Annotated in this window: 55 protein-coding genes (2 of these 55 cut by a window edge); 28 read left to right on the top strand and 27 right to left on the bottom strand. The window is 62.2% G+C overall.

Going from position 1 to position 57149, the window contains the following annotated elements; all coding sequences use genetic code 11:
* The 6 genes from FQ705_RS08985 to FQ705_RS09010 form a co-directional block, all read left to right on the top strand.
* A protein-coding gene (locus tag FQ705_RS08985) for an ABC transporter permease (protein WP_144139845.1) crosses the window boundary here: on the top strand, positions 1-327 show its 3' end. The gene continues 432 nt to the left of window position 1, outside the view; the window shows 327 of its 759 coding nt (coding positions 433-759); its start codon lies off the left edge, out of view; it ends in the stop codon at positions 325-327.
* On the top strand, positions 324-1100 hold the full coding sequence (locus FQ705_RS08990) for an ABC transporter permease (RefSeq protein WP_144139848.1): 777 nt from the start codon (positions 324-326) through the stop codon (positions 1098-1100). The genes FQ705_RS08985 and FQ705_RS08990 overlap by 4 nt, the downstream gene beginning before the upstream one ends.
* A 13-nt stretch (positions 1101-1113) precedes the next feature.
* Positions 1114-2004 carry an oxaloacetate decarboxylase gene (locus FQ705_RS08995; protein ID WP_144139851.1) on the top strand — a complete coding sequence of 297 codons (891 nt, stop codon included), beginning with the start codon at positions 1114-1116 and terminating at the stop codon, positions 2002-2004.
* Positions 2001-3425: a 3-isopropylmalate dehydratase large subunit gene (gene leuC, locus FQ705_RS09000; RefSeq protein ID WP_144139854.1), complete on the top strand. Its 1425-nt coding sequence runs from the start codon at positions 2001-2003 to the stop codon at positions 3423-3425. Before FQ705_RS08995 ends, leuC begins: the two co-directional genes overlap by 4 nt.
* A complete protein-coding gene (leuD, locus tag FQ705_RS09005; RefSeq protein ID WP_144139857.1) occupies positions 3422-4042 on the top strand; it encodes a 3-isopropylmalate dehydratase small subunit in 621 nt (206 codons plus the stop codon). Before leuC ends, leuD begins: the two co-directional genes overlap by 4 nt.
* Before the next feature lie 94 nt (positions 4043-4136).
* A complete protein-coding gene (locus FQ705_RS09010) occupies positions 4137-5042 on the top strand; it encodes an oxaloacetate decarboxylase (RefSeq protein ID WP_144139860.1) in 906 nt (301 codons plus the stop codon).
* Between the two features lie 27 nt (positions 5043-5069).
* Here FQ705_RS09010 and FQ705_RS09015 read toward each other — a convergent pair whose 3' ends face one another.
* The 4 genes from FQ705_RS09015 to FQ705_RS09030 all read right to left on the bottom strand — a co-directional run bounded on the left by FQ705_RS09015 (position 5070) and on the right by FQ705_RS09030 (position 6677).
* Positions 5070-5366 carry a DUF3303 domain-containing protein gene (locus FQ705_RS09015; RefSeq protein ID WP_144139863.1) on the bottom strand — a complete coding sequence of 99 codons (297 nt, stop codon included), beginning with the start codon at positions 5364-5366 and terminating at the stop codon, positions 5070-5072.
* Positions 5367-5623: 257 nt separating this feature from the next.
* Positions 5624-5842 (bottom strand): hypothetical protein, encoded by a 219-nt coding sequence (locus FQ705_RS09020; protein WP_144139866.1) that lies wholly within the window; start codon positions 5840-5842, stop codon positions 5624-5626.
* A 186-nt stretch (positions 5843-6028) separates the two neighbouring features.
* Positions 6029-6313, bottom strand: coding sequence for a hypothetical protein (locus FQ705_RS09025; RefSeq protein WP_144139870.1), 285 nt, complete (start codon positions 6311-6313; stop codon positions 6029-6031).
* A 91-nt stretch (positions 6314-6404) separates the two neighbouring features.
* On the bottom strand, positions 6405-6677 hold the full coding sequence (locus FQ705_RS09030) for a hypothetical protein (RefSeq protein WP_144139873.1): 273 nt from the start codon (positions 6675-6677) through the stop codon (positions 6405-6407).
* A 415-nt stretch (positions 6678-7092) separates the two neighbouring features.
* Between FQ705_RS09030 and FQ705_RS09035 the strand changes: the two genes are divergently transcribed.
* On the top strand, positions 7093-9234 hold the full coding sequence (locus FQ705_RS09035; protein ID WP_144139876.1) for a serine/threonine protein kinase: 2142 nt from the start codon (positions 7093-7095) through the stop codon (positions 9232-9234).
* A 6-nt stretch (positions 9235-9240) separates the two neighbouring features.
* Here the strand turns inward: FQ705_RS09035 and FQ705_RS09040 are convergent, their stop codons facing one another.
* A complete protein-coding gene (locus FQ705_RS09040; RefSeq protein ID WP_144139879.1) occupies positions 9241-11145 on the bottom strand; it encodes an SUMF1/EgtB/PvdO family nonheme iron enzyme in 1905 nt (634 codons plus the stop codon).
* Positions 11146-11524: 379 nt separating this feature from the next.
* Here FQ705_RS09040 and FQ705_RS09045 point away from each other — a divergent pair, with 379 nt between their 5' ends.
* The 9 genes from FQ705_RS09045 to FQ705_RS09085 all read left to right on the top strand — a co-directional run bounded on the left by FQ705_RS09045 (position 11525) and on the right by FQ705_RS09085 (position 24295).
* On the top strand, positions 11525-12028 hold the full coding sequence (locus FQ705_RS09045; RefSeq protein ID WP_144139882.1) for a DUF4399 domain-containing protein: 504 nt from the start codon (positions 11525-11527) through the stop codon (positions 12026-12028).
* Between the two features lie 48 nt (positions 12029-12076).
* The gene (locus tag FQ705_RS09050) at positions 12077-12511 is read left to right on the top strand and encodes a DUF4399 domain-containing protein (protein WP_144139885.1); all 435 of its coding nucleotides are present in this window, start codon (positions 12077-12079) and stop codon (positions 12509-12511) included.
* Positions 12512-12791: 280 nt separating this feature from the next.
* The gene (locus FQ705_RS09055; RefSeq protein ID WP_144139886.1) at positions 12792-13082 is read left to right on the top strand and encodes a hypothetical protein; all 291 of its coding nucleotides are present in this window, start codon (positions 12792-12794) and stop codon (positions 13080-13082) included.
* Positions 13083-13416: 334 nt separating this feature from the next.
* The gene (locus tag FQ705_RS09060) at positions 13417-14784 is read left to right on the top strand and encodes an efflux transporter outer membrane subunit (protein ID WP_260854424.1); all 1368 of its coding nucleotides are present in this window, start codon (positions 13417-13419) and stop codon (positions 14782-14784) included.
* A gap of 229 nt (positions 14785-15013) precedes the next feature.
* Positions 15014-17659 carry an FHA domain-containing protein gene (locus tag FQ705_RS09065; protein WP_144139892.1) on the top strand — a complete coding sequence of 882 codons (2646 nt, stop codon included), beginning with the start codon at positions 15014-15016 and terminating at the stop codon, positions 17657-17659.
* The gene (locus FQ705_RS09070) at positions 17637-19010 is read left to right on the top strand and encodes an HlyD family efflux transporter periplasmic adaptor subunit (protein WP_144139895.1); all 1374 of its coding nucleotides are present in this window, start codon (positions 17637-17639) and stop codon (positions 19008-19010) included. The genes FQ705_RS09065 and FQ705_RS09070 overlap by 23 nt, the downstream gene beginning before the upstream one ends.
* A gap of 49 nt (positions 19011-19059) precedes the next feature.
* Positions 19060-19812: a peptidylprolyl isomerase gene (locus FQ705_RS09075; protein ID WP_144139898.1), complete on the top strand. Its 753-nt coding sequence runs from the start codon at positions 19060-19062 to the stop codon at positions 19810-19812.
* Between the two features lie 68 nt (positions 19813-19880).
* Positions 19881-22937 carry a peptidase domain-containing ABC transporter gene (locus FQ705_RS09080; RefSeq protein ID WP_144139901.1) on the top strand — a complete coding sequence of 1019 codons (3057 nt, stop codon included), beginning with the start codon at positions 19881-19883 and terminating at the stop codon, positions 22935-22937.
* Positions 22937-24295 carry a sigma-54 interaction domain-containing protein gene (locus FQ705_RS09085; protein WP_144139903.1) on the top strand — a complete coding sequence of 453 codons (1359 nt, stop codon included), beginning with the start codon at positions 22937-22939 and terminating at the stop codon, positions 24293-24295. Before FQ705_RS09080 ends, FQ705_RS09085 begins: the two co-directional genes overlap by 1 nt.
* Positions 24296-24307: 12 nt before the next feature.
* Here FQ705_RS09085 and FQ705_RS09090 read toward each other — a convergent pair whose 3' ends face one another.
* Together FQ705_RS09090 and FQ705_RS09095 are read right to left on the bottom strand one after the other, a co-directional pair.
* On the bottom strand, positions 24308-25078 hold the full coding sequence (locus FQ705_RS09090; RefSeq protein ID WP_144139906.1) for a PP2C family protein-serine/threonine phosphatase: 771 nt from the start codon (positions 25076-25078) through the stop codon (positions 24308-24310).
* A gap of 5 nt (positions 25079-25083) precedes the next feature.
* Positions 25084-25371: a hypothetical protein gene (locus tag FQ705_RS09095; RefSeq protein WP_144139909.1), complete on the bottom strand. Its 288-nt coding sequence runs from the start codon at positions 25369-25371 to the stop codon at positions 25084-25086.
* 448 nt (positions 25372-25819) lie between these two features.
* Here FQ705_RS09095 and FQ705_RS09100 point away from each other — a divergent pair, with 448 nt between their 5' ends.
* Positions 25820-26311, top strand: a complete 492-nt coding sequence (locus FQ705_RS09100; RefSeq protein ID WP_144139912.1) for a lecithin retinol acyltransferase family protein — start codon at positions 25820-25822, stop codon at positions 26309-26311.
* Positions 26312-26365: 54 nt separating this feature from the next.
* Entirely contained in the window at positions 26366-26620 is a 255-nt protein-coding gene (locus FQ705_RS09105) for a hypothetical protein (RefSeq protein WP_144139915.1), read from the top strand.
* Here FQ705_RS09105 and FQ705_RS09110 read toward each other — a convergent pair.
* On the bottom strand, positions 26617-27495 hold the full coding sequence (locus tag FQ705_RS09110) for a LysR family transcriptional regulator (RefSeq protein WP_144139916.1): 879 nt from the start codon (positions 27493-27495) through the stop codon (positions 26617-26619). The two genes, FQ705_RS09105 and FQ705_RS09110, sit on opposite strands and share 4 nt — an antisense overlap.
* A gap of 143 nt (positions 27496-27638) precedes the next feature.
* Positions 27639-28607 (bottom strand): dicarboxylate transporter/tellurite-resistance protein TehA, encoded by a 969-nt coding sequence (gene tehA, locus FQ705_RS09115; RefSeq protein ID WP_144139918.1) that lies wholly within the window; start codon positions 28605-28607, stop codon positions 27639-27641.
* A gap of 224 nt (positions 28608-28831) precedes the next feature.
* On the opposite strand from tehA, the gene FQ705_RS09120 reads away from it, so the two are divergent.
* Entirely contained in the window at positions 28832-29596 is a 765-nt protein-coding gene (locus FQ705_RS09120) for an IclR family transcriptional regulator (RefSeq protein ID WP_144139921.1), read from the top strand.
* A gap of 1 nt (position 29597) precedes the next feature.
* Here FQ705_RS09120 and FQ705_RS09125 read toward each other — a convergent pair whose 3' ends face one another.
* The 5 genes from FQ705_RS09125 to FQ705_RS09145 all read right to left on the bottom strand — a co-directional run bounded on the left by FQ705_RS09125 (position 29598) and on the right by FQ705_RS09145 (position 35138).
* Positions 29598-30422, bottom strand: coding sequence for a citryl-CoA lyase (locus tag FQ705_RS09125; RefSeq protein WP_144139923.1), 825 nt, complete (start codon positions 30420-30422; stop codon positions 29598-29600).
* 2 nt (positions 30423-30424) lie between these two features.
* Positions 30425-31624 (bottom strand): CaiB/BaiF CoA transferase family protein, encoded by a 1200-nt coding sequence (locus FQ705_RS09130; protein ID WP_144139926.1) that lies wholly within the window; start codon positions 31622-31624, stop codon positions 30425-30427.
* Between the two features lie 37 nt (positions 31625-31661).
* A complete protein-coding gene (locus FQ705_RS09135; RefSeq protein ID WP_144139929.1) occupies positions 31662-33092 on the bottom strand; it encodes an MFS transporter in 1431 nt (476 codons plus the stop codon).
* 171 nt (positions 33093-33263) lie between these two features.
* Positions 33264-33614: a response regulator gene (locus tag FQ705_RS09140; protein ID WP_144139932.1), complete on the bottom strand. Its 351-nt coding sequence runs from the start codon at positions 33612-33614 to the stop codon at positions 33264-33266.
* A gap of 6 nt (positions 33615-33620) precedes the next feature.
* On the bottom strand, positions 33621-35138 hold the full coding sequence (locus FQ705_RS09145) for an ATPase domain-containing protein (RefSeq protein WP_260854425.1): 1518 nt from the start codon (positions 35136-35138) through the stop codon (positions 33621-33623).
* A gap of 267 nt (positions 35139-35405) precedes the next feature.
* On the opposite strand from FQ705_RS09145, the gene FQ705_RS09150 reads away from it, so the two are divergent.
* The 3 genes from FQ705_RS09150 (at position 35406) to FQ705_RS09160 (ending at position 38184) form a co-directional block, all read left to right on the top strand.
* Positions 35406-36452, top strand: a complete 1047-nt coding sequence (locus FQ705_RS09150) for a phytoene/squalene synthase family protein (protein ID WP_144139934.1) — start codon at positions 35406-35408, stop codon at positions 36450-36452.
* A 216-nt stretch (positions 36453-36668) separates the two neighbouring features.
* Positions 36669-37841: an acyltransferase family protein gene (locus tag FQ705_RS09155; RefSeq protein WP_144139937.1), complete on the top strand. Its 1173-nt coding sequence runs from the start codon at positions 36669-36671 to the stop codon at positions 37839-37841.
* A 94-nt stretch (positions 37842-37935) separates the two neighbouring features.
* Positions 37936-38184, top strand: a complete 249-nt coding sequence (locus tag FQ705_RS09160; protein ID WP_144139940.1) for a hypothetical protein — start codon at positions 37936-37938, stop codon at positions 38182-38184.
* A 206-nt stretch (positions 38185-38390) separates the two neighbouring features.
* Here the strand turns inward: FQ705_RS09160 and FQ705_RS09165 are convergent, their stop codons facing one another.
* From FQ705_RS09165 to FQ705_RS34795, 6 genes are all read right to left on the bottom strand, one after another.
* Positions 38391-38708 (bottom strand): DUF4148 domain-containing protein, encoded by a 318-nt coding sequence (locus FQ705_RS09165; protein WP_144139943.1) that lies wholly within the window; start codon positions 38706-38708, stop codon positions 38391-38393.
* A gap of 185 nt (positions 38709-38893) precedes the next feature.
* Entirely contained in the window at positions 38894-40294 is a 1401-nt protein-coding gene (locus FQ705_RS09170) for a tetratricopeptide repeat protein (RefSeq protein WP_260854426.1), read from the bottom strand.
* Positions 40295-40649: 355 nt separating this feature from the next.
* The gene (locus FQ705_RS09175; protein ID WP_144139949.1) at positions 40650-40913 is read right to left on the bottom strand and encodes a hypothetical protein; all 264 of its coding nucleotides are present in this window, start codon (positions 40911-40913) and stop codon (positions 40650-40652) included.
* Between the two features lie 357 nt (positions 40914-41270).
* Complete coding sequence (locus FQ705_RS34925; protein WP_144139952.1) at positions 41271-41549, bottom strand: transposase; 279 nt, start codon at positions 41547-41549, stop codon at positions 41271-41273.
* Positions 41550-41850: 301 nt separating this feature from the next.
* On the bottom strand, positions 41851-43119 hold the full coding sequence (locus tag FQ705_RS09185; protein ID WP_144139955.1) for an isoprenylcysteine carboxylmethyltransferase family protein: 1269 nt from the start codon (positions 43117-43119) through the stop codon (positions 41851-41853).
* Positions 43120-43196: 77 nt separating this feature from the next.
* Positions 43197-44336 carry a collagen-like triple helix repeat-containing protein gene (locus FQ705_RS34795; protein WP_409934709.1) on the bottom strand — a complete coding sequence of 380 codons (1140 nt, stop codon included), beginning with the start codon at positions 44334-44336 and terminating at the stop codon, positions 43197-43199.
* Between FQ705_RS34795 and FQ705_RS34800 the strand changes: the two genes are divergently transcribed.
* On the top strand, positions 44260-45009 hold the full coding sequence (locus tag FQ705_RS34800; protein ID WP_409934710.1) for a hypothetical protein: 750 nt from the start codon (positions 44260-44262) through the stop codon (positions 45007-45009). The two genes, FQ705_RS34795 and FQ705_RS34800, sit on opposite strands and share 77 nt — an antisense overlap.
* A gap of 292 nt (positions 45010-45301) precedes the next feature.
* On the opposite strand, the gene FQ705_RS09195 is transcribed toward FQ705_RS34800, so the two are convergent.
* From FQ705_RS09195 to FQ705_RS09225, 7 genes are read right to left on the bottom strand one after another with little or no spacing between them, the layout of a single operon-like run.
* Positions 45302-46465, bottom strand: coding sequence for an iron-containing alcohol dehydrogenase (locus tag FQ705_RS09195; protein ID WP_144139961.1), 1164 nt, complete (start codon positions 46463-46465; stop codon positions 45302-45304).
* Positions 46462-46770 (bottom strand): putative quinol monooxygenase, encoded by a 309-nt coding sequence (locus tag FQ705_RS09200; RefSeq protein WP_144139964.1) that lies wholly within the window; start codon positions 46768-46770, stop codon positions 46462-46464. The genes FQ705_RS09195 and FQ705_RS09200 overlap by 4 nt, the downstream gene beginning before the upstream one ends.
* Positions 46771-46801: 31 nt before the next feature.
* Positions 46802-47377 (bottom strand): glycerol-3-phosphate responsive antiterminator, encoded by a 576-nt coding sequence (locus FQ705_RS09205; RefSeq protein ID WP_144139966.1) that lies wholly within the window; start codon positions 47375-47377, stop codon positions 46802-46804.
* Between the two features lie 4 nt (positions 47378-47381).
* The gene (locus tag FQ705_RS09210; protein WP_144139969.1) at positions 47382-48935 is read right to left on the bottom strand and encodes an FAD-binding oxidoreductase; all 1554 of its coding nucleotides are present in this window, start codon (positions 48933-48935) and stop codon (positions 47382-47384) included.
* The gene (locus FQ705_RS09215; RefSeq protein ID WP_144139972.1) at positions 48932-50611 is read right to left on the bottom strand and encodes a glycerol-3-phosphate dehydrogenase/oxidase; all 1680 of its coding nucleotides are present in this window, start codon (positions 50609-50611) and stop codon (positions 48932-48934) included. Before FQ705_RS09215 ends, FQ705_RS09210 begins: the two co-directional genes overlap by 4 nt.
* A 5-nt stretch (positions 50612-50616) precedes the next feature.
* Positions 50617-52152, bottom strand: coding sequence for an FGGY family carbohydrate kinase (locus tag FQ705_RS09220; protein WP_144139975.1), 1536 nt, complete (start codon positions 52150-52152; stop codon positions 50617-50619).
* The gene (locus FQ705_RS09225) at positions 52149-53612 is read right to left on the bottom strand and encodes an MFS transporter (RefSeq protein ID WP_144139978.1); all 1464 of its coding nucleotides are present in this window, start codon (positions 53610-53612) and stop codon (positions 52149-52151) included. The genes FQ705_RS09220 and FQ705_RS09225 overlap by 4 nt, the downstream gene beginning before the upstream one ends.
* A 427-nt stretch (positions 53613-54039) precedes the next feature.
* Here FQ705_RS09225 and FQ705_RS09230 point away from each other — a divergent pair, with 427 nt between their 5' ends.
* From FQ705_RS09230 to fhuB, 5 genes are all read left to right on the top strand, one after another.
* Complete coding sequence (locus FQ705_RS09230) at positions 54040-54711, top strand: RNA polymerase factor sigma-70 (RefSeq protein ID WP_144139981.1); 672 nt, start codon at positions 54040-54042, stop codon at positions 54709-54711.
* Between the two features lie 141 nt (positions 54712-54852).
* Complete coding sequence (locus tag FQ705_RS09235; protein ID WP_144139983.1) at positions 54853-55110, top strand: MbtH family protein; 258 nt, start codon at positions 54853-54855, stop codon at positions 55108-55110.
* Positions 55111-55165: 55 nt separating this feature from the next.
* The gene (locus FQ705_RS09240) at positions 55166-56188 is read left to right on the top strand and encodes a TauD/TfdA family dioxygenase (RefSeq protein WP_144139986.1); all 1023 of its coding nucleotides are present in this window, start codon (positions 55166-55168) and stop codon (positions 56186-56188) included.
* The gene (locus FQ705_RS09245; RefSeq protein WP_144139989.1) at positions 56185-57042 is read left to right on the top strand and encodes an ABC transporter ATP-binding protein; all 858 of its coding nucleotides are present in this window, start codon (positions 56185-56187) and stop codon (positions 57040-57042) included. Before FQ705_RS09240 ends, FQ705_RS09245 begins: the two co-directional genes overlap by 4 nt.
* On the top strand, positions 57039-57149 hold the start of the coding sequence (gene fhuB / locus FQ705_RS09250; protein ID WP_144139992.1) for a Fe(3+)-hydroxamate ABC transporter permease FhuB. The gene runs 1998 nt beyond the window's last position; 111 of the gene's 2109 nt are visible here — the first part of the coding sequence; its start codon is at positions 57039-57041; the stop codon falls past the right edge of the window. Before FQ705_RS09245 ends, fhuB begins: the two co-directional genes overlap by 4 nt.

Here is a 57149-nt window from a genome sequence, read left to right on the forward strand (position 1 = left end):
CCGCGTGTGCTGTTGCGTACGGCCCGGGTGTGCCGTCTAAGCACCTTCAACGAAATTCGCCTGATCACCTTGCCGTCGAGTCTGCCGTTCGTTTTTACGGGCATCAAGTTGACGGTCGTGTATGCATTCATCGCGGTGGTAGCCGGGGAATTCGTGCTGTCGGGTTCCGGTTTCGGCTATCAGATCGCCTTTGCGTACAACAACTTCGATAACGCGACGATGTACGGCCTGATGGTCCTGATGCTGCTATTCGTCGGCACGGTCAACGCGCTGCTGCGCACGGCTGAAGCGCGTCTATACCGACGCATTCGCAGGGAGGTCGCATGAGTACGATCGTTGTCACCCACACGGTCAAGCCACGCCATGCGAGGCGTTGGCTCGACGGCGTCGTGCTGGTCGTCGTGCTGGTGGCGGTGTGGCAGATTCTGAGCGAAATGCTGGGCCCGGATGTGCTGACTACGCCCTGGCGGACACTCGAACGTGCGGTGCATATTGCAAGCGACCCGGACTTTCCGGCGAGTCTCTTCGTCACGGCGTTCGCGTTCGGCTCCGCCTTCCTCATCTCGGCGGTGTGCGGCGTGTGCCTCGGCATGCTGCTCGGCGCGCGCAAGCTCGCCGGCGACGTGATGGAACCGTTGATGATGGGCTTCTATTCCATTCCCAAAGTCACGTTGTATCCAGTCGTATTGCTCGCCTTCGGTCTGGGTCTGTGGGCCAAGATCGTGTTCGGCGTCATGCACGGTATCGTGCCGATCACGCTCTTCACCATGAATGCCGTGCGCAATATGCCGCCGATCTACACGCGCGCGGCGCGCACTTATCGGCTCAGTCCCATCACGTTCGCACGCCGGATACTGCTGCCCGCCTGCGTGCCCGAGGTGGTCGCCGGCTTGCGCATCGGCTTCTCGCTGACCCTGCTCGGCACGCTGATCGGCGAAATGTTCGCGTCGCAAAGCGGCATCGGCCACATGCTGATGATCGCGATGAACCGCAGCGAGACCAGCACGATCATGGCACTCGCGCTGATGCTGTTCGTCTTCGCGACGCTGGTCAATCTGCTGTTGCTCGCGTGGCAGCGGCGCCTCACACACAGCAACTAGGCAGGAGCATTCGATGAGCACATCCGACAAGTTGAAAGCGATTCTCCAGAGCGGACGCTTCGTCGTCGCGCCCGGTGTCTTCGATATGTTTTCGGCGCGTGTCGCCGACCGGTTGCCGTTTGCAGCGTTGTACATGACGGGATATGGCGTATCGGGCTCGTATCTCGGCGTGGCCGACGCTGGTCTGGTCAGCTACGCGGACATGGTGGGCCGCGCGCGGCAAATCGCCGAAGGCATCAACAAGCCCCTGATTGCGGACGCCGACACGGGATTCGGCGGCTTGCTCAACGTAAGGCATACGGTGCGCGGTTACGAAGCCGCCGGTGTACAGGCAATCCAGATGGAAGATCAGGTGATGCCGAAAAAATGCGGCCACACCCAGGGTCGCCAGGTCGTGCCGTTGAGCGAGATGTTGAAGAAAATCGAAGTCGCACGCGAAGCGCGCCGCAGCGACGACATGCTGATTATTGCCCGCACCGATTCGCGCACCACGCTCGGACTCGACGAGGCGATCCGCCGCGCCAGGGAATTCGCCCGCGCGGGAGCGGACATCGTGTTCGTCGAATCGCCCGAAAGCGCCGAGGAGTTCAAGCGCATCGGCGGCGAACTGGGCGACTGCGGCGCGTGGCTCTTTGCCAACATGGTGCCGACCGGCCGGTCGCCGGTGGTGGCCAGCACCACGCTCAAGGAGTGGGGCTTCAGCATCGCGATCTATCCGTCGATCGGCATGGCGGCGGCGACCTCCGCGCTGGACAGCGCCTACCGCCATCTGCTCGACCACGGCGACTCGCTCGATCTGCAAGTGCCCTCGTTCACGATGGATCAGTTGCACGAACTCGTCGGCTTCCCGGAGGTGTGGGAGTTCGAGAAACGACATGCCCAAACCGGCGAGGCGGCATCATGAACGCGCCACGCACGCTGTTCGACAAGCTGTGGGACAGTCACGCCATCACGCATCTGCCGGGCGGCGTCGATCTGTTGCAGGTGGACCGTAATCTGATGCACGAGCTAACGGGCGTCGAGGCGATGCGCGTACTCGAAGCGCGTCATTTGCCGGTCAGCAATCCCGAGTTGACCTTCGCGACGCTCGATCACGTGATCTCCACCGAGCCCGGACGTCGCGCGGGCGACGCCGACTGGAGCACGACGATGGTCGACGCGATGCGCACGCAGATGACGCAACATGCGATCCCGCTGTTCGATATCGGCGCGCAAGGGCAGCAAGGCATCGTTCATGTGATCGGTCCTGAGCTAGGCCTGTCGCTGCCGGGTACGCTGATCGTGTGCGCCGATAGCCATACCTGCACGCATGGCGCGATGGGTGCGCTTGCTTTCGGCATCGGCTCGACCGAACTGGTGCATGTGCTGGCAACCCAAACCGTGCGCCAGAAAAAGCCCCGCACCATGCGCATCCGTTTCAACGGCGAAATCGCGGAAGGCGTCACGGCCAAGGACATGATCCTGTACGTGATCGGCACGCTCGGTGCCAGCGCGGGAACCGGCTACGCGGTCGAGTATGCCGGCGAGGCCGTCGAGGCGCTGTCGATGGAGGCGCGCTTGACGCTATGCAATCTCACGATCGAACTCGGTGCGAAGTTCGGCCTCGTCGCGCCGGACGAGGTCACGTTTGCCTATCTGCGCGACCGTCCCTACGCGCCGCATGGGGCGAGTTTCGACTCGGCGGAGGCTGACTGGCGCCGCTTGCCGAGCGACGCGGGCGCGCATTTCGACCGCGAAGTCGAGATCGACGCATCGGCGATTTCAGTGCAGGTCACATGGGGCACGAGCCCCGAGCACGTCATCGCGATCGATGCCGCCGTGCCCAATCCCGACAACGAATCCGATCCCGCGCGCCGTGAGGCTTTGCAGCGCGCGCTCGACTACATGGGTGTGCACGCGGGGCAGCATCTGGACGAATTGCATGTCGACCGGGTCTTCATTGGCTCATGCACCAACAGCCGTATCGAAGATTTGCAAGCGGCCGCGCGCGTCGTGGCGGGCCACCATGTCGCCGATGGCGTGACGGCGTGGGTGGTGCCGGGCTCGTTGAGCGTCGCGCGCGAAGCGGAAGCGCAAGGCCTCGCGCAGGTATTTCGCGCGGCGGGCTTCGATTGGCGCGAGCCCGGCTGCTCGATGTGCGTCGGCGCGAACGGCGACGTGGTGGGGCGTGGCGAGCGTTGCGTGTCGACCTCGAATCGCAACTTTGTCGGCCGCCAGGGACCGGGAGCGCGCACGCATCTCGCGAGCCCCGCAGTGGCGGCGGCCAGTGCCCTCGCCGGCCATATCGCCGCGCCGGCCGACGTGCGCGCGGGAGCCGCACCATGAAAGCATTCACCGTAGTCAAAGGGCCGGCCGCGCCGCTGCTGCGCAACAACGTCGACACAGACCTCATCATTCGCATCGAGCGAATCTCGCAACTGGTGCGCGGTCAACTCGGCCCGTGGTTGTTCGAGACCTTGCGCTATCGCGAGGGCGGTCCCGAGCAGGGCGAACGCGACGACTTCGTGCTGAACCAGTCTGGCTTCCGGCACGCCTGCATTCTGCTCGGCGGTGCGAATTTCGGTTGCGGCAGTTCGCGCGAAATGGCGGTGTGGGCGCTCGAGGAATTCGGCATCCGCTGCGTGATCGCGCCGTCGTTCGGCGATATCTTTTTCAATAATTGTCTGCAGAACGGCTTGCTGCCGATCTGTCTCGATGCGCAATCCATCGAGAAACTCGCTGCCGCAGCGGCGGGCGGCACGCCGCTCGAAGTCGATTTGCGTAAGCTGGAGATTCGAGCGGACGGCCTGCCGCCGCTGTCGTTCGAATTCGATGCCACGCGTCAGGCGATTCTTCTCGAAGGGCTCGACGAAGTCGATCAGACGCTGCGCCTCGCCGACGACATCGACGCGTTCCGTCGCTCGGATCGCACCAGACGCGCCTGGGCTTATATGCCGCGATAACTTTCACGACGTGCGCCCCGGCTGCCCCGCATGGCAGTGTCGGCGCGAGTGCCGAGCGTCGTCTGATCAGACCTGTCCAATTGGGAGAAATACCGTGAGCCGATCTGCACGTTTCAGGGAGTTGCTGAAGTCACCGCCGTTCGTTTGCCTCGGCGCGCACGACGCCTTGACCGCGAAGCTCGCCGAACAGGCGGGCGCGAAAGCCATCTATGTGAGCGGCTTCGCGGCCTCCGGCATCCTCGCCGGCGAACCGGACGTCGGTCTGTTGACGCAGACGGAAATGTTCGAGCACATCCGCCGCATTTGCCGGGTCACCAAGGTGCCGGTGTTCGCCGACGCGGACACGGGCTACGGCGGCATTCTCGACGTCCAACGCACCATGCGGTTGTGGGAGGAAGCGGGTGCTTCGGTCCTCCATCTCGAAGACCAGGCGGTGCCGAAAAAATGCGGGCACTTCGCGGGCAAGCAGGTGATTCCCAAAGAAGAGATGCAGGCGAAACTGCGGGCCATGCTGGCCGCGCGTAGCGATCCGGATTTCTTCGTGGTGGCGCGAACCGATGCAATCGCCGTCACGGGACTCGACGATGCGATCGAGCGGCTCACGGCCTACGCCGAAGCCGGCGCCGACGGTCTGTATGCGGACGCACCGGAGAGTGTCGAGCAGATGCAGGAGTTGGTGCGCAGACTGAAACCGCTCGGCAAGCCGATTCTCTTCAACATGGCGCGCACCGGGAAAAGCCCGTTTCTGACGCTGGACCAGGTCTACAAGATTGGCTTTGACTACACCCTTTGCCCGATCGAATCGATGCTCGCTACGCATAAAGCCGTCAAGGAGATGATGGAGATCTTCATGCGCGAGGGCTCGACCGACTCGGTTGCGGACCGCTTGACCTCGTTTTCTGACTTCAACCGCTTTGTCGGCCTGGACGCCGCAGTGGCCGAGGAGGCGTCGTTCAACGTGGCACCATCCGTCCCCGAGCTCAAGGTGGACGCTGCCTGAACGACATGCAGGGGCTGGACCGGCGCGTCACTCGCGAGCCTGCTGGCGCGTCGCCTGATGTTTGCCTAGCGCGGCGCCGAGTTCCTCGTCGGTCACGGCGGGCACGACGTTCATGGTCAGCAGGTCGCCCCATTCGAGCGTCAGCGCCGAGAGACCGCGCGAATCGTTGGTCTCGACGATGGCCACCCCACGCAGTCCGCCAATCGCATGCCAGCGTCCCAGCATCGTGACGCCCTCCGGCAGCTTGCCGCCCGTTTTCATGAAGCGCTCGATCACCGCATTCTCGGCTGTCGGCTGACCCTTCCATTCCACCAGGAATTTCATTGCGTCTCTCCTATCGGATTGAGTGATGCCATCGGCGAACGCCGACGAAGCGCCGTGTGCGGACATTCATCAGGCGGATCGAGCGCGCGCGATGTAGCGCTGTGCGGCTCGTTCATGCCCGATTTCCAATTGCGCGTTACTCGAGCGTCCTACAAGTAGGTTCTCTGAACGCGGACGTCGGGCTGGACATGATCGAACTCACCGAAATGGCACACGATTCTCGTCGATGCCGTTATCACGCCAATGCAAACCGGCGCTTAGCCGTGCGGCGCTTTACGTTCTATGGCCGCCTTGACGATGGCCTCGTGCGCCGCGGGAAAGCCGGGCGGGTAGTCGACCACCCGCGCAGAAGCCGGCACCAGCGGCACGGCTACGCTCGAACGCGTTCCGATGCGAGCGCCGCCAACGATGGCGGCCATCGCCTGATGGTCCAGTTCGATGCTGTCGCTGAGGTCTTTGATGACGAGCTTGGCCATGACGGCTCCAGGATAAAAGTCGAGCGGCTGGCCGGTGCGAAGTTCCGGTCGCCGCTCTGTTCCGCTGTGCAATGTGCTGAGGTCTCCTCGCACTTTCAGTATAGGAAATCTACTCGCGGCTCGCCTGGCCGTTACGCGCAGACGGCGATAGCGAAGCCCCCCGGCCCTCGCTATCGCGCGCCGCCTTCATACGATGGCCGTGTTGGTGGCCCACAGCGAAGGACTGACGTCCAGGTGCAGCGGCACGAAACCCGCCCCGATCACGCCGACATTGTTGAGTGCGGCGACGTTCACGTATTGCATCTGGCTGAGGTTCTGGTTCACCGAGACGTTGACGTTGGCGATGCCGCTGAGGCCGGCGACGGAAGGCAAGCCTGGCACGCTGCTACCGGTGCCGCCGACCACCGCCGACATGGCGCGGCGGTCGAGCTCGCGGGTGCCGGACAGATCGCGAATCATGAGGGATGACATGGTGATTCTCCAAAGGTGCGCGGAAGACAGGCGTGATCGGCGCGAGGCGGCGAAGTGTTCCCGCAGCACGGGCCCTTCGCCTCGCCCAGCATCACGCGTGGATGTTGTTGCTGGTCGAGATGCAGGGTGCGATGTTCGTGTTGAGGCAGCTGGCGAACGCGACGTTGTTCGCGTTGGCGTTGTCCACGTTCAGCGTGTTGCTGATCAATTGCGTGGCACCGATATTCTTGCTGTTGTCCGGCGCATAGACCGGGCTGAAGTTGTAGTACGAGCTCGATGGGCCGTAGCCGCCGCGCACGGCGCTCATGGACTTGCTGTCGAGTTGTTCGGCGATGGACAGATCTTTGATGGTCAGCGTGTTCATGGTCAATCTCCTGGAGGAAAACATCACGGTTTTGCGGTTGGGTTCGAGCAACTTGTCTGCTCGAGTGTCACTAACGCATGGGCTGTGCCAGTTTTATTCAAGCTTCCTAACAAAATTGTCGAACGCTTGCTGAGTAAGGCTTTCCAGAAGCTGCATGAGACCGGCCGCGGCCTGTGCTCAGATGAAGACGATTCGCGACTGACGGCGCTCACCCGACACGCCGACGCAAAGCGTTGGATGCTGCACGACACTGCTGCGCAGTGCATGCAGCGGGCCAATCCTGGTTTGCGAAAGCCGGGACCTGGAGCTAGTATCGAAACGGCACATGTAACTGGTTACGACAGGTTTTCCATCAGCCGGACAGGCCTTGGGCGCATGCGGCCCGGCCCAACGGCAGCGGCGGCGCTTCGCACACATGGCTAGCTTTGCGCGTGTGATTCACGACTATCAGAACGGCGAGCTGTCCCGTGACGAGCTCGTCGCTCAACTCGACAGCACGTTGACGACCGAAGGTCTCGGTCCCACGCAGCTGCTGGAAATGCTCGGGTCCGCGCATCGCAAGATGCCCCTGCCCGACGAGCTTTACGTCGAAGTACGGCGGCGCATTGAACAGCTGCGCGTCTCGAACGTGGCGGCGGGCGGCGAAGAAACCGGTATTCAGACCACCATCGAGATTCCATCGCTGCGGGGCGCAGGCCGCGACAGTTCCGCTAGCGCGGCCAACGCGGGAATGGCTGGCGTGCCGCCACACGACCAGATCAAAGGCACCGGGGACACGTTGAACAACCGCTTCGTGCTCGAAGAATGTCTTGGCGTCGGCGGAATGGGCACGGTGTACAAGGCGCTCGATCTGCGCAAGCTGGAAGCGTCGGATCGCAAGCCGTATCTCGCGATCAAGGTCCTCAACGTCCAGTTTCGCGGCAATCCGAACTCGCTCGTTGCGTTGCAGCGCGAGGCGCGCAAGGCGCAGGTGCTCGCCCACCGCAACATCATCACGGTGTACGACTTCGATCGCGACGGCCCGATCGTCTATCTGACGATGGAATATCTGAGCGGCAAACCGCTTAGCCAGTTACTACGCACGCCGGGCTATCAGGGCATGCCGGTGCGCGCGGCGCTGCCCATCGTGCGCGGCATGTGTAGCGCACTCGCGTACGCGCACGAGCGCGGTTTCGTCCACTGCGATTTCAAGCCCGCCAACGTGTTTCTGACGACGAATGCCGAAGTGAAGGTGATCGACTTCGGCATCGCGCGTGTATTTCAGCGGCCGGAAGAGGAGAGCGATGCTACGGTGTTCGATCCCGGCAGCCTCGGCGCGTTGACGCCGGCGTATGCGAGCCCCGAGATGATCGAGCACCGCGAGCCGGACCCGCGCGACGATATCTACGCGCTGGGTTGCATCACCTACGAGTTGTTGACCGGCCATCATCCATTCGACCGGCTCTCCGCCACGCAAGCCCGCAATGCCGATTTCAAGCCGCAGCGGCCGGCCAATCTCGACGCGAAACAGTGGCGCGCGCTACGTGCCACGCTCTCGTTCGATCGGCAGACGCGCATGCCGAGCGTAGTGCGCTTCATTGCCGAGTTCGATAACGAAGCGCGCGCGGAGAAATCGGGGACGCTCGTCAAGGCAGGTTTCGCGGGCTTCGCGGTGGTGTGCGCCGCGGCGGTCGGGGTATTCGCGTTGCGTTCCGGGCCGAGCCGGCAGAATGCGGCGTCGCAAGATGTGGATGGATCTAAAGTGGTGGTGGCGCAGGAGGCTTCTTCGCCGGAAAGTAGTGCGGTGGCGCCGACGATGGCGCCGTCAGCCGCCGTGCCTGTAGCCCCGTCTGCTGCAACACCGGTTGCACCGCCTGCCGCGCCGCCGGCGCCCAGGCCTGCTCTCACGCTTGCCGCCGTGACCCCGTTGCTCGCGCAAGTCCCCTGTTCGGCGCTGGCCGCTTCGACGCAGGATCATTCGTTGACAGTGCGCGGCTATGTCTCGCAACGCTACGGTGCCGCGCGCCTGAAGAATGCGCTCGCGGCGTTGCCGGGTGTAGACGCGCTGACGCTCGAAGTCGAGCCGCTGGCGGACGACAAGTGCGACACCATCAAGGCACTTGCACCTTACTGGACTCACAACTGGCAAGCCGGGCACGTCGCCGCCCTGAACGTGCGGCCGCCCGGCGGTCAACTGAGCGAGGGCGACCCGCTCGTGGTGGACGTGACCACGCCGGGCTACGACTCATACGTGAACCTCGACTATTACCAGCTCGACGGCAGCGTGGTGCACATGGTGCCGAGTCCACGCGCCAAAGACAATCAGGCGCCGCCGCACTATTCAGCGACTATCGGCAGCGCGGGAGACTGGACCATTTCGAAGCCGTTCGGCTCGGAGATGGTGGTGCTGCTGATTACCCCGGTTGCACTATTCGACAAGCCGCGGCCGGAAAGCGAATCGCGCGCCGACTATCTGCACGCGCTGGAAGCGCGCCTTGCGCAGATCGGCGGAAAATATGGCCGCGATCATATCGTCGCCGATTTCGCACCGATCACGACGAAGCCGCATTCGCCGTAACGCCCGTCACTTGAGGTCTTTGGCCACGCGCAAGCCGTCTTGCGACTGACGCACGCCCGCGCTGTATTTGAAGCGTGTTGCGCTGAGCATGTAGTTGCCGGCTTCGCGCCACGAGCCTCCGCGAATCACCCGCATTTCGCAGCCAGGGCTATCCCATGCAATGCCGTCGGCGGGGGCGCCTTGATAGGAGTTGTGCCAGCAGTCGGCGGTCCATTCCCAGACCCCGCCGTTCATGTCGTACAGGCCGAGCGGGTTCGGTGCGAATGAGCCGACGGTTTCCGGCCCTTCCTTGTGCCACGGGTCGCCGCAGTCCTTGCAGTTGGCGCTGCCTTTACGCATCTGGTCGCCCCACCAGTAGGTCGTCGTGGTGCCGCCTCGGTCTGCGTATTCCCACTCTGCCTCGGTCGGCAAGCGGTAGGGTTTGCCGGTGGTTTTCGCGAGCCACTTGACGTATTGCTGTGCGTCGTCCCAACTCAGGTCGCGCGCCGGTGCGGCTTTGTTGGTGTTGCTCTCGGGCGTGAGCTTCTGGCAAGCGCTCGCGGCTACGCAGGCGTTCCACTGCTCGACTGTCACCGGGTATTTGCCGATCGCAAACGACGAGGCGATCGTCACACGATGCACAGGCTTTTCGGAGGGATCGTCGGTGTTGGTGCCCATGGAGAATGCACCGGCGGCCACCGCGATCATGACCGGGCAGGTCGGGCAGTCGCGGCTTTCGCCGGCCACGGGTGCATGCGCAACGGGTTTCGGTGCGACTGCAACGGCCGGCGCCGCCGCAGACGGCATAGCGTTCGTCGCCGCTGTGGCAGGCGGCGTATGCGCATGTTCCTGTGTTGCGGCAGCGGGCGACGTCGGTTTGGCGGCGGCCTGAGGTGCGGGTACAACGGCCGGCGCTGCGGCTGCAGGCGCAGGTGCACTCGACGCTGCAGCCGCGCGCAAGCGATCGATTCGCGCATGCGCCAGCGTGGCGAAGCGTCCGTTTGGGTAAGCCTTCAGATAAGCCTCGTAATCGGCCGGGTAGTTGCTGTCCTTGATCGAATTCCAAAAAGTGATTTCATACTGTTCGCTGCTGTCTTTCGGCAGGATGCCTCTACTGTGCAACTCGACTGCGTGATCCATCTGCGAGTCGGACGAGAGTAGGGTGGCGGCATTTGAAGCGATGCGAAAAGACGGCGGCAGCGTCGAAGCGAGCCAAGGCGTTTGTTCGCCGCGCGTGGCGTCATGAACCGAGGTGGCAATACGCTGGAAGAGAACCGGCAGCATTTGATCCGGATCGTCGTGTAGCGCGCTGAGCCAGGCATTCGTGTAAACGCCATGACGTATCCCGTCCGCTGCAAAATCGCCCGGCGCGGTGGCGTATGCGACGGCGGTGTTGGCCGGTAACGTTGCCGGGTCGATCGTTGCGCCTGCAGCAAAGGGATTGTTCAGACAGCTATCGAGTATCAGCAGATTGAGTTGCTGCTCGCGCGGCTCACGCATGGCCTGCAACACCGCATCCAGATCGATGCTGCTTCGGGCCAATTGACCCGGAGAATTCGTATCGAGTCCAACCGGAACGAGCAATGTATGCCGTCCGACCTGCATGCCGTGCCCGGCAAAATAAAAGACACCGATACCGCCCTTGCGCAGATGCTCGCGGAATTCGCCGATAGCCTGCTGCATTTGCCGCGGCGTCGCGTTCGTTCGCATGATGACGTCGAACCCGAGCGAACGGAGCGCGTCGCTCATGGACTGTGCGTCGCGCGGCGCGTTCTCGCGCACGAGGGCCGCCTGATTGTCGTACGCGCCATTGCCGATCACTAGCGCTACGCGTGGAGGCGATGCATTGCCTCGTTGCGTCGCGGCATCGGCACTACCCCAGTGCGCCAGCAATGCCCCGGTCATGCAGACCAGCAGGTATATTCGCCACATCTTCACATCCTGTTTGTTCCGGACAGAACATAGGCAATCGAGGACCAGGACATACGCGGCGGTTGCCGGAGTACATCGCACGAATCATCGACGCCGCTATCGACCATCCATCTGCAACCTGTTAATAACGATAGCACGCGCATTGCGCGTCATAGCGGTCCGCGTGTCTCCAATGCGGTATACGGTTAACGAGTGTGGCGTATCTTTTTGGCAAGTTACGACCTAAGCTCATTCACAAACTCATTCATAAAGTAGCGCGGCATGGTCGTTTTAACTAGGCGGCCGTTCCATCACACGTGCGCCCGCGGCTATTCACTGGAACGCCTCGCTGGCTTTACGCAGCCGAGGTAGCCACGACCCCTCTTCGGGAGAGTGCGTTATGCGCAGAACCGTCACCCCCGGTGTTCCCCATTCAACTCACGATGCGAGCAGGCGTCGAGCCATGCGTTGCGCGACCGGATGCGCAGTGTTGCTGGTCGGGTTCGGCGGCGGACTACTCTCCGCCGCCGCGTTGGCCGAGCAGACCGCTTCGCCGCCGGGCGCCGAGGAATACATCATCTGGCCGCCCGACGGCGCGGTGATTCATGGCGGCAAACTATGGGTGCGCATGGGACTGCGCAACATGGGGGTCTGTCCCAAGGGCGTCGTGTTTCCCAACACTGGGCATCATCATCTGTTGATCGACACGGATCTGCCGCCGCTCGATCAGGAGATTCCGTCCGATCGAAATCACCTGCATTTCGGTGCGGGCGAGACCGACGCACGGATCGAGTTGCCGCCGGGCAAGCACACGCTGCAACTGCTCCTCGGCGATCACAACCACGTGCCGCACAATCCGCCCGTGTACTCGAAAAAGATCACCATCACCGTGCAGAAAGACTAGCGCGTTCCGTTCGTTAGCGAGCGGGCCCGTCAGGACGGAGAGACCTTCATGTACAAGATCATCGCAGTCGCGGCGCTCGTGACATCGGCAGTATTCGCCGCGCCGGGTTCCGCCATCGCCGGCACGACTCCGGCACCAGCGGGCGCTTATGCCTATATCGGTTATCCCAACGACGGCCAGGTCGTCGCGGCCAACAAGCCCTTTCGCGTGTGGTTCGGCTTGCGCTACATGGGCGTAGCGCCCAAGGGCGTCAAGTTTCCCAATACCGGCCACCATCATCTGCTGATCGATACCGACCTGCCGCCAATGGACCAGGAAATTCCGTCGGATCGTAATCACCTGCATTTCGGTGCGGGAGAAACTGAAACGACGATCCAACTGCCGCCCGGCAAGCACACGCTGCAACTGTTAATGGGCGACGACATGCACATCCCGCACAATCCGCCGGTCTACTCGAAGAAGATCACGGTCATCGCGCGATAACGGCACGTCGCGCCGCTTTCTCTCGCCGAAGTGGCGTGGCGCCCAACAATCTCTCTTCGATCTGTTGGTCGCCGACCATCATCCTGACGCCGCCGTATCGTGCTCATGCGAAGGCGCCTCACCATTGCATATCCCCGTAACCCTATATCTACGGCACTTCGATAAATTATTCAGGACCGTGAAGAAAAACTGGCACAGCCCATGCATTAGTGACACTCGAGCAGACAAGTTGCTCGAACCCAACCGCAAGACTGTGATTTTTTCTTCCAGGAGATTGACCATGAACACGCTGACCATCAAAGACCTGTCCATCGCCGAACAACTCGACAGCAAGGCCATGAGCGCCGTACGCGGCGGTACCGGTTACGGCTACGGCTGCGGCCCGTCGTCCTCGTACTTCAACTTTGCGCCGGTGTGCGCGCCGAACAACAGCAAGACGATCGACGCCACCCAGCTGATCAGCACGACGATGAACATCCAGAACGCCAACGGCAACAATGCAGCATTCGTTTCCGGCGTCACGACCAACATCGACCCGCACGTGAGCGCGAGCAACAACATCTACGCCTGAGCGATGCCGGGCAGTGCGGAGGTCTGCGGACCTTCGCACTGCGGTCGCTCCTCAAAAAGCCTTCACACTCAATCGTTCTTTTCACGCGACCCCGCCTCACCGCCCGATCTCCGCGCCGACCATTCCGCCCTGCCCGATGTTGAAGCCGGGCAACCGATGCTCGACTTTCCCGGCGCATTTCCCTCGTGCAGCGAAACGGGTGTCATCGGAGACCATCGTGTCAGCGTTGCTTGATTCTTTGGGTAATCAGCGCTTTTTCTCAGCATCGACGCGGTGCCACATGACACGTCGGCCACTTCAAGCAGCGCGTGCGCTATGCGTAGCCACCGCATGCATGCTCCTGCTGAATGCTTGCGATGTCACGATGCCCGCCTACAAGCGGCCCGACACGCCGGAGAAAACCGCCTGGTCGGATCGGAAGGGCGCGCCCGTATCGGCCGCCGCGACGATCGAGCCGGATTGGTGGAAGGGCTTTCGCGATCCGTATCTGGATACGTTGATTGCTAAAGCGATCGCCGGCAACTTCGATATCAAGGTGCTCGCCGCACGCATCGATGTCGCCGGCACGCAGATCAGCGAAGCCAAAGCAGGTGCGCTGCCGACCATGGATCTCGGCGCAGGCGCCGATTTCGAAAAAACCACGGGGCAGACGTTCTCCAGGCAGTACAACGTTGCGACCCAGGTGAACTGGGATATCGACATCTGGGGCAAGGTGGAAAAGGGCGTGCAGGCGCAGAAAGCGGAATTCCACGCCAGCGAGGCCGATTGGCGCGCGGGCTACCTGGAACTGGTGGCGAACGTGTCCAGCACCTATTTCCAGATTCTGCAGTTCGACGACCAGATCGATCAGCAGCAGAAAACACTGGTGACGAATAAACAGATCCTCACGATCTACGACGGCCAGCGGCGCAGCGGCCTCGTGCCGCAAACGCAGGTGTTGCGCCAGCAAGCGGAGATCAACCGCCTGACGAACCAGTTACTCGAACTGCGCCGCTCGCGCGACCTCGCCAACAATGCGCTGTGCACGTTAATCGGCGTGCCGGCCGGCGAATTCCAGTTGCCCAGAGGACATTTGCAGCAACGCGTGCAATTGCCGGACGTGCCGGACGGCTTGCCGGCGCAACTCCTCGCGCGGCGTCCCGACGTGGTCGCCGCGGAGTTCCGCGTGCTGGAAGCGTACGACCTCGTCGGCCAGGCCAAGCTCGCGCAGTTGCCGAGCATCAGCCTCACGGGCCATGGCGGCACGGCCAGTTTCGCGCTCACGGACCTGCTGAAATCGTTCACTTACGGTTTCATGCCCAGCATCAACATTCCGTTGCTCGATCCCGGCGTGCGCGCGCATGTGAAGGTCACCAAGGCGCAATCGACCGTAGCCGAGCAGCAATACCGTGTGGCCGTGATGGGCGCTTTCGAGGAAGTGGAGAATGCGCTGGTCAATCTGAATTCGCACAAGGCGCAACGCGTGGAATTGCAACAGGAAGTGGGGCGTCTGCAAATCGTGGCCGATCAGATCCAGTCGCAATTGCGTCTCGGCGTGGTCTCGCAACTGGAGGTCTTCGAAACCGAGCGGACATTGCTGGATGCGCAGCAGACGTTACTCGCCAATCATCAACTGATTTTGTCCGACACCGTGCTGCTCTATAAGGCGCTTGGCGGCGGCTGGCCGAGTGTCGATGTAGAAGCTCAAGTAAAGGAACATTGAGCTAATCCGCACAGGTGGCGCACGGCGCGGGTATTTCGGCTGTATATGACGCGTTTCTCGCCCTCGTAACCGACGATCTGGAAATTGACACTTGCCATGTGTGACTTACAATTCTTAAGGGCTCAGCTTTCGTCCGGCGCACTCGAACCACGTCTTGCCGCCATAGCCTTTCGTCCCGTGTCCGCTGCGCTTTTGTCGCAACGGGTAAACGCTTAGTGATCCAGATAAAATGGCCACCGGCGAAGTTCCGATTGCTGAAATGCGCGCCACAGTAGACGCCGCCCTCGACGTGGTGTTGTCGCCGGTCGCGTCCGGGCAACGCATTGCGCTCGACACGATCCGGATCGTCGATAACCTGTTCGCCATCGGGCGCAGCGAGGCGCCGTTCACGGATTATCCCGCTGAGCGCATCGCGCGCTTGTCGCGCCGCCATGCGCGCATCTTCACCGAGCACGGCGCGGTCTACGTGGCCGACCTTGGTAGCAAGAACGGCACGACGGTGAACGGTGTCGCCGTGCGGCAAACGCCGGCCCGAGTGCGCGCGGGCGACGAGGTGTGTTTCGGCGGCGAACTCTGCTATCGCGTGAGCGTCGAACCGCGCGCGCGCATCGTGGCGGCCGCCGGCGTGTCGCCTATGCAGGCCCTGTTGCTGGTGCCGCAACGCGACGACCTTGGCCTGCAGCCGATCGAGGTGAGTGCGTTCCCGTTTCTCGTCAGCAAGGCCGACGAAATTTTCTCGCGCTACAAGGACCGCTACCCGCACCAGGTCAATTACATCTCGCGACGTCATGCGCACATTTTTCTGAAGGGCGGCGAGCTTTACGTCGAAGATCTCGGCAGTACCAACGGCACATTCGTCGGCGGAAAGCGTCTCGACGAATCCGCGCTTCCGCTCGCGGACGGCGACTTCGTTGCATTTGGCGGAGACCACTTCGTCTACAGGGTGACGCTGCAAAGCCCACCCGAAGTCGAGCCGACTGTGACCCAGCTATTCCTCAAGCCCGCCGTCGACGTCGACGTGGACCCGGATAAAACGACTTTCGTCGGCGCCGCGCATTCGTTCCTCGATATCTTTTGTGTGGACCCGGCGCTGCAACGCGAAGACGAAGTCAACGAGGCAGCGCAACCTGGTTCGACGCAGACGAAGCGCGGCCCGCTCGCCGCGACGGTCAAAGGGACGGGCGGCGCGCACGTCGCGCATAGCGCGGCCAGCGGCCACGGCGCGCCGGGCATGGGTGACACGAACGGTACAGGCGGAAAAACCGGTACGCAGGACGCCGGCAGCATGCGCGCGACAAAGAGCGGTGCGCACCGTTGGCGCCTGCTCGCCGGTGAACTCGGCAAGGCGTTCGCGGGCAACGACACAGTGGATATCAAACGCATCGCTGGGTGGGGTGGCGCCGCGCTCGTCGTGCTGGTGGCCATCGTCGTCACGCTCTATTGGCGCGGCGCATCGGAGCGAGAGGTGAAGAACCTGCTGGCCAGCGGCGATTACACGAGCGCGGTCACGGCGGCAAAAAGCTATCTGGCAAGTCATCCCGCCGACACGAAAATCCGCTCGCTCGCGAGCGAAGCGCTGTTGAAGGCGAAGCTGCCTGGCTGGTTGAATACGTTGGAAAAGGCGCAGTTCGACGACGCCGACGCGCAACTCAAGGACATGCGTTCGTTGAGCGCGAACAACGCGGACGCAATGGCGCTCGTCGGCGAATTGCAATGGGTCGGCGATCTGGAACGTTTCGTGGCGACGCGCGGCGGTGTCGATGCGCCGATCCGGATGTACCAGGACGAAGCGACCATCAACAATCTGCTGCAGCGCTGGGACGACGATCCCAAAGGTCACCAGCGTGCGCTCGATCGCATCGCGTCCTATGTGCCCGTGTTCTCCGAGCCCTATGCGCAGTCACTCAGCCATTTGCGCAAACTCGAAAGCGACGATTCGGTCTACGTGGCCGCCATCGACCGTCTGAACGGAACGATCCGCAGCGAACTGGCGCGTGACAAGCCCGACGCATTGCCGCCCGTGCTGGACGATTACGCGCAACGCTACCCACGCCTGGCAGGTCTGGACCGCGTGCGCGACGATTTGCGGCAGTACACCGCATTGTTAAACGCTGCACTCGGCCGCCAGTTGACACCCTTGCTCGCCTTGTTGAAATCCGTGCATTTCAGCACGCCGCCATTCCGGACGCAGTTCGAGGCACTGGCGGCAAACCGCTTGCCCTCCACGGACGTGATCGAGCGTCACGCGGCCGTGACGGCCGCCTGGCAACGTGGCGACACGCAGCAGGCGCTGGCCGGATTACAGGCCATGCCGCCGGGATCGTGGTCCGATGTGCTGGCCACGGAACTCGCGCACAAGAAAGCGCTGCTGGACCAGTACGCCGATCTCCAGAAAGCGCGCGGCAGCAAGGACGACGACCAGCGCCTGCTGTCGTTCTACGCCAGTCTGGATCCTGTGACCGACGTTTGGTTTGCACGGTCGATCCAGAAGGACGTCGCCGCGCTGCACGACAAAGCACTGGCGCGCGCGCAAGACCTGTTGCTGCGCGCGCAGAGTCTGTGGAAGCAATATCGGGCGGATGGTCCGATCGGCGGAACACAACGGCTCGAGGCCGGCATTTCGCCCGGATTCCGCAGCGAGGCACGTCTGTTGTCTGATGCGCAAACGGCGGCGCGCCAGGGTATGCGCATCTACACGCAACTCAAAGCCGACCATCCGGCCGACTTCGACCGGCTGCTCGCGGACATCGACGCCGAAGCCGATTTGCAGCGCCGCTCGCTCACCGAGTTGCGCATGGTGCTGGACCCCAACCTGTTGAAAGCGAAGCTGGCGTTGATCGGAGGCGAGCAGAGTGAAGCGCGACAGTCACCCTAAACCCTTGTCGGAAGCGCTGGAGGACCACAGCGTCGAAGGCATCTCGATTCTGACCGCCGAGCCGGTGCGGATCGCGCGTGCGCTGATCTGGGCCATGGTTGCGCTAGTGGTGGCCGGGTTGCTGTGGTCGTTCGTGGGGCGCGCGGACGTGATCGTCAGCGCGCAGGGGACGTTGTCACCGGAATCGGACGTGCGGCGCATTTATGCGCCGATCGACGGCGAGCTTGCCGACCTGTATATCGCAGAGGGGCAGCCGGTGTCGAAGGGCGATGTGCTGGCGCGACTGAACGCGCGCGGCGCAATCGAAGCGGCGAGCAACGCGCTACAGGCTCAACTCAAACTCGAAGATGCCGAGCGCGACTGGAAGCAGTTTCCCGAGAAGAAAGCGCTGATGGAACGCAAGGCCGCAGCGCTGAAAGCGCAGATGGAAGTGGAAGCGCGGCAACACGAAAATCGGGTGTCGGAAGGTACCAGCAAGCTTGCCGAGGGACAGAAAGCAGAACTCGACGAAGCGCGTAGCGTACTCGACAACGCCCGACGCACGCGCGCGGCGGCGGGGCAGGAGTTGGACCGCTACTCGAAATTATTCGCGCAGCCTGGCGGCGGCGGCATTGCCGAATTGCAGGTCGAACAGAAACGCACCGCTGCCATGGAGGCGGACAACGCCTACCGTGTCGCGCAATCGAAACTGGCGGAACTGGATTTCCGCTTGAGCCACGAATATGCGCAGGCGAATGCGCAACTCGAAACCAGCGGCCAGCAGACCACCGATCTTCAGCTTCAGTACGATTCGGCGGTGCGCGACATCACTGACGCCGAAGACAAACTGCGTCTGCAGTTGCAAACCGCGCGGTTGGTGGCCGAAGCCGCCGCACGCATTCGCTTCGAGAACATCGACAAGGACAATTTTCTGCTGATTCTCGCACCTGTCTCGGGCGTGATCACCGACGTTACATCGACGCAGCGCGGCGACAAGATTCAGGCAAACGCGCCGCTCGGCGGTATTGCGCCGAAAGACGCACGCCCCGTGCTGAAGATTGAAATCGCCGAACACGACCGTGCTTTTCTGCACGAGGGCTTGCCGGTCAAACTCAAGTTCAACGCGTTTCCCTATCAGCGCTACGGGTTGATCAGCGGCACGCTCGCCTATATTTCACCGGCAACCAAACCGTCGGCGCAGGACAAGCAACCGGTCTACGAGGGCCGCGTCGTGCTCGACAAGAACTACTACCAGATCGCCGATACGCGCTACCCGTTGCGCTACGGCATGACGGCCAATGCGGAAATCGTCGTGCGCGAACGACGCCTGATCGACCTGGGTCTCGATCCGTTCCGCCAGGTAGCGGGTTAGCGGTGGGCTTGCGCGTGCGGCTCACGTAACAACGAAAGGAGCGGATGAGATGACCGCGATTGTGCGTATCGATGATGAAGTCGTGGATGTGGGCGAGTTCGTTCGTCTTCTGAAATTGACCGGCCAGTTCGAAAGCCTGATCGAGCAAATCGTGCGCGACAAGCTAACGGTCCATGCGGCAAAAAAACAGGGCCTCGCCGTCACTGCCGACGAGATCCAGCAGCGCGCGGATCAGTTTCGTCGGGTGCGCGGGTTGCATCGCGCGACGGATATGAATCAGTATCTCGACGCGCTCAATGTGAGTCTCGATGAATTCGAGGCATTTATCACCGACGGGTTGTACCAGGAAAAGATGCTCGACGAGGTTGGCAACGAGGCTGCGATCCACGACTACTTCGCGCTCAATTCGCCGAAGTTCGACGCGCTCGAGGTGAGTCACATCGTGCTCGATAGCGAGGGCAAGGCGAAGGAAATGATTTCCTATCTGCACGACGACCCCGGGAGTTTTGTCGAGATGGCGCGCGAACACTCCATCGCGGATACGCGCGAAGCGGGCGGCGTGATCGGCAAGGTGTTGCGCGGTTCGTTGAAGCCCGATATCGAGGCCAAGATTTTCAACGCGGCGGTGGGGGATTTGCTGGGGCCGTTTCCATCGGCGGATCGCTCGTGCTTTGAGATTTTTGCCGTGACCGCGAAATATCCCGCGACGCTCGACGCCGATGTGGCGGCCGAAGTGCGCCGACTATTGCGCGAAAGTTGGCTCATCGCACGCGCCCAGGAGCATGTGATCGAAGCGCGTTAGCCCGTACGCCGCGCAGCGTCGAACGCAGCGCCCACGCAAAGAGATGTCGCAAGGAGGTCCGCTAGCCCATGGATGCACCCCAGACCGCTCCCTCCGCAGCCGAGTTTCTTAGTTCGGTGGAAATCCTCTCGCCCTTCTCGCGCGACGAGATCGATCGCCTGGCCGATTACGCGCAGGCGCGCTTCTATTCGTTTGGCGAAACGGTTTGCTCGACGGGGGAGACGGCCGAAGGCCTGTACGTGGTCCGTTCGGGCTCGGTGCGTATCTTCACCGAAGAGCATGGCAAGGAGACCAGCGTGGGCGTGCGCAAGTCGGGCGAGATTTTCGCCGACATCGCCATGTTGCGCGCTTATGTTCACGAAGCGTCCGTGCGCTCGTCGGCGAAAACCGAGTTGCTGTTTATTCCGCGCGCGGCCATCGAACCGATCATGGCCGGCAATCAGGCCGCATTGGCCTTCGTGGCGAGTTATGTGGCGATCAGTTCGGCGGGCGGTTTTGTCGCCCAGTTGTTCGATTTGCGCGGCAAGCTGAACAAGGCGGAACTCGAAGAATATGTACGCAGCGTCGGCGTGAAGCGGGTCGCGGCCGGTAAGGAGATTCTCAAGCAGGACGGACGCGACGATAAGCGGCTTTACGTAGTGCGCCAAGGCAAAGTACGGATCGTCCGGCAGGAAGAGGGGCACGACTATACGCTCGCCACGCTTGGCGAAGGCGAGATATTCGGCGAGAAAGCCTGCTTGATGCGCCAGGAGCAGATGGCCTCGGCGGTGGCGGCGACCGACACGCGTCTGCTGGTCATTCCTGAACGCACGGTTCACTTCATTCTGGAGCGCAACCCGAAATTGCGCGAAGTGCTCGACGAGCGCATCCGTTATGGCGACCGTGAGTTACAGCGACAGAAGCGCATTGAACAAAGGCGCAAACTACCGTTGATGCTCGACTTGCAAAGCAAGCCGGGTTTTGGCGAAAAGGTCCTCAAGCGGTTCCCGCTGGTCGAACAGGCCGAGGAAATGGATTGCGGCGCTGCCTGCCTCAACATGGTGTGCCGCCATTACGGCATTCCCATCACGCTCGGCAAGTTGCGCGAGCTCGCCAACGTCACGACCCAGGGCGCCACACTCGATAGTCTCGCGCGAGCCGGCGAGTCGCTCGGCTTCACCGCACGCGGCGTGCAATGTACATTCGACGCGCTGCGTGGTTTCGATCTGCCGTTCATCGTGCATTGGGAGGGCTATCACTACGTCGTGGTGTACGGACTCTCGAAAGACTATGTCTGGGTGGCGGACCCTGCTGTCGGCTTCAGAAAGATGAGCGTGGAGGATTTCGAACGCGGCTGGAGCGGCACCTGTTTATTGTTTACTGGCGGCCCGCATCTGATGCAGATGTCGGCGGCTCGCTCGCCCTGGATCCGCTTCGTCGGCTACCTCAAACCGTACAAGAAGATTCTCGGCCACCTGTTTCTTGCCACTTTCGTGATTCAGGTGTTGGGTGTGATTCCGCCGCTCATCATCCAGAACATACTCGACGGCGTGATCGTGCATCAGAACGTCAGTCTGTTGCATCTGCTGATCGGCGGGTTGATTATCGCCAACGTGTTTTCGCAGCTCATGTCGTCGATTCGTGCGTATCTCGCGAACTTCATGGTGCGCAACATGGACTTCGCGATGATGTCGCAGTTTTTCAGGCACACCATGTCGCTGCCGTTCTCGTTCTTCGCCAAACGCAAGACCGGCGATATCTTCGCGCGCTTCCAGGAGAATCAGACCATCCGCGCCTTCCTCACCGAGTCGACGGTGACCACCGCGCTGAATCTGCTGATGGTGTTCATCTACTTCACGATCATGTTTGTCTATAACGTGAAAATGACCCTGGTGCTGATCGCGTTCGTCATTCCGATCATGGCGTTGACCGCGCTTGCTACGCCGAAGATCAAAAGCTACGCGCGCGAAGTGTTCACGGCGTCGACGGAATCCAAGTCCTTTCTGATGGAGGCGCTAGCCGGCGTGGAGACCATCAAGGGCATGGGCATCGAGCGGCCGGTGCGTTTGCGCTGGGAGAAGAAATACGCCAAGGCGCTGGAAGTGCAGTATCGGGCGCACGCTTTCAGCATTCTGATCGGCTTCGGCAGCCAGTTACTCAATGCCGCGACCACGATCGCGATTTTATGGGTCGGTGCGAACCTGGTGCTGGCGCGTGAAATGACGATCGGCCAGTTGATTGCGTTCAACGCGTTCATGGGTAGCGTGCTGGGGCCGCTGATGGGCCTGGTCGGTTTGTGGAGCATGCTCAACGACGCAGGTGTGGCCATGGAACGGCTCGGCGATGTGCTCGATATCGAACCGGAGCAGAAGCCGCAGGACTTGCCTTCGCGAGTCATGCTGCCGGAGCTGCAAGGCGACATCAGTCTCAGTGGCGTCTATTTCCGTTATGGCGAGAACGACTCGGCCTACGTGCTGGAAAACATCAGCTTCGATATCAAACCCGGCGAACTCGTGGCGATCGTCGGACGCAGCGGGTCCGGCAAGACCACGCTCGCCAAGTTGCTGGTCGGCTTCTACGCGCCGAGCGAGGGCAAGATGAGTATCGACGGCTACGACCTCGGCGTCATCGACAAAGCCTACTATCGCGCGCAGATCGGCTACGTCATGCAAAGCAATCTGCTGTTCTCCGGCACGATTGCGGAGAACATCGCGAGCGGCGACGATGCGCCCGATCGCCGGCGCATCGAAGAAGTCGCGAAGATGGCCGACGCGCATGCATTTATCAGCAAGATGCCGCTCGGCTACGAGCAGATCGTCGGCGAACGCGGGATTGGTTTGTCGGGCGGCCAGATTCAGCGCCTGTGCATTGCGCGGGCCTTGTATCACGATCCCCGTCTGCTGGTATTCGACGAAGCGACCTCGGCACTGGATTCGCAGTCGGAGAGCAATATCCTCGGCAATATGCACGACATTCTGAAGGGCCGGACCGCTGTGATCATCGCGCATCGGCTCAGCACCATCATGCGGGCCGACAAGATACTCGTGCTGTACGAAGGCGCGATTGTCGAACAGGGCCGTCACGACGAATTGATCCAGCGCGGCGGCATGTATTACCAGTTGGTCCAGAAACAGCTGAGTGCCTGATGATGAAGATACTCGACCAGGTCGAAGAACCGAGCCCCGCGATTTCGTATGCGGGTTTGATCGAGCGAATCGAGATCCTGCGCTCGACGCTGCGCTGGTCGTCGCGGCTGGAGCGTGCGGATATCGACAAGCTGCTCAGGCAAATTACCTCGTTGCGCGACGAAGTGATGCAGCTCTCGCATAAGGAGCGCTTTGTGCAAGCCGCGGTGGCGGGGGAGCCGCAGGAGCGTGTCGATCAATCGCGCGGGGCACGCAGAAAAGCGCTGCTGGAACGCAGCTTCATTTTCGAGGGCACGTTTGGCGACAACGCGCGTTTGCTGGAGTCGCTGGAAATTGCCGAGAAAGCGGCGCCGACCGATCTACCGGTGTTGATCGACGGTGAGAGCGGCACGGGGAAGGAGTTGATGGCCAAGGTGATCCACGCGAATGGCTCGCGTTCGGACAAGCCCTTCATTTCCGTGAATTGTGGCGCGATTCCCGACAATCTGCTGGAGTCGGAATTGTTCGGGCATCGCAAGGGCGCGTTCACGGGTGCCTCGAGCGATCGCAAGGGAAAATTCGAAAGTGCGCATACGGGTACGATTTTTCTCGACGAAATAGGCGAGCTGCCGCTGGCAGGTCAGGTCAAGCTGCTGCGCGTGCTGGAAGCGCATGAGATTCAACGCGTGGGCTCCGACGAAATGATTGCGGTCGACACCCGCATCGTCGCAGCGACCAACCGCAACCTGCGGCAATTGAGCGAGGAGGGCCGGTTTCGCGAAGACCTGTTCTACCGGCTCAGCGTGATTCATGTGACATTGCCGCCGTTGCGCGAGCGTCGCGATGAAATCCCGCTGCTGATCCAGTGGTTCGGCGACGAGGCGGCGGCCATTCTGAAGCGCAGGCCCGTCAGATTGACGCCGCGATTGCGCGACTTCCTCCTGAACTACGCCTACCCCGGCAATATCCGCGAGTTGCGCAACGTGATGTACCGCGTGTCGTGTCTGGCGGGAGAAATGGCGGACATCGACCATTTGCCGACGGACATGCGTCCTGCCGCGCCGGGCTCCGCCGCCGTGGCAGGCGGCGCGGCGAGTGCGACGGGGCAGGAGCCGATCAGCGTCGCGAATCTGATGTCGTTGAGCGACGCCAAACGCGCCGCGAGTGACGACGCGGAAAAAGCCTTCCTCGAGCGTGGTCTGCGCGAAGTGAGCGGCACGGTCGCGGAACTGGCGCGGCGCATCGACATGAACCGCTCGCATCTGCAGATGCTGTTGAAAAAGCATGGTCTGCATTCGAAGGACTTCCGCAATCGGAACCTGCAGGCGGCGAATAAGAACGGCGCGGACGAACACGAGGACGAAGACGGCGAGGGCTGAAATCTCGTGCAGTTAGGGCGAGGGATTCAGCAAGGTCTTGTCGGACGCATTCGGGTCTTCAGCCCGCACGACCACGGCCGTGATGTTGTCGCGACCACCGCGCGAGAGCGCCAGATCGACCAGTTCACCGGAGGCATTCTCGTGTGCCGCCGTGGTCAGCACGGCGAGGATTTCCTCGTCGCTCACTTCGTTGCTCAGACCGTCGCTGCAGAGCAGGAAGATGTCGCCGTCGGTCACTTCGAGCGCATCGTCGTCGAGTTCGAGCAGGTCCGTTGCGCCAACGGCGCGCGTGATCATGTGCTGGGCCGGATGGTGGCGCGCTTGCGCGTCGGTGAGCACGCCGAGCGATTTGAGCGCTTCCACCTGACTATGATCGCGCGTGAGTTGCCGCAGGCTGCCGTGGCGTGCCAGATACAGGCGGCTATCGCCTGCCCAGACATATGCGCAGAAGCGGTCGCAGGCGAGCAGCACCACGACCGTGCTGCCGATTCGCTGCACCTGGCGACGCGCGGCTTCCTGCCGTAATTGCCGGTTCGCACTTTGCAGGCGAGCATGCGCGTCCGCCACAAAAGTCTTCATGCTGACCGGCGAGTCCAGTTGCCTGAGCGCTTCGATCACCAGACCACTCGCCACATCTCCGACGGCGTGCCCACCCATGCCGTCGGCGACGGCCCAGCGTCCGAGTTCGGGCTGGTCGAGGCAGGCATCTTCGTTGATCTCGCGGACGCGTCCGGCGTCGGAACGCGCGGACGACGTCCAGCGAAACTGGCTGGCACAGGTCACAACGGTTACACCGTATCGTTTCTGCTGAGGGCGTCGGGGGCGACGTTGATGTTCGAGTTGGAGCCGGTGTTGCGTACGTCAACCGACTGGAACTGGTTGATCATCTGGTTAGCATAGAAGTTGTTGGACACCTCGTACAGGTTGACGACCGGGCCGATGCTCGGGGTCTCGCGTACGTACGGTTGAATCCAGCCATACACCCACGGGGCGCCGCCGCCGCCGCGGATCGCCGCCATCGCCTTGCGGTCGAGGGCGAGATTGAGCGTGAGATCGTTCACTGTGATGGAAGCCATGTCGTTCTCCGGTTGGCTGCGTGCAATGCGCGTCGTTCAAAGGGTTTTGCACGTGATAGTGCAAGTGCCATGCCAATTGGCGGATGTCCGCTCACGCTTTGCCGTGATGCCTTGCTTGTTGGGCGTTTCCACGTAGCGCGTCGCGAGGAGTCTGCTCGTGCATACTTTCATAGGTCGGCCTGCCGCCAACAAGCCACCACGACGAACGGTGTGATACCCAACACTTCGAGCGGGCTCGGGTGCAACCGACATAACCCTGTACAGCGCCCAGAAACGATGGTCGATCACCAACACACTGGCCTGATTTCTGTCGGCTGCGGGCCCACATCTCGTCTTGCCCATTTTCCTCGATTGACGCAAAAGCCCTTTAAACAAAGGCTTCCGCCGACATGGCCCGGATGATGCAAAAGCTCTCGCAACAGTGTTGGAAATCGAAGCGAGGCCAGCCATGAATACGAACGCTCTCCCGACGAATCGCGAAGCCAGCGAAACGTTCGCCACCATCGACCTGCCGATCGGCGCGCATCTGGTCACGCAACGCAGCGGTTACGAGCATCACGGCATTTATGTGGGCAATGGCCGCGTCGTGCATTACGCAGGCTTCGCCGGTTCGACACATCGCGGCCCGGTCGAAGAAGTCGCGCTGGCGCGCTTCGCCGCAGGCCGCGGGTTGTCGATCCGCGCGACGCCCAGCGCCCGCTACGTCGGCGACGAAGCCGTCAGCCGCGCACGCTCCCGCCTCGGTGAAAACCGCTACCGCCTGCTGACGAACAACTGCGAGCACTTCTGCGCATGGTGCCTGCTCGGCGAAAGCCGCAGCGAACAGGTGCATGGCTGCCTGCGTCATCCGCGTGCCGGCGTGCGTGCCCTGGTGTGCCTCGTGAAGGCTTTCGTGGAAAGCGGGACGAAGGACCATCAGGTCGGTGCACAGGTGGCGTGAAGGGTCCAGACGAAATTCGGATTTTCAGGCGTTGAGCGATTCAAGGAGAACATCATGGTTGCCGTAGAAAAGACCTTGCACTGGGCCGTCGACAAATGGCTCGCCCCCACTCCCTCGATGCCGGCGCGCGTCGTGCAGTTTTGCCATCGCGCCTCGCAACATCAGCGTTACGTGTGCGTGGAAGCGTTGCGGCCCGGCGGTTTGCTGTCGATCTTCTTCTTCCGCCATGACGACGGCTCGTGGAACGTGTTCCCGCCGCAAATCGAACGTCCGGCGATGAACGGCCATCGCCGTGCCGCACTCTGCTAACGCGGTTGATGGATGCTCGCTTCTTTCACGAGCCACTGGCTGAAGAGTTGCATCGCCGGGCTCATCGGTTTGCCTTTAAGGCAGGTCATCCAGTAGCTGCCGGCATGCACTTCCACGTCGAACGGTCGCACGAGGCGGCCCGTGTTGATCTCGTGTTCGAACATCGAGGCGGGCGCGAGCGCGATACCCGCACCCTGCATCGCCGCTTCCGCCATCAGGCGCGATGAATCGAAGACCGGTCCGCGAATCGGTCGCGGCGGAATGCCGGCAGCGCTAAACCAGCTCATCCAGTCGTCGGCGCGATAGGAGCGCAGCAGCGTTTCATTGGCGAGGTCTTCGGGCTTCGACAGACGTGCTGCGATGTCCGGCGTGCACAGCAGCGCGAGTGGCGCATCGAGCAACCGGGTGGCCAGCGAGCCGGGCCATGTGCCGTCGCCGAAGCGGATCGCGAAGTCGAGTCCTTCGGTGGCGAGATCGACCAGGTTGTTGTTGGTCAGCAGGCGCAACTCGACGAACGGATGAGCCTCGCGAAACGATTTGAGCCGTGGCATCAGCCAGCCCACCGCAAACGTGCCGACTACGCCGACCGTCAGCACCTCGTGGAAGTGGCCGCCGTCGAACTGCTTGAGCACGGCTTCGATGCGATCGAAAGCGTCGCTGAGAACCGGGCGTAGCGCGAGCCCCTCGTCGGTCATGGCGAGGCCGCGCGGCAAGCGCTTGAAGAGCGTGGTGCCCAACCGCTCCTCCAGACTTCTGACCTGCTGACTGACGGCTGCCTGAGTGACGTTCAGTTCGAGCGCCGCGCGCGTGAAGCTCAAATGCCGTGCCGACGATTCGAAGGCGCGCAGTGCGTTGAGCGGGAGGTACGGTCTCATGGCAAAGGCATAAGATTTTCTTGGAAGTCGTCTAACTTATCATCGTTTGTCATGGACGAGCGAAAACCGGGAGTCGCGCCGGGTCGAACCCTGATCAATCGAGCCGCGCGATGCGCGAATCGAGCGACGCTGAGAACTGCAGGCTAAGCAGCGGCGGCCGCCGGGGCGGGGATCAGCTTGCCTTGCACCAGCAAACCCAGCGTCTTCACGACAAGGATGCCGATAATCACATTCGCGGCAATGAACACGACCGGCGCAGCCCATGCAATCGGACCGGTGGCGCCGCGTTCGACCATCCGGATCATCATCGTCGGCAGGGCGGCTACGCCGAAGCTGAAGGCCCAGTATCCCGGCGTGAAAGCCTGCTGGCGAATCCAGGGCAGCAAGCGCAACAGCAGCAGTGCCTGGTACACGCCGTAACCGAGCAACATCAGGGCAATCAGGTCCGGTGTACCGCTGGTCAGGCTGAGGTAGGTCACCCCACCTACCACCGGCGGTGCGAGTTGCACGCCGAGCGTCGGCCGCAAGGCCTGCGGCAGCGGATCATGGAGCGCGGCGCGGTGCAGGATCAGCGATTCGATTGCGAGCCACGACAGCACGCCGGCGCCAAAGAACAGGCCACCCAGCTGATGAAACCCGAAAGCCGCTGCTGTCGTGCCAGCCACGAAATTGGGCGCGACTGTCGGCAGATAAATCGCCGGCGTGATCGATTCGGGCTTGCCGCCGCCTTGCCAGAAGCGTCCATGCAGATACGTGCCGAGCGCCAGTTGCCCAATGGCGGCGACGCCGAACAGGCCGAGCGCCAGCGAGTGCGCAGACGTTTGCAGGAGTTGTGCGGCCAGCATGCTCGATACGGGCACGAACGCCGCAAACGACGACTGCACCGGATGCTGTATTTCGGCGCGGGCTTGCGCGCTGTGCGTTAGCCACTTATGCCCATACGCGACGAGCATCACGAGCCAGACCACGAGCGCCACGATCGTCAGCAAGGTGCCCACGATGGCGGGCAAGTGCCAGACCTGGATCGCCACGCGCCACAAGTTGGCGAACGCCAATGCGCCTACCGCGATACCGAAGAAACCAACTGGAATCGTGCCACGAGTGCTGTTCATCACCGATTCTCCGAAAGTTGCGTCGCGCTCCGATGCAGCCGTGTCGCGCGATTGATGACGTACTGTAAAAGGCGGAGGCGGCCCGGTGAACGCTGGGAAAGCGCAACAAATGGCGCACTCGTCTCAAGCTAGGGCGGCGTTGAAACGCGCCAGCGCCCTGGCGGATAGGAGCGATCCGCTTCATGGCGTAAAATTTCCACTTCTCCATGAAGCAGCGCTTACCTATGTCGACGCCCGCGGACAAATCAAACTCGAAGGAAAGCGAAGGCGTTGCCGTAATCGATCGGGCTTGCGCGATCCTGTTCGCATTCCGCCCCGATGACACCGCGCTCACGCTCGCCGAACTGGCGGCGCGCACGGGTCTGTACAAGAGCACGCTGCTGCGCCTCGCAGGCTCGCTGATCCAGCACCGCCTCCTGCTGCGTCTCGACGACGGGCGCTACCAACTCGGTTCGGCCACCTTCCTGCTCGGCGCGCTGTATCAACGCAGCCTGAATCTCGGCGATATTCTGGTGCCGCTCATGAGCGAGCTCGCGCAGATAAGCGGCGAAAGTGTGTCGTTCTACGTGCGTGACGAAACGGTGCGCGTGTGTCTGCATCGCGTCGATTCGAAGCATGCGGTGCGATTTCATGTGCGCGAAGGCGATGTGCTGCCGCTGGAGTCCGGCTCGGGCGGCCATGCATTGCTGGCGTTCGGGGGCACGCCGGGCGCACCCTACGACAAGATTCGCGCGGATTTTTATTGCGTGTCGATCGGCGAGCGCGATCGGGAGACGGCCGGTATTTCCATGCCGGTATTCGGCGTACGGCAGAGCTTGCGTGGTGTATTGACACTAGCGGGGCCGAGTTCGCGGATCGACCACGCGTTCCTCGAGCGCAATCTCGGCGCGCTGTTCGATTGCGCCGCGCGCGCCACCGACGCGCTCGGCGGCGATTCGCGCGCCATGCGCAACGCGCAGCGGCGCGGGGCCGACATCCAGGGCAGCTAGTTCAAGGCAGGTGACGCTCGGGCTCGCCTGTGTAGGTGTAGCTCATCTGGCGCGGCAGGGGGCCTTTGTTGCGTTCGTGGCGCCCGCGCTGTTCCCATGCGTGCGAGAGGATGCCCACCGCACGCGAGAGGCAGAACACTCCGCGGGCCAACTCCGGTGCAAAGCCGAGTTCGGCATAGATCACTGCCGTGGCGCCGTCGATATTCATCGGCACAGGTTTGTTCTTGCGGCGCATGAGCAGAGCTTCGATGCCACGCGCGATCGTGGCGTAGCGTCCGCTGATGTGCTCCCGTGCAACGTTTTCGTCCACCAACGCCAGCAACCTCACCGCACGCGGGTCGATCGGATGAAAGCGGTGGCCGAAGCCGGGCAGATACTTGCCAAACTCCGCGATGAACGTATCGACGCCTTGCTCGACGGCGTCTTCCAGTGTGGCGCCCGCCTGCATACGTGCGTCGATCGCGTCGTACAGCTCGACGGCTTGCTGACCGGCGCCGCCGTGCACGTCGTCGAGCGCGTTGATCGCCGAGGCCATCGCGCCGTTCAACGGCACGCCGCAACTCGTCGCGATCCGCGAGATCGCAATCGAAGGCGCATGCGGACCATGATCCACCGAGGATACCAATGCCGCTTCGAACAGACCCGCTTGCGCCGGATCCGGCAGTTCGCCGCGCAGCATCAGCCAGATCATCTGCGGAAAGCTGATGTTGCCGATCAACTCCTGGATCGGAAAACCGCGCACCTTGATCGAACCCGGATGGATGTCGATGATCGAGGTGCTCCAGTAGTCGGCGGCGAGTTTCGCTGCGTCGAATGTTTGCGTCATGTTCAGATCACTCCTTCAGCGCGTAGTTGCTCGATGTCGGCGTCGTCGTAGCCGAGCGCAGCAAGTTGCTCATGGGTATGTGCCGACAGAACCGGGGCGGGTGTCGCCGGCGCCGTGTCCGCGTCGTGCAGGCGAAAACCGGCACGCGTCACGCGTTGGCGATCCGTGGTGCCGTCAGGGGCAAATTCGCGGATGAAGCCGCGCGATTCGATATGCGGATGCGCGAGAATCTCCGGCACCGACATCACACGGCCAGCGGGCACGCCGGCTTCGAACAGTTTCGCTTCCCAGTTCACGGCGCTGTCGCTCGCCAATGCTGCTTCGATCTCGGCTTTCAGCGCAGCACGGTTCAGCTTGCGTGCATTGCGTTCGGCAAAGCGCGGATCGTCGAGCAGATCGGCGCGGTCAATCAGATTGCACAAGCTGGCAAACTGTTTGTTTTCGTTTGCGGCGATGTTCAATGGGCCGTCGCCGGTTTTGAAGGTGCCCGAGGGCGCCGCGGTGAAATTTTCGTTGCCCATCGGCACGGGCGTCACGCCGGCATTGAGGAAATTCGATACCACCCAGCCCATCGTGGCGAGCGTGGACTCGAGCATCGACACGTCGAGCATGCGGCCGTGACCCGTAGCACGCGCATCGAGCAGCGCGGCGCAGATACCGAAAGCGGCGGTGAGCCCGCCCACCGTGTCCGATACCGGATAGCCGACGCGCAACGGCGCACTCTCTGCGTCGCCCGTCACGCTCATCACGCCGGAGATGCCCTGAATGATCTGATCGTAGGCGGGGCGTCTGGAAAACTCGCCGTCCATGCCGAAGCCCGAAATCGCGCAATACACGAGCTTCGGATTGACCTCGCGTAGTGCGTCGAAGTCGAGACCAAGCCGCTTCATCACACCGGGCCGGAAATTTTCGACCAGGACGTCGGCGGTTCTGACGAGGTCGCGCAAAATCGCTTTGCCGCGCGGGTCTTTCAGATTGAGCGTGACGGACTGCTTGCCCGCGTTGACCGCCACGAACGAGGCGCCCATATTGCGCGCGGACGCATCCTTGTCGGCGCCCAGCCGTCGTGCGAGATCGCCGCCTTCAGGGTGCTCGACCTTGATCACTTCTGCGCCAAGCAGCGCGAGTTGATACGCGCAAAACGGCCCGGCCAATACGTTCGATAAGTCCAGTACGCGGACTCCAGCCAAAGGCAGCGTCATCGTTAAAGCCTCTTGTTCAAATGCGATTCAACGCGGTTCAGTGCGAGATTTCGTCGAGATTGAGATTGTTGGTGCGAGGACCGAAGAGGCCGATCGCACCGATCACCATCAGCATCGACACGCTGATCAACGCGAATACGCCGATCACGTCGAAGTGGCGCAGTGCGAAGGCGATCATGAAGCCCGAGAACATCGCGGAGAGGCGCGACATCGAATAAACAAAACCGACGGCGCGCGCGCGCAAACGCGTTGGGAACAGTTCGGTCTGGTACGCGTGATAGCCGACCGAAAGCAGCGTGCCGCACAGCGTGATGAGCACGCCGAGCGTCATCAGCATGGCGGGCGAGGTTTGCGTGGCGAACAGCGTGCCGAACACGGCGATGCCGAGCGCGGACAAGACGATCAGCGTCTTGCGTTCGATGCGGTCGGCGATCGCCATACCGATCAGCGGGCCGAACGGATTCGAGATCGCGATCACGAACGAATACAGCAGGCTGTGCGTGATGGTCACGCCTTTGGATACCAGCAGCGTCGGCACCCACGACGCGAAGCCGTAAAAGCCGATCGCCTGGAAGAGGTTGAAGACCAGCATCGTGATCGCGCGCTTGCGATACGGCGGTTGCCAGATCTCGCTGAAAGCCGCTTTGGTCGTGGCCGGTTCGACGGTCGGCACCGGAGCGGGCAGAGGGCGGCCATATTGCGCGGTGACTTTTGCTTCGAGCGCCTGCAATACCTGTTCGGCCTCAGCGGCGCGGCCTTGTTGGGCGAGCCAGCGCGGGCTTTCGGGCACGCGTCGGCGGATTGCCCAGACCACGACCGCGCCCAATGCGCCGATGATCACCACCCAGCGCCAGCCGTCGAGTCCGAACGGCGCGCGTGGCACGAGCCACCACGCGAGGAACGCGACAGTGGGCACAGCGGTGTACTGCACCAGATGAACGAACGCGAAGGCGCGGCCGCGCAGATGCTTCGGCACGAGTTCGCTGACGTAGGTGTCGATCGTGACCAGTTCCACGCCAACGCCGATGCCGGCGATCAGTCGCCAGATGTTGATGGCGGGCGCCGAGCTCTGCAACGCCATGATCAAAGTGGCGACGGAGTACCACAGCAGCGACACGGTGAACACGGTCTTGCGGCCATAGCGATCCGCCATGCCCGCCAGAAAGAACGTGCCGATGAAGAGGCCCGCGAACGACGCCGCCACGAATGCGCCCAACCCGGACACGCCGAAGAACGAGGCAGTGGTCGTCGCATAGAGCCCGCTTTTGACCAGACCCGGTCCGACATAGGCGGTGAAAAACAGATCGTAGAACTCGAACCAGCCGCCGATCGACAGCAGGAAGACCAGCGTCCACACAGTCCGTGTAGCGGGCAGTCGGTCGATGCGCGCGTTGACGCCGGTGGTCAACGCCGGCGCGGCATTCGAATCAGATGACGCGCCGGGCGCATCGATCGGCAGGCTTGCCATGGAATCCTCCTTCAATGGGTCTCGCTCGTCTCGGTGGTGTTCTATTAGGCAGAACGACGTTCTGTTTAATGAATGTGGCGAGAGTAGTCCGTGATGCCTCGATCAGGAATACGGGCTTTTACCTACGAACGGAGAAATGCGCCGGACAGCGGGAGGCGGACCGGCGCAGCGTCACGACGCGATGCGTTGCAGCATCGCGAGCAGGGCGTCGAATGACAGCGGCTTGCGCGCGTATTCGATGGTGGGATTCGGCTGCATCGGAATGTCCGCGGCCGCGCTGCATAGAATGATCGGAATGGCGCGCAATGCGGGATCGGCATACAGCGCCGCGCATAGTTGCACGCCCGACATCACCGGCATCATGCAGTCCGACACGATGATATCGGGCCGGGTATGGCGAATCTGTTCAAGCGCGGCTGCGCCGTTCGACGCCGTCAGCACGGTATAGCCGTGCCGCTCCAGCAGCAGTCGCCAGACCGTGAGAATGTCGAACTCGTCGTCCACGACCAGAATGGTTTTCATGGGCGGCTAAGTGTTCCGTCGCGGCAGCGTGGCCGACAGGCCCGGTGACGTGTACACGCCGCTGACGTTGGCCGGCCCGTCGACCACGTCGAGCCCCTCGGGCGAAATCACGAGTTCGCGCAACGAAGTGTCGTGAGCACTTTCGCGCTGCTTGACCACGGAAATCATGCGGCGCAGACCGGTGTCCGTTTCGGCGTAGCGCAGCAGCAGGAGATTCTCCGTCAATGCCGAAACCCGCACGCTTTTCATATGGCCGGAGTCGGCATAGAGCGGCAGCTCTTCGGTGATCAGCGTGGTGACGGCGGCCTCGCGAAGCTGATGCAGCATCGCGTTGAGGAACAGACCGAAGCGCTCGGTACGCAACGCCGAATCGCGAAAGCCCTCCACGCCGTCGATCACGATACGCGACACGCCCAGCTTCTTGACCGTCGCCAACGCGGTCGCCGCGAGTTCGTCGACGGCCAGTTCGATGGTCGGTTGCCACTGAATCACGAGCCGGCCGTCTTCATACGCTTCGGTCAGCCCGATCGACACGGCCTCCGCTTTGCCGACCAACCGTTGCGGTCCTTCGTAAAAGCCCAGATACAGACAGCGCTCGCCGCGCGCTGCGCCGGCCGCGAGAAATTGCAGGCACAGCAGGGTCTTGCCGACACCCGACGGTCCGATCAGCGTCGTCGTGGAGCCTTGCGCGAAGCCGCCGCCCAGCAGGCTGTCCAGATGCGGTAGCCCGAAACCGAGACGCGATTTCAGATCGACGGGCCCGGGTTGTCCGGCATTTTGTGCTTCCAGCCGCGGGAACATCAGCAGCCCGCTTTCAGCGATCCGGAAGAAGTGCTTGCCCATCAAGTGATTGCGCGCGCGCATCTTGTGCACTTCGATTTCGCGCGCACGGCGCATGCCGTCGCTGTAACGGTTCAGTTCGATGAGACCATCGACCAGCGTGTGCTCCGGATGCGGCTCGTTGCCCGAGAGCGGCGCGAGCAGCAAGGTGGTGCAATCCATCGCCGCGACCAGCGCGTTGAGTTCGTGAATGAATTTCGACAACGACAGTTCGGTTTCGCTGAATTCGCGTGCGCTGCGAAAACCGTCGATGATCATCAGGCTCGGACGGTAGTCGTAAATGCTCGATGCAATCAGTTTGAGGAAGCCGTCGAGCCCGTCCTGCATCAACTCGTGATAGCCGGACACGAACAACATCTGCTGGGCGACGGCGTTTTCGTCGAAGAAGCTCAGACCTTTCAGGTGGCTCAACAACTTGTCGTGCGATTCGGCTATCAAGGTCATGTACAGCACCTTTTCGCCCTGGCTTACACGATGAAATCCAATCTGGCTCGACAGAATGGTCTTGCCGGCGCCGGCCATGCCTTCCAGCAGATAGACGCCGCCGCGCACCAGTCCGCCGCCCAGGATTTCGTCGAGACCCGGCACGCCGGTTTCCACGTTGGTGCGGGCCGCATCAGGCTGGGCTGCGCCAGGCCGGCGGCCGTCGGACGGAAAAGGCGTCTGAGATTCGTGGATAGTCATTGTCGATGTGTCGTTTCAAGTGCGCAGCGACGACGGCTCGCAGGTGAGGGGCCGTTCGCCCAAACAAACAAAATAGCAATTCGTGTTCCCGGCGCTAGCGGGCGCGCGCACGCGTCGGCGTTGGAATGCAGGGGATTCTATCTGTCCGCGGCACGCTTGGCGAACCGCGTGATGGCGGGCGGCGCGGCCGGCCATATACAATTCGGCTGCGCTAGCTGCTTGCCCGCTTTTACCGACTGTTTTTTCAATCCTGATCTGATCTCATCCATGCCGAATCCGACCCGGGCCTTTCTTCTCGGCCCGCTCCTAAAAGGCGTTTCACGCTCCTTTTATCTCACCTTGCGCGTGCTGCCGGCCGGCATGCGTGACCCGATCGGCCTCGCCTATCTGCTGGCGCGCGCGGCCGATACGATTGCGGATACTTCGCTGATCTCGCCGGAGCAACGGCTTGCGTTGCTGCTATCGCTGCGCGATCAGGTCAACGGCGTGTCCCATGACGACGCGCTGTTCCAGCGCATGGCCGCCGAAGTGGCGGGCCAGCAGATCCAGTCGGACGAGAAGGTGTTGCTCGAGTCGCTCGGTCCCGCACTAGGCGTGCTGTCGCAATTGAGCGATTCCGATCGCCGGGCGGTGCGCGAGATCGTCTCGACGCTCACCGAGGGCATGGAGTTCGATCTGCGCACGTTCCCGGACGAACGCTCGGGGCAAATCGCGGCGCTCGGCGAGTACGACGAACTCGACCGTTATACGTATCTGGTGGCGGGGTGTGTCGGCGAATTCTGGACCACGATGACCTATGCGCATATGCCGGGCACGCTGAAGGAGCGGCCCGACACGATGTCGGCGCGCGGCGTGCGATTCGGCAAGGCGCTGCAAATGACCAACGTGCTACGCGATTGCGGCAAGGACCTGCGAATCGGCCGCTGCTATCTTCCGCAGACGATGCTGACGCGCCACGGCCTCAGCGCGCAAGATCTGCTGCTGCCGGCGAATTCGTTGCGCGCGCGGCCGCTGCTCGTCGAGCTGCTGCGCAAGACACTCGATCACTTTCGCGCAGCCCTCGACTACACGCTGGCGATTCCCGCATGGTCCGTGCGTTTGCGCCTCGCCTGCTTGTGGCCGATTCTGATCGGACTCGATACCCTGTTGCTGCTGGTGGATAACGACGCGTGGCTCGATCCGCAGAAAGTCTCCAAGGTCAGGCGCAATCAGGTGTATCAGATCATCGCCTCATCTCTGTTGCTGGTGCCTTCGAACGCACGGGTGCGCAATGCGATCGAGCGACGCATCATGCAAATCGAAGCGCGGTTTTGAGTTTTGTTGGCGTGCTCGAAATATAGTTTGTGATCCGAATTAAAAATATAACCAATAGGAATCGGTGAAGAACCTGTTTCATCCACCACGCGTGAGCGTGGCCCTCGACCGAGGGCGCCTCGTTCGAACCTGACGCGCAGTGTGGGCGAGCGTACTGAATAGAAATCCGGAGAGCCGTAGTTTGGCGGACAACCCCTTTGTCCGAACCCCGCTCACATGGCGCCCACCGGTAAACAACATTGCGACACGCTCGACCTGATCCGCGCATTGGCGGCGGGTGCGGTATGCGTCAGCCATCTGCGCAATCTGATCTTCGTCGACTATCGATCGAGCGCGGGAATCGGCCTGGCGGGCAAGGCGTTCTATTTCGCCAGTAATTACGGTCACACGGCGGTCATTGTGTTCTTTCTGCTGAGCGGCTATTTCGTCGGCGGATCGGTGTTGCGCCAGGTGGGCAACGGAACGTGGAACTGGCAGCGCTATCTGATCGAGCGGATGTCGCGGCTGTGGATCGTGCTGATTCCCGCCTTGCTGCTGACCCTGTTCTGGGATCGGCTCGGTATCGCGCTGGTGGGCGGCCCGTTTTACCTCGGAACCGAAGGCACGTACGATTTACAGATCAACGTCGCGTCCCACCTCGGCGCCGCGACGTTCGGGTGCAATCTCGTCTTTCTGCAGACGCTGACGTGCAATACCTACGGATCCAACGGGCCGCTGTGGAGTCTCGCCAACGAGTTCTGGTATTACATGTGGTTTCCCGCCTGCTACGTCCTGCTGCAAAAGGGCCGCCGAATGGGCGCCTTCGCGGCGGCGGCCCTTGCCTTGCTCACCATGTTCGCGTTTCCGTCATTGCTGAGCGGCTTTGGCCTCTGGTTGCTCGGCGTGATACTCGCAGTGCTCGAAAAACGCTTTCCGGCGCGTAGCGAACGAGCCGGCCTGCCATGGTTCACGCTCGCGAGCGGTGCAGTCTTCATCGCGTCGCTGCTGGGTTTGCGGCTATTTCTCTGGGACAACGACTGGCTCGTCGGGGTGCCCTGTTTCGTTTTCCTGCGCTGTATTCTTTGGGAAAACGTTCGTCTGCGCCCAGCATGGCTCTCGCGCGTCGCAATTCGCTTTTCCGGATTTTCGTATTCGCTCTACCTGACTCACTTCTCTTTCATTCTGTTTGTCGCCGCGTTCGGCTTCGGCCAGCGCATCCAGTTCGACGGCCGGGGTGTGCTGGTGCTGCTGGGCATGCTGGTCGCCTGCTACGCCTATGCCTACGCGGTCTACCTGCTGTTCGAACAGAATACGAAGCGCGTGCAGCGCGCTATCCAGCAGTTTCGTTTTCTACGGGAAAAACCCGATACACCGGCGGCGCATACCGGTTCACCTGGCAGTATTGGCTAATTTAATCTGCATCATTGAATAGTCACCGATCGGGAAACCCCTAGCACCGTGCGCTCATGGTTCGCGTTAGTCTCTTTTAAACAGGAGACTAACCATGAGACAAGCGTTCAATATTGCCGTGGTGCTGTTGCTTGGCTATCTGATGGCGGATAGGGCGCTGATGCGCGCGCAAGCGGGAGAAGTGGGGACCATAACGTGCCACCAAGGCGCGGCGCTGGTCAAGGGGGACGCGTTGAAGAAAGGTTTCGGCGATGTCGCCGCGAGCAGCCAGGGTGAGAATTTCCTCTCGAACTGTCTCGTGACGGGGCGCGGCGAGGTCGGCAGTCTGATCGCGAGAGAATAACGCGCGCCGGAAAAAGCGCCCGGACCATCGGCCCGGGCGGAAGTCATCGGGTGGCCGATGACGGAGGTATCGAATACTGAACTGGCCCGCGGTCGGGACATCCCGGTCGCGGGCCAGTTCGTTTGTATTTGGATGCGCGTCGGATCGACACGCTGGATCGCTGTCCGGCACCCGCGACGGATGCTGGTTCGCAGCGCAGTTTTTGCTTATTGGCCGAAGTAGACCGACTTCGTGCCGGCGGCTTGCGCCGCGTGGCCGGATTGCGAGGCGCCGTTCGCTACACCACCAAACCCGCTTTCTGCTGCCTGCGTGGTGCCGTTCTGCGCATCGACACGGGCTTGCGCGGCTTGAATGTCAGCCGGGTAGTACGGGTCGGCGTGGCCCGGGGTGTAGCCGGCTTTTTCCAGTTGAACCAGTTCGGCGCGTACCTGTGCGCGAGTTACGGGCTGGTTGGACTGCGCGAACGACACGACCGGTGCTGCCAGAACGGTTGCGATAACAACGGCTTGAATGAGCGATTTCATGATGACTACCTCCAGTTCGGTTTTTTGTGTTGCTACGAACCTTTGCGTTCGTAGTCAGTGATTGCATTGTAGTTTTGCGATCTGGCGAGAGTAATGGCCTATTCAGGGAAGCTTTGTTGTTAAATTTGAGACAAACGGACGATGCGCATCCGCCGCGTCGCCGCGTTGGATCGAAGTGCGGCGCCTCATTCGCGATCCGAGAGCAGTGCGGCGTGCGGTGTGTCAGACCCGAACGGCCGGAAAATATCGGAAAGGGACGCAGGCCTGGCAGTGCCCCAGCCGCCGGGCGGCAGCCGCTCTGAAACGGCTCGGATCGATTCGTCCGGCTCGGCTGTCTCGGCGTACAGCGTCGTTTGAAAATCCTTATCGAGCCGGGCCAACTGCGTTTCTTGCGGCTTCAGCGAGCCGGGGTCGCGCTGCAGCGCCTGAGCGTAGCGATGCGAGGCGGCGCGCAGATCGCCCTCGTGATCCAGCGCCCGGCCCAACTCGGCGTAAGCGGGCGCCAGTTCGGGGCTCAGGGCCACCGCGCGGTCGAGCTTGTCGATCGCCTCGTCGTATTGGCCGACCTTGACGAGCGCTTCGCCCCAGTCGTGCAAAACGTAGACGGAGTTGGGCAGCCGGCGGTCGGCTTTCTTGAAGGCGTCGAGTGCCCACTGATCGAGATGCGCATGCAACAGCACGTCGCCAAGGAGACGCAGATTTTCACCGGTCGCCGATTTTTCGTTTGCGCCGGTTTGCAACGCGTCCAGCGCCTCCTCGACCCGGTCCTCCTGCTCCAGTGCAAGACCGAGGTTCGCATACAGAATCGCCGATTTCGGGTACTGCTTCAACGCTTCGCGAGCCTGCCGCTCGGCTTCCTGCGGCTGTTTCCGACTGACCAGCAGCGCTGTCTTGCCGGCGAGTGCCCATTCGACCTGATCGGACGCGGGCATGTTCAGCACCTCGTCGTAGATCGCATCCACCTTGGCGTAGTTGCATTGTTTCGGCGAGCAGTGGGTCTTCTGGACTTCCGAGAAGAGATGGCTCGCGAGCAGATTCGGCTCGGCGAGGTGCATGGACGCCGTTGCGATGTCGCTGACGAATTTTTCCAGATCGCGTCCCTCGAAGGGGACCAATTGATCGTGTGTATCGAAGGGGCCGTTTTCGATCTGTACGTGCGCGACATACGTGTCCGCGCTGTTGTCGACCTTCGTAATGCCGATATGCACGACGACATCCGCGCGCTTCAATGCGCTCTTTAGAAACCGAACCACCGTCGCATAGGAGAAGTTCTCCCCCGGGATCTGGATGTCCGGTTGCGTTTCGCTATCGCTCATCGCGTCGTGCGGCACCGAGTCGCCGTCTTTGGCGATTTTCAGCATCGAAGCCATGATGCGTTGAGCCAGAAAGGTCGACGAATAACCGCGCTCCACGAGTGTGTTCGGTGTGTCGACGGGCGGCACCAGCAACTGCCGCGTGAATACGCTGTTCACGGCGAGGCCGGCAAACCATACGGCAAGCGCTACGACCATCCATGGCAAAACATACGGCCACAATTGCTTCGGCCCACGCGCGATGACACCGGCGGCGTGCAGACCTCGCCTCATGGCGCCCGCATCGTCGCCGCCATCACGACACGTCGCGTTGCCGCGCCCCGCGAATGACAAGGTGAGCCAGGGACCAGACCGGCGTGAACTATCCATACTCGACATGACGCACCTCAATTCAATCGACATTGCCAGGACCCGACGGGGCTCAGGTCGGTATTGCATCGACTGTGCCATCGGGCGCGGCGTCTTATGCGACGGGCTTCTCAGCGGTTGCCGTCCGCGTGAGGCCGTGGAGGTGTTGTGTGCCGCCCAACGGATGTCGGCCAGATGTACGCATCAAAAGCAACAGAACGAACCAGGCGAACTGACGGCGCGGGCGGATCAGCTAGTCCGGCCACGTCGCCTGCCTGAATCAGTTGCCTTTGAACACACCCTGAATAAGCGCCGAATCGCCGTTTTTCTGTGACTGCACGAGTTGCTGGTAGACGTCAGCACGCGTCAATGCTTCCGTATGGGCGGGACCACCTGACATCGACATGGTGGCGGGTTGGCCGCCGACGGCGTCGGCCGCGGTGGGTTGCGCCTGAGCCTCGGGTTGGGGCGGTGCATCCTGCGCACGCGCCTGCAAGGTGAGCACGCCGAGCAGCCCTGCGGCGACGATCAAAGCCTTTTTCATGTCCCTCTCCTTCAAGCCGGTGACGCGGCATTCGCGACACCTCGTTGCGAAAGTCTCATCGAGGTCCGCATGCGGAAACTATGCGAGTGGTCGATGAGGTACATGACGAAGACGCTGACCGGCTTGCTTGTCGAATTCTGCGCAGCGCACCAGAGAGGTGCGTTAGCGAAATACTGCTTCGGGCAAGGAAAGGTGCGCGCTGGAGACTTTCTGGTTCGGCGACGTTTGCGGAGTCGGTTTTGTCCGCGTCATGAGAAGGAGACGGAATTCGTGTGAACGAATTCAAGTATTAATCAGCCATCCTTAATGCGAATGCGGCGCCCGATTCGGGGTGCGATCCAGGCGCTTTACGTTGTGTCAGCAGGGAGCGATCTCCGGGCTGCAGACGACAAGGCGCTCGTTGACCTGATCGAGGAGGCCGGATTTTTTCCACCCTATATACCGGAGATAACAGGTTTGCTGCGGAGGAAAGCATGCCGGAAGCCGGTGCCACTTCTCTTGCCTTTGCTGCAGCCAAAGTATCGCGCCGAGAATCTCGCGATCGCTGCGGCGAGGTCGTCCTCGAACGGAGCACAGTTCGGGAAAGAGATCTTTAACGCGGGCCCAATCCGCATCAGAGAGAGGAATTTCTAGCATCGGTTGCCTTGGAAGGCGATATGGGGAATTGGTATCGATTGCATGTTGCAATGCAATCGATACTAGAGAAACTCTATTGCCGGGTCAATTCCTCAGTTATAAAGCGTTGCATCGGGTGCAATTGGCTTTCGGCTCCCTTGGAATTTCTTGCGCGGTATGCAGTTTTTGTGCGTTGCGATGGCCACCATGCTCATTGAAAACAATGAGCCAGCCGAGCGTAAGAAATCTTTTATATCGGCAGATGCGGTACGTTCCAGTGAGTGACTTCTTAAGATGGCGTGAGTATGGTTCGCTATCCGAATCAAGTACCCGTACGCGTAAGCCGCGCGATGAGGCCATTCTTTGCGATCCACTCCGCGTAAGCGCGATACTCGGGATCGTTCATCAAATGCCGTTCCTCGGTCTTCGCGCGCATGAAGTACAGCAGATTGACGGCGATCAGCGCGGCGCAATGCGTCACGGCAAGCCGCCAGCCGAGCGGCTCGATGAATGGAACCGTGACCATCCAGTAAGACAGGTTCTTCGCGATGTAAGCAGGATGTTTGGTGAACCGATAAGGCCCGGAAGTAATGATGCCGCGGTTGGTCAGGTTGGAAAATCGTAAGCCGAACGAGATGGTCGCCATGGCGTAGCACAGCAACAATGCGATGATCACCGTACCCCACACGATCCGTAACGTTGGCACTGAAAGCAGCCAACTGTCCCAGAACATCGATCCTTCGTAGTGAATGTACTGGTTCGAGATCAGCGACCAGAACGGCTGATAGCAGATCAGCGCCACGAGCCAGCCCAGCGTGGTCGGCTCCGCGCTGCGCACATGGCTGTCGAGAATGCGTAGCGTGCACAGATAGCCGACGGTGCCGAACATGAGGTCCATCGCAAAGGAGAGGTCGTACATGAAGCGGAACGTCGCGAGCGAGTTGGGTGCATTCAGGGCGAGCGTCAACGAAGCGTCGAGGTGGTCCGCGTTGGTCGACAGATAGACGATCATCAACGGCAGGAAGAATGCCTTGACCATCCAGCCGGCCAGCATTTCGCGCAGCGGGCGCCAGTTGGCGGGACGCTCACCGCGAAACAGCAGGCGAGCCCAAAGCAGGTACGCGTCGTCCACCTCGCGTTGATGGCGGTCCATCCAGGCAAAGTAGAACGGCGCCGCGACGAGCACGTACGGCGCGAGCGTGCGGAGCAGCGACCAGAACGGGCGGTAGAAGGCGCCCTGGTACTCGGGCAGCAACCAGTAAAGCGCGCCGATGCCCGCATAGACTGAAGCGAGTGCCGCGAGACGCCACGCCACGCGCCCTACGTCAAGGGAGCGCACGGGGCTGCTCGCGAGCCCGGCGCTCGGGCGCAGATAGACGCGCGCGACAAAGAGTTCGTAGGCGGCGATGGTCGCGATGATCGCGAGGCAAGCCACGGTGCTGCGCGTCGCGCCGTCCAGCGCGGTGCTGTCGCGCAGCATCCAGAGCGTCAGCAGACCTGCGGCGATGCCGGCGAGGCCGACTGAAAACGGCGTCGCGGAACGCGGCCGCGAATCCTGGGCGTGCGTGACGGTGTCGAAAATGGAGTTCATGTCAGCCTCGTTGTCATGACATAGAAGGCGGCCGGGCTTTTGTTTTTTTAGGCCCGGCCGCTGCGCGGAAAAACGCTTTATTTGCCGGCCGTGACGCCGCCGAGCAATCCGCCGACCAGGTTCGTCACCGGCGCCAGCGGATTCTTGCTGTTCGAACCGCCCGAGCCGCTAGCCGTGCCGCCGGCAAGTCCGCCGATGAGGCCGGTGACCGGATTGGCCGACGTGCTGCTTTGCGTGGCGCTGACGCTGCCTGTGACACTGACTGTCAACGAGCCGACCAGCGTGACGACCGGTGTGAGCGGGTTGCCCGTGCCCGTTGCGCCGCCGGGCGATCCGACTTTGCCGAGCAGGCCCGTGAGCGGTGCCAGCAAGCCTGCCGCGCCACCTGTGCCGCCACTGCCGCCGAGCGATCCGAGGTTGCCGATCAGTCCGGTCAACGGCGGGATGCCGATCGAGCCACCGCCTACGCCGCCAAGGCCGCCCAAGCCGCCGAGCGGCCCGAGCAGGCCGGTGATCGGCGCGAGGGGATTGGTCGTCGCGCCGGTGAAGAGTCCGCCGGTGCTCGTGACAGTTTTGCCGAGTTGGCTCACGACACCGCCGACGTCCTTGCCGACCTGATCGCCCGTTGCGCCAGACACCTTGATACCGGCTGAATCGAATCCGTTGCCGAGCGTGCTGAACAGGGTATTGAGCGGCGCGCCGAGACCGGTGGCGTTGCCGAGCGTTTGCGTGGTGTTCGAAACGGCGAGCGTGATCGGGTTGATCGCGGTGCTGAGTTGCGTCTCGACTTGCTGAACCGGCGCGCTGGATAGCGCGGTATCCAGACCGGAGCCAACGGCAGTGACGCCGCTGCCGACGCCGCCGACGACGCTGCCCAAGGGATTTGTCAGCGGGGCGAGCGGAGCCAGCGGTCCGCTGCCGAGGCTGGTTACTACGCCGCCGAGTGCGGTGACGGCAGTTCCAGTGTCGGAGACGACGCCGGAGGTGGAAGTCAGGGTGGGTCCGAGCGGATTGGCTGCGCTGCCCACGGTGCCGAGTCCGGCGGCCGTGCCGTTGCCAAGCACCTTGACGCCGTTGCCCAGATCGGTGAGTGCGTTGCCGAGGTCGCCGGTCGTCGCGCCGTTGATGCCGGGGATAGACGTGCCGGTAACTTTGGTGCCGCCATCGGCGACCGTCGTGCCGACAGCAGTGATGAGGTTGCCGGTTTGCGTGATGATGTTGCCGAGCGGGGTGGAGGAGGTACCCGAAGTACCCGAAGTACCCGAAGTACCCGAAGTGCCCGAAGTACCCGAAGTACCCGAAGTGCCCGAAGTACCCGAAGTACCCGAAGTACCCGAAGTACCCGAAGTACCCGAAGTACCCGAAGTACCCGAAGTACCCGAAGTACCCGAAGTACCCGAAGTACCCGAAGTGCCCGAAGTGCCCGATGTACCCGATGTACCCGATGTACCCGAAGTGCCGGAAGTACCCGATGTACCCGATGTACCCGATGTACCCGACGTGCCGGAAGTGCCGGAAGTGCCGGAAGTGCCGGAAGTACCCGAAGTGCCGGAGGTGCCGGAGGTGCCGGAAGTGCCCGAAGTACCCGAAGTACCCGAAGTGCCGGAAGTACCCGAAGTGCCGGAAGTACCCGAAGTGCCGGAAGTACCCGAAGTGCCGGAAGTGCCGGAAGTACCCGAAGTGCCGGAAGTACCCGAAGTGCCGGAGGTGCCGGAAGTGCCCGAAGTACCCGAAGTACCCGAAGTACCCGAAGTACCCGAAGTACCCGAAGTACCCGAAGTACCCGATGTACCGGACGTGCCTGAAGTACCCGAAGTAGTACCCGAAGTACTCCCCGTCCCCGAAGTCCCGCCAAGGCCGCTGCCGCCGATCCCGCTGCTAGGCAGATGAAGAGTGGACCCGCAGCCATAGAGCGCGAGCAAGGTAGAAGTCGCGACGGCGATGGCGGTCCGACTGGCGAATTTTTGCATGATGTCCCCGTTGAACGTCTATTGACGGAGTCATCATTTGCAAGTTGTACGCCAAACACGACTTATGCTGCGATTTGGTCAATCCGACACAAAAATGCCGCGTCCAGCGCCTGCAAAAACAATTAATAGCGAAAAAACGTCAAATTGATCGACGTGGACGAGGTCGTGTTCCGTATGCGTGCTACGTAACGTCGAAGGCCGCCGTAACACCCTCAGAACGCAGCCGTATAAATCGCCAGCGCATCGCTTTCGCTCACTGGTCGCGGATTATTGACCAGCAGGCGTGTCTGCAACATGGCGTCGCTCGCCATGCGTTCGAGCCCGCTACGCTCGATCCCGACATCACGCAGCCGCGCCGGAATCGCCGTTGCTTCAATCATGCGTTCGATTCGCTCGATTAGCGCCTGGGTCTTACTTTCGGCGCTCCCCGTCACGCCCGGCACGACTATTTCGGCCAGTTCGGCATAGAGATGCGCCGCCGCCTCGGCATTGAAGCGCAAAACATGCGGCAACACGAGCGCATTCGAAAGACCATGCGGCACGTGATAAATACCGCCGATCGGGTATGCCAGCGCATGCACCGCCGCCACCGGCGAGTTGGCGAACGCCTGACCCGCGAAGGTCGCGCCGAGTAGCATCGCCTCGCGCGCGGCGCGATTCTGCCCGTCCTCGCAAGCCGGCAACAGATTGCGCGACAACAACTCCAGTGCCTTGACCGCCAGCATGTCGGAAACCGGATTCTTCAGATGCGCCGATGTGTACGCTTCGATGGCATGCACCATCGCGTCGACGCCGGTTGCCGCGGTCGCCGCGAGTGGCAGGCCGAGTGTGAGTTCCGCGTCGAGAATCGCCAGATCCGCGATCAACTGCGGCGCGACCACACCCATTTTCCGGGCTTCGCCCACCGTCACGATCGATACGGCCGTGACTTCCGAACCGGTGCCGGCCGTAGTCGGCATCTGCACGAGCGGCAGGCGCGCCACCGTGATCCTGTTCACGCCGTACATGTCGCTGAGCGCCTGCTCTTGCTGCGGCGCGAGCACGGCAATCAGCTTCGCCACATCCATCGACGATCCGCCGCCGAGCCCGAGCACGATTTCCGCGCCGGCCGCCCGCGCGCGCGAGGTCGCTTCGAGCACGATATGTTCGGGCGGGTCGGCGATCACGTCGTCGATCACCGTGGCATTCCAGCCGTGCGCCGCGAGATCGGCCAGCGCGGGATTCAGCAGTCCGCTGGTGTGCAGGAAGCCGTCGGTGATTACGCACAGGCGAGTGAGCGCCGGGAACTGCGCGCGCAACAAAGCGCCGAGCCGGCGCGCCGCGCCGAACTCCGCGATCAGCGTCGGCACGGTTTGAAAGCGGAATGCGTTCGTCATGCTGCGTCCCCAGGCACCATATGGCTCGATACTTCACGACGGTCGAGCAGCGGAATGAGAATGCCGAAGCCGAGCCGCTGGAAATGTTCCGTCTCGCGATGCTCGGCGAGTCCGCTGGCGTCGCTGTACTGTTCGAGAATCACGAAATGGTCCGGGTCGAGCGGCGAGCGGAAAAATTCGTAGAAGACGTTCTTCGGCTCCGTGCGCGTTGCCGCGGCCAGTTCGGTGAGGGGCTTCACGAGTGCGTCGCCGTTGCCGGGTTTGGCGAAATAATGCGCGATCACTTGCAGGTAAGCAGCAGCCATCGATTACTCCAACTAGATGTACTTCAGGGTGTCAACGTGCCGGGTCCAGATTCCACAGCTCGCTGTCGCTGGTCGATACGGCGACCGCGCCGTTCTTCAACGCATCGCGCACGTCGCCCTTATTGCAGACGAAACCCGAGGTGACGATCGGCGGCAAGGCCTTGCGGTCCTGCTCGGACAGATGCGAGAGCATGGGCGCAGGCATCAGTTGTACCAGATTCGGATCGCTTTGCTCCAATGCCTTGACGCTGCGCGGCCAGGTGGAGCGGTCCGTCACGAACACTTTCTGCATCGTGACGAGACCGGCCCGATTGCCGCGCTGGATAGTCGCCACCCGGGTCGAGACGAGACTGGTGACGCCGATGTCCGCCAGATACTCGACGCCGCCTTTGTCCTGCGAAAGCCCATCGCAACTGTCGATGTTGACGATCACATACTTGCCGGCCTTCGTGAGCGCCGCCACCACCGGGTGCAATCGGCGCAGATCGACATTCGCGACGATGCAGATTTCAGCCGCGCTTTCGAGGAACGTGTCGACCTGCTCGACGCCGAACAGCGTCGCGATGACCGGATGGCGCGTGAGGCGCGCCCCAAGTGACTTGTCCATATGATTACTGCTTCACGTCGTGAGCTTGCTCGTCGGTCAGGCCAAGCTTGCCGGGATTGAGAATGTTCTTCGGGTCGAGCGTGCGTTTGACGGCCTCGAGAACGGGGAATGCGCTACCGAGCGATTCGCTCATATACGGCGCGCGCAGCAGGCCGACGCCGTGATGGTGGCTCAACGCCGCATTGTATTTGATGAGCACGGCGTTCGCGGCGTCCCACGCGGCGCGATACCACTTCGCGCGATTCTCCACGTCGACTTCGCCGCGCAGCGAGAAATACAAACACGCGCCGTCCACATAAGCATGCGATTGATGCGCCGAACCGGCCAGCGTGCCCGGCACGGCGTTGATCGCCTTGACCACGTCGGTGTAGATGCCCGGCAGGTCTTTCCACGGGCCCACCATCTCCAGCGTGTCGGCCACGAAGCCGGGGCTGCGCATGAAGCCTTCCGCGCTCTTGCCGGTGAGGTAGCGCGTGTCGAGCCACTTCTCGAAGATGACCTTGTCGTCCAGCTGCTCGCCCAACCCGGCGCAGACGCGCTCGCTGATCGTGAGCACGGCTTCGACCATCTCGCGTGCGCCTTCGTCGGCGACGAGCAGCACGTTCGATGCGGGCAAGCCGAACTGCACGCCGCTTTCGAGTTCGTCATACAGACGCAAGGCCGCCGGATTCGCGCCTTGCTGCATGATCTGACGGCAGGCTTCGAGACCGATCGCAAACGTCTTGAAACCGTAGGCAATTGCGCGGCCATAATCCGGCAGACGATGCAGCTTCAGACGCACGCGCACGATTACCCCGAGCGTGCCTTCGGAGCCGATGAACAACTGCTGCAAGTCCGGCCCGAGCGCCGCGCGCGAATAGCCGCCCACGGTGACGAGGCTGCCGTCGGCGAGCACCACGTCCATGCCGAACACCATGTCTTCGATCTTGCCGTAGCGCGTCGACAGTTGGCCCGCGCCGCGGCAGGCGACCCAGCCGCCGACCGTACTGATCGCATACGACGACGGCCAGTGGCCCATCGTCATGCCGTAGTCGCGCTGGATCGTTTCTTCGAAGATGTCGCCGAACATGCCCGCTTCGACTTCGACGATCTGGCTCTCGCGGTCGAAGCCGAGCATACGATTCAACTCGCACACGTCCAGCACGATACCGCCGCGCACCGGCAATGCCGCGCCCGTCACGTTGCTGCGGCCGGCCGACACCGTCACCGGAATCGCGGCTGCGTTGGCAATGCGCATCACCGCCTGAATCTGTTCGACTGTCGAGACGCGCACGATCACACCGTTCGGTGTGGCCGGCTTGCCGCCGGTCTCGGTCACCATCGAGGCGGCCCACCAGTCGCGCGTCCAGATCACTACGTCGGCGGTTTGCGTGAGCACTTCATCGGCGACGGCGCGCAGGGCATCGATCTGTTGCGCGCTTACCTTGACCGGGTCGCGTTGCAGACCGGCTTCGCCGGCGATCTCCTTGATGGTAGCCGCGTAGGCTGGCGGCGTGTGCGCGCCGACAATGTAGTTGCCACGGTTATAGCCACGCTTGACGGCTTCCTTGCTGATCATTCGGTTTCTCCCATAAGAACAGACTTTTCATGCTGGACGGCGGCGACGTAGTCGCTCACCTGTTTAGCGACGACCGCTTCGGGCAAGCCGAGCTCCGTCCGTAAAATTTCGCCGACGCGCGCGGCGGCGCGGGCCGAAGCATCGCGCGCCATCAGACGGGCGCGGATGCGGCGCGACAACACGTCGTCGACGCTGCAGGCGAGTTCGTGGCGCACGGCATAGACCACTTCGGCTTCGGTGTACGGCAGGTCTTCCACGATCGGCTTGAGCAGGCTTGCATCGCTTTCGAGAATGTCCGTAACGAAGCGCGCTTCCGTGCCATAGCGCTCGCCGAGTTGCGCCGACAAACCGCCCGAGGCGACGATGGCCTGAGAGTCGTAGCCGGCCGCGCCGAGCAGATACGCTGACTTGGTGCGGCATTTCGCACGTTTGCCGATCACCTTCTGCGCGGCGTCGATGGTCTGCTCGGCCATGTGGCGCGAGGTCGTCAGCTTGCCGCCGACGATCGTGACGAGGCCGTCCGGCGCGATATGGATTTCATGATTGCGCTTCATTTCCAGCGTCTTGCCGCCAGCCGGCCCGACCAGTGGACGACAACCGGCGATGCTGCCCACCGCGTCTTCGGCGCATAGATCGGTTTTCAAGGCCGAGCGCGCGCCTTCGATCAGGAAGTCGAGTTCCTGGCGCGTGCAGCACACGTCGTCGAGATTGCCGCGATAGTCTTCGTCGGTGGTGCCTAGATAGGAGACGTTGCCCCAGCGCGTGATGGTCGCGCGGCGGCTGCGGCCCGGTACGGGAATCGTCACCGTGCAATCGTTGCGGATCTTCAGCCATGGAATCGCGACGTGCACGCCTTTCGCGGGGCGGATCTGCAAACCCGCCGGGTCGTCTTTCTTGCGGCCGTTCCAGTCGCGCAGCCACACGCCGGTCGCCATTACTACGACGCCCGCACGTACGCGAATCTCGCGGCCGTCGGCCTGCACGATCACGCCGTCGACCTTGCCGTTGCCGCTGCGTGTGATGTCCACGGCCTTCGCGTGATTGACCACCGCCGCGCCGTGAAAGGCCGCCGTGCGCGCGAGATTCAGCGTGAGGCGTGCATCGTCGACGCGGGCATCGAAATACATGAAGCCGCCGGTGAGGTTCTCTTCGTTGAAAGTGGGGCAGTGCGAAAGAACTTCGGCTTTGCTCAGCTTCTGATGCAGGATGCCTTCACGCCAGCCGCCGGCAATGTCATAGGTCCACAGCAGACTTTCGAAGGCCTTGGCGAGGCGCTTGTCGAACACGCCGTCCTTTTCCATAACAGGAAACAGAAACGGCAGACGTTGTACGAGATGCCGTGCATTGCGCCGCAAACGTTGCCGCTCCAGCAGCGAATGACGCACGAGTCCGAGATTGCCTTGCTCGATATAACGCAAACCGCCATGCACCATCTTCGACGATTTGGACGACGTGCCCGAGGCGAAATCGCTCTTTTCCAGCAGCGCCACGCGATAACCGCGCAGGCTTGCGTCGAGCGCCGCGTAAGCGCCGGTCACGCCGCCGCCCACGATGACGATGTCGAATGCCTCGCTGCCGAGCCGGTCGAGTTGCTCGGTGCGCACCATGCGCAACGGCTCGGTACCGGTCATCTCCGCGCGTTCTTTCGAGGCCTTTCTGGATGGAATAAACAACATATTTTTCAGTCCCCACTACCAATATCGAATGCACTTGCGTGGACGAGTTCCGCCTCGACCCTTGCCTGCCATGCCGTACGCCGCTTGTCGCGCGCGGCGGATCGCGCCGACGGTTCGAACACCGCGTCGGTGACGGTGGTGGTGCGCGCGTGTTGCAGCGAATCCCACAGCAAGCCCGACGAACCGGCAAGAAACGCCGCGCCGCGCAGGCTCGCACGATCGCTTTCATGCATGCGCCGCACCGGCATGCCGCTCAGATCGGCCTGGATTTGTAGCAACGTGTCGCTACCCGACAGTCCGCCGCCGACCACCAGTTCGGACGCCTCGACATCCGCGATGGCCTTGTTTGCATCGATGCACAAGGCGACCGAATGCGCGATGCCTTCGAGAATCGCGTAGGCGATCTCAGCTTGCGTGGTGGCGATGGAAATGCCCGACAGCGATGCGCGTGCGTTGGGTTGCAACTGTGGCACGCGCAGGCCGGTCAAGGCGGGCAGGAAGGTGACACCGCGCGAGGAATCGACGCTCGCGGCGAGCGTGCTGATTTGCGCGGGATTGTCGAACCAGTGCAATTTCTCGCAGATCCAGTTCAGCGCGGAGCCGGTCGTCGCGACGAAGGTTTCGAGCGAAAAGTGCGAGACGCCATGCTGACGCCGCGCGGTCATGGTCAAGGTGCCATCGTGCGAGGTCTCGGTCGCGGCCGGCACTTGTGTGCCGACTAGCAGATCGACGAAGCTACCCGTGCCGTGCACACACATCGACTGGCCGCGATCGAGACAGCCGAGTCCCACTGCACCTGCTAATTGATCGCCCGCGCAGGCCAGAATCGGCACGTCGATACCGAGTATCTCCGCGCGGGTTCGGCCGAATTGATCCGCGTCCTGACGAAGCTCCGGCAGGAGCGATTGCGGAAATCCGAGCGTGTCGATCCAGTCGAGGCAGTAACGATGTTCGTCGAGCAGATAGGCGCTCGCCGACGTCGCATTGGTCGGCGTGGTCACGCACGCGCGTTCGGTGGAGAGATGCCACAGCAGCCACGTGTCGATCGTTCCGAAGGCGAGGCGGCGCTCGCGATTCGCGAGCATCACCGCGGGTGTCGTCTGCAGATGATGGACGGCCCACAGATAGGGCGAGCGCACGCCCACCGGCCGACCCACACGTTCGATCAGCGTACGGTCCCACGCTTGCGCGAGCAGGTCCAGTTCGCCGGCGTGGCGTGTGTCCTGCCAGACCATCGCGGGCACGAGTGCGCGGCCCGTGCGAGTGTCCCATAGCACGGCCGTGGCGCGTTGCGTTGCGATGGCCAGCGCGACCACGTTCAACCGTTCGTTGGCCGCGCGCGCGAGCGTTTCGCGGCACACCGCGATGGTCTTCTCGAGAATGACGTTCGCGTCCTGCTCGACGACACCGGGCCGCGGGCTATCCACCCGAAGCGGCTGATACGTGAGACAGGAAACCTGCCCGTCGGCGGCCACGACGGCCGCTCGCGTGCCGGAAGTCCCTTCGTCGATCGAGAGAATAACGTTTCGATTACTGGTCATCGCTGGGATTTTTCGATTGCCGGGTTCATGAATACCGATACCTCGTCCGCATCGCCCTCGAATTGGGGCGCGTCGGGTTCGTTGTCGGGCGTAATCGCGGTACGCGTCGGGTCCCACTTGATGACGAAACAGATCACGCTTGCCACCAGCGGCACGATCGCGAGGATCAGGAAGGTTTTGTCGAGACCGTAGTGTTCCCGAAAGAGCGGGAACACCAGCAGGCCCAACGCCGCGCCGATCGAGCCGAGCGCGCCGATCACGCCGTTCGCGCCCGCGCGAATCTCGCTGCGGAACGACAGCGACGACAGACTCTTGCCATTGGCGCCGGGGCCCGACGAGTGGAACAGAATGAAGAGCGAGGGCACGATGACCGCGAGCCACAGTGGCATCTTCGAGCCGAACAGGCCCAGCACGAGCAGCATCACGAAGACCGCCGCGAAGCCGAAGGCCGACGCGCGCCGCAAACCGAAGCGCTTGCCGATGGCCGGGGACATGAACCCGCCGAAGATGCCGAACACGTTGAATAGCAGCGCGCCCAGCGTTGCATAGATAAAGTCTTTGCCGAACAGGGCGGCACTGATGAGCGGCAGATACCAGCCGATCGCGAAGTACTGAATGGACTGCCCGACCTGAACGGTGGCCGCCAGAAGAGTGCGTGGCAGATAGATGCCGCGGAAGATCAGCATCACATTGGCGAGTCCGCGCCTGGCCTGGTTCAGCACAGGCACGCGTTCTTCAACCGGTGCGGCGACGAACGTGCGCCCGTAGATGCGACTCATCGACGTAGCGGCTTCGCCAAGCCGCTCTTTACGCGCGAGCCAGATTGGGCTTTCGACCAGAAACACCAGCTGCAGCACGAGGATCGCGATGCCGAAGAGCGCCGTCGCGGCCACGGAGTATCGCCAGATCGAATCGCCCACATGCCATGAGTTAAACAGCAACGCGAGCAGCAGGTTCGAGCAGACGGCGGTGTACCACATGCCCTGCCACGCATTGAGGCGGCTCTTCAGTTTGACGGGCGTGAATTCGGCGAGCATCGCCATTGCAATCGCGAAATCGATACCGTAGGCCATGCCGACGAAGAAGCGTCCCGCGAGAATGACTTCGAAGCCCGGTGCGAATACCACCAGCACCGCGCCGATCACGGCGAGGAATTTGGCCAGCACCAAAGGACGAATGCGGCCCCAGCGGTCGGCCATCCAGCCGCCGATCGGATTGAAGGCAATTGCGACCCACGATGCAAACGACGTCATGAGCGCGATTTGAGGCGCGCCGAGATGGAGATCTCGCGTCATGGGCCCGAGGCCCGCGCTTAAAGCTGAATTGGAGAACGCGTCGAGAAACAATCCGCCGAGTGCAAGCCACCAGATAAGGCCGGCTCGACCGGGAATGCCTGAACATGAGTCGATGAACGAAATGACATCGTCGATGCCACGAATCTTAAGCGCGACTGTCTGCACAATCGGTCTCCTTTAGTTTTTCTGTAAGAGGCCGGTGCTGTTCGCGATGCAAATCGTTTACGCGCAAGAGACCATCTTACAGATAGTCTCTTATCTAGATCTGCAGGGCAGACTTTATGATGCGACCTCCAATGTGTCAAGCATTCTCACGCGAAGCATCGCGCGCGCCGCCCTGAAAACGAGGCAGGGATTTCCACTATTGCGCAGGCTTGCTGTGAGAACCCAGCAAGGCCTAAACAATACGGATGACTAACAATATTCGGCCTGCCTCATACGCTTCTGCCAAACATTGATCGACAACGTCATGCCGATTGAATTGATCATACAAAGCTATCGGGGCTTGTAAGGTCATGGTAATTGTTGATTGAGAATGATTCGCGTTTACGATAGATTGGCGCCCTATCTTTTGAAAAAACGGAGCGAATCTATGACTGAGGTGCTCGTCCGGCAGGTGTCTTCCACAGCGATGCCGGTATCGGTTCTCAGTCCGGGCACCGCCCATTCGGCCACGCCACGACGCGCGCGCAGTCAGAGTCGCGCGGTCGATTGGCAAAAGGGTGCCTTGCTCGACGTGCTGATCGACAACCGCCGCATGCTCGTCAACCTGGCGCGTGGTTTCGTCGGCTGCGCGAGCCTTGCGGAAGACGTGGTGCACGATGTCTTCATCAAGCTCGTCGACTTTCCCGATCAGGATGCGGTGCGCCAGCCGGTCGCCTACGTGACGCGCATGGTGCGCAACGCGTCGATCGACGCATTCCGCCGCCAGAACCTGGAAAGCACCTATCACGCCGACGAGGACGACGGCTTGCACGTGCCTTCGCCCGAGCCGTCACCCGAAGCGGCGCTGCTCGTGCGCGACACGTTGCGGCACGTCTACCACGCGCTCGAACAACTGCCGCCGCGCAGCCGCGCCGCTTTCGAAATGGTGCGCCTGCGCGAGGAAACGCTGCAAAGCACGGCGCGTGCACTCGATGTCTCGCAGACGCTGGTGCACTTCATGGTGCGCGACGCGGAACAGCATTGCGCGGATTGCCTCGATGCGTGCAATCGCGGTGTGGCCCGTCCTGCGTTCTGCAGCGGCCGCGCGCGTCGCCGGTAAAAAAGCGGACGCGGCAAACGTCAACTTAATAGAGGCGACGCGCCGGCAATTTACCTGCAGCCGCGCCGAGCCGCGACGCCGGGACACGCGTCTGCATTCGTCCCGTCCCATTCCGATCCTTCTTCGACAGAGCCCTTCATCATGACGCAAGCACAGCACACCGCCGCCCTGGCAGCAGGCGAGGCGGACGACCTCGTCTACACCGTGGTCATCAACGACGAAGAGCAGTACTCGATCTGGCCGACGTTCCGCCCGGTGCCCGCAGGCTGGCATGAAGTCGGCGTGAGCGGTCCGAAGGCCGGGTGTCTCGCGCACATCGAAACCGTGTGGATCGATATGCGCCCGGCGAGCCTGCGCCGTCATATGGACGAGGTCGCCGCCAAGGCGCGCGCCGCGTAATCCGGGCGTGCCCGGCACCGCGTCGGGCCACGCCGATTCTGCAAGAGGACTTCGTATGACCATGGTTTCGATGCCGCCGCCCACGCTCGCCGATCTGTCGATCGAGCCGGGCTTGCCGACGGTCGTCTCGCCGCGAGCGGGCGCGGACATGTCGCTGGAAGAAGCGGCGCCGTTGCTGCGCAGGATCGTCGACGAGAAACTGGAGCGCGCCGGCGGTGTGCTATTCACCGGCTTTCGCGTGGCCTCGATCGATGCCTTCCAAAGTTTCGCCGGCTCGTTCGGGCATCCGTTGATTGGTTATGAGTTTGCTTCGACGCCGCGTAGCCAGGTGGAGGGCGCGGTCTACACGTCCACCGAATATCCGCCGCATCGCTCGATTCCGCTGCATAACGAGCAGTCGTACACGCGCGAATGGCCGCTGCGGATCTGGTTTCATTGCGCACTCGCCGCGCGTGCCGGCGGCGCGACGCCGATCGCCGATAGCCGCGCGATTTATCGTGCGCTGAATCCGGCACTGGTCGAACGCTTTGCCAAACGTGAACTGCTCTACGTGCGCAACTTCGGGCAAGGGCTCGATCTGCCGTGGGAGACCGCGTTCGGCTCGGACGATCCGCGTGTCGTCGAACAGATTTGCCGCACGCGTGGCATCGAATGCGAGTGGCGCGACAGCGAAGACGGTGAGCGGCTGCTGCGCACGCGTGAACGTTGCCAGGCGGTGTCCCGCCATCCGCGTACAGGAGAACCGGTCTGGTTCAATCAGGCGCACCTGTTCCATCTGTCATCGCTCGATGAGGACATGCAGGAAGCGCTGATCGACACCGTCGGGCTCGAAAGCGTGCCACGCAATGTCTATTACGGCGACGGCGAACCGCTCGAAGCCGACGCGCTCGCAGAAATTCGCGGCGTGCTCGATCAGCAGCGCATCGTGTTTCCCTGGCTGGGCGGCGACGTGCTGATGCTCGACAACATGCTCACCGCGCACGCCCGCGATCCGTTCGAAGGGCCGCGCAAGGTGGTGGTCGCGATGGCGCGCAGCTATAGCGAAGCGGGCGGCGAACAACGGACGGCTGCGCAATGATGCACGCGCAGGGCGCGGCACTCGCGGCGCATTCGCTGACGGTCGGCTATCGCGATCACGTCGTGCTGCACGATCTCGACCTCCGCATCGCCGCCGGACGCATCACGGCATTGTGCGGACCGAACGGCTGCGGCAAGAGTACGTTGTTGCGCACATTCGCCGGCTTGCAGCCGTCGCGCTCCGGCACGATCGAAGTCGACGGCAGGCCGCTCGCTTCGTATCGCCGCCGACAGCTGGCCCGCACGCTCACCATGCTCGCGCAATTCAACCAGATTCCCGCCGGCTTGACGGTGCGCGAACTGGTGGCATATGGCCGTTATGCGCACGGCGGCTGGCTGCGCGGCATGTCTCGCGCGGACCACGCGGCGATCGACGAAGCGCTCGTCACCAGCGGTCTTGCCGGCGACGCCGCCCGCGACGTCGGCGCGCTTTCGGGTGGCGAGCGGCAACGCGCATGGATTGCGATGGCGCTCGCGCAACAGGCGCCGATCGTCCTGCTCGACGAGCCCACCACCTATCTCGACATCCATCATCAACTGGACATCTTGCGCGAACTGCGGCGCCTGAACCGCGAGCGTGGCCTGACGATCGTGTGGGTGCTGCACGACCTGAATCAGGCGGCGGCCTATAGCGACGAGATCGTATTGATGCGGGCCGGGCGGATCATCGCGCAAGGCTCGCCGGATGCAATGCTCGACCCGCATCATCTGAACGAGACGTTCAGCGTGCCGATGCTGAAGATCGCGCATCCGCAAACCGGAGCGCCCATGTGCGTGCCCGCGTACGAAAGCAGCGACCTCGCGGCGTACGATAGGCGTGGTGAAGCCACGACCAGCAAGGGCCTCGCCGCATGACGACGCTTGCCGCGCGCAAACGCCTGCGCCGCGATACGCCTTCGATTACGGGCAACCGTGCGGCCGCGAGCAACCGGGCCGGAGCGATAGGCGCGGCGCTGGTCGCT

The sequence above is a fragment of the Paraburkholderia sp. BCC1884 genome (assembly GCF_900996225.1).
GTDB lineage: Bacteria > Pseudomonadota > Gammaproteobacteria > Burkholderiales > Burkholderiaceae > Paraburkholderia.

Coding starts and splice junctions, on each gene's coding strand:
- FQ705_RS08990 (WP_144139848.1), top strand. CDS start 324: ATGAGTACGATCGTTGTCACCCACACGGTCAAGCCACGCCATGCGAGG.
- FQ705_RS08995 (WP_144139851.1), top strand. CDS start 1,114: ATGAGCACATCCGACAAGTTGAAAGCGATTCTCCAGAGCGGACGCTTC.
- leuC (WP_144139854.1), top strand. CDS start 2,001: ATGAACGCGCCACGCACGCTGTTCGACAAGCTGTGGGACAGTCACGCC.
- leuD (WP_144139857.1), top strand. CDS start 3,422: ATGAAAGCATTCACCGTAGTCAAAGGGCCGGCCGCGCCGCTGCTGCGC.
- FQ705_RS09015 (WP_144139863.1), bottom strand. CDS start 5,366: ATGAAATTCCTGGTGGAATGGAAGGGTCAGCCGACAGCCGAGAATGCG.
- FQ705_RS09020 (WP_144139866.1), bottom strand. CDS start 5,842: ATGGCCAAGCTCGTCATCAAAGACCTCAGCGACAGCATCGAACTGGAC.
- FQ705_RS09025 (WP_144139870.1), bottom strand. CDS start 6,313: ATGTCATCCCTCATGATTCGCGATCTGTCCGGCACCCGCGAGCTCGAC.
- FQ705_RS09030 (WP_144139873.1), bottom strand. CDS start 6,677: ATGAACACGCTGACCATCAAAGATCTGTCCATCGCCGAACAACTCGAC.
- FQ705_RS09035 (WP_144139876.1), top strand. CDS start 7,093: ATGGCTAGCTTTGCGCGTGTGATTCACGACTATCAGAACGGCGAGCTG.
- FQ705_RS09040 (WP_144139879.1), bottom strand. CDS start 11,145: ATGTGGCGAATATACCTGCTGGTCTGCATGACCGGGGCATTGCTGGCG.
- FQ705_RS09045 (WP_144139882.1), top strand. CDS start 11,525: ATGCGCAGAACCGTCACCCCCGGTGTTCCCCATTCAACTCACGATGCG.
- FQ705_RS09050 (WP_144139885.1), top strand. CDS start 12,077: ATGTACAAGATCATCGCAGTCGCGGCGCTCGTGACATCGGCAGTATTC.
- FQ705_RS09055 (WP_144139886.1), top strand. CDS start 12,792: ATGAACACGCTGACCATCAAAGACCTGTCCATCGCCGAACAACTCGAC.
- FQ705_RS09060 (WP_260854424.1), top strand. CDS start 13,417: ATGCTCCTGCTGAATGCTTGCGATGTCACGATGCCCGCCTACAAGCGG.
- FQ705_RS09065 (WP_144139892.1), top strand. CDS start 15,014: ATGGCCACCGGCGAAGTTCCGATTGCTGAAATGCGCGCCACAGTAGAC.
- FQ705_RS09075 (WP_144139898.1), top strand. CDS start 19,060: ATGACCGCGATTGTGCGTATCGATGATGAAGTCGTGGATGTGGGCGAG.
- FQ705_RS09080 (WP_144139901.1), top strand. CDS start 19,881: ATGGATGCACCCCAGACCGCTCCCTCCGCAGCCGAGTTTCTTAGTTCG.
- FQ705_RS09085 (WP_144139903.1), top strand. CDS start 22,937: ATGATGAAGATACTCGACCAGGTCGAAGAACCGAGCCCCGCGATTTCG.
- FQ705_RS09095 (WP_144139909.1), bottom strand. CDS start 25,371: ATGGCTTCCATCACAGTGAACGATCTCACGCTCAATCTCGCCCTCGAC.
- FQ705_RS09100 (WP_144139912.1), top strand. CDS start 25,820: ATGAATACGAACGCTCTCCCGACGAATCGCGAAGCCAGCGAAACGTTC.
- FQ705_RS09105 (WP_144139915.1), top strand. CDS start 26,366: ATGGTTGCCGTAGAAAAGACCTTGCACTGGGCCGTCGACAAATGGCTC.
- FQ705_RS09110 (WP_144139916.1), bottom strand. CDS start 27,495: ATGAGACCGTACCTCCCGCTCAACGCACTGCGCGCCTTCGAATCGTCG.
- tehA (WP_144139918.1), bottom strand. CDS start 28,607: ATGAACAGCACTCGTGGCACGATTCCAGTTGGTTTCTTCGGTATCGCG.
- FQ705_RS09120 (WP_144139921.1), top strand. CDS start 28,832: ATGTCGACGCCCGCGGACAAATCAAACTCGAAGGAAAGCGAAGGCGTT.
- FQ705_RS09125 (WP_144139923.1), bottom strand. CDS start 30,422: ATGACGCAAACATTCGACGCAGCGAAACTCGCCGCCGACTACTGGAGC.
- FQ705_RS09130 (WP_144139926.1), bottom strand. CDS start 31,624: ATGACGCTGCCTTTGGCTGGAGTCCGCGTACTGGACTTATCGAACGTA.
- FQ705_RS09135 (WP_144139929.1), bottom strand. CDS start 33,092: ATGGCAAGCCTGCCGATCGATGCGCCCGGCGCGTCATCTGATTCGAAT.
- FQ705_RS09140 (WP_144139932.1), bottom strand. CDS start 33,614: ATGAAAACCATTCTGGTCGTGGACGACGAGTTCGACATTCTCACGGTC.
- FQ705_RS09145 (WP_260854425.1), bottom strand. CDS start 35,138: ATGACTATCCACGAATCTCAGACGCCTTTTCCGTCCGACGGCCGCCGG.
- FQ705_RS09150 (WP_144139934.1), top strand. CDS start 35,406: ATGCCGAATCCGACCCGGGCCTTTCTTCTCGGCCCGCTCCTAAAAGGC.
- FQ705_RS09155 (WP_144139937.1), top strand. CDS start 36,669: ATGGCGCCCACCGGTAAACAACATTGCGACACGCTCGACCTGATCCGC.
- FQ705_RS09160 (WP_144139940.1), top strand. CDS start 37,936: ATGAGACAAGCGTTCAATATTGCCGTGGTGCTGTTGCTTGGCTATCTG.
- FQ705_RS09165 (WP_144139943.1), bottom strand. CDS start 38,708: ATGAAATCGCTCATTCAAGCCGTTGTTATCGCAACCGTTCTGGCAGCA.
- FQ705_RS09170 (WP_260854426.1), bottom strand. CDS start 40,294: ATGAGGCGAGGTCTGCACGCCGCCGGTGTCATCGCGCGTGGGCCGAAG.
- FQ705_RS09175 (WP_144139949.1), bottom strand. CDS start 40,913: ATGAAAAAGGCTTTGATCGTCGCCGCAGGGCTGCTCGGCGTGCTCACC.
- FQ705_RS34925 (WP_144139952.1), bottom strand. CDS start 41,549: ATGCTAGAAATTCCTCTCTCTGATGCGGATTGGGCCCGCGTTAAAGAT.
- FQ705_RS09185 (WP_144139955.1), bottom strand. CDS start 43,119: ATGAACTCCATTTTCGACACCGTCACGCACGCCCAGGATTCGCGGCCG.
- FQ705_RS09195 (WP_144139961.1), bottom strand. CDS start 46,465: ATGACGAACGCATTCCGCTTTCAAACCGTGCCGACGCTGATCGCGGAG.
- FQ705_RS09200 (WP_144139964.1), bottom strand. CDS start 46,770: ATGGCTGCTGCTTACCTGCAAGTGATCGCGCATTATTTCGCCAAACCC.
- FQ705_RS09205 (WP_144139966.1), bottom strand. CDS start 47,377: ATGGACAAGTCACTTGGGGCGCGCCTCACGCGCCATCCGGTCATCGCG.
- FQ705_RS09210 (WP_144139969.1), bottom strand. CDS start 48,935: ATGATCAGCAAGGAAGCCGTCAAGCGTGGCTATAACCGTGGCAACTAC.
- FQ705_RS09215 (WP_144139972.1), bottom strand. CDS start 50,611: ATGTTGTTTATTCCATCCAGAAAGGCCTCGAAAGAACGCGCGGAGATG.
- FQ705_RS09220 (WP_144139975.1), bottom strand. CDS start 52,152: ATGACCAGTAATCGAAACGTTATTCTCTCGATCGACGAAGGGACTTCC.
- FQ705_RS09230 (WP_144139981.1), top strand. CDS start 54,040: ATGACTGAGGTGCTCGTCCGGCAGGTGTCTTCCACAGCGATGCCGGTA.
- FQ705_RS09235 (WP_144139983.1), top strand. CDS start 54,853: ATGACGCAAGCACAGCACACCGCCGCCCTGGCAGCAGGCGAGGCGGAC.
- FQ705_RS09240 (WP_144139986.1), top strand. CDS start 55,166: ATGACCATGGTTTCGATGCCGCCGCCCACGCTCGCCGATCTGTCGATC.
- FQ705_RS09245 (WP_144139989.1), top strand. CDS start 56,185: ATGATGCACGCGCAGGGCGCGGCACTCGCGGCGCATTCGCTGACGGTC.